Origin of the sequence: Sinorhizobium sp. BG8, from assembly GCF_016864555.1 — a bacterium.
Lineage (GTDB): Bacteria > Pseudomonadota > Alphaproteobacteria > Rhizobiales > Rhizobiaceae > BG8.
Window position 1 is genome coordinate 838834 of record NZ_CP044011.1, and the last position, 56670, is coordinate 895503.

At 60.5% G+C, this 56670-nt stretch carries 49 protein-coding genes, 1 tRNA gene and 3 pseudogenes (2 of these 53 cut by a window edge); 26 read left to right on the forward strand and 27 right to left on the reverse strand.

The genetic code is table 11. From position 1 onward, the window contains the following. The 4 genes from F3Y30_RS03840 to F3Y30_RS03855 all read left to right on the forward strand — a co-directional run. On the forward strand, positions 1-802 hold the 3' portion of the coding sequence (locus tag F3Y30_RS03840) for a phosphopentomutase (protein WP_203425225.1). It extends 428 nt beyond the left edge of the window; the window shows 802 of its 1230 coding nt (coding positions 429-1230); the start codon falls outside the window, past its left edge; it ends in the stop codon at positions 800-802. Then, positions 799-1767, forward strand: coding sequence for an adenosine deaminase (locus F3Y30_RS03845; RefSeq protein WP_203425226.1), 969 nt, complete (start codon positions 799-801; stop codon positions 1765-1767). The genes F3Y30_RS03840 and F3Y30_RS03845 overlap by 4 nt, the downstream gene beginning before the upstream one ends. Positions 1768-1899: 132 nt before the next feature. Next, complete coding sequence (gene upp / locus F3Y30_RS03850) at positions 1900-2529, forward strand: uracil phosphoribosyltransferase (protein ID WP_203425227.1); 630 nt, start codon at positions 1900-1902, stop codon at positions 2527-2529. 121 nt (positions 2530-2650) lie between these two features. Beyond that, positions 2651-3193, forward strand: coding sequence for a TIGR02281 family clan AA aspartic protease (locus tag F3Y30_RS03855; RefSeq protein WP_203425228.1), 543 nt, complete (start codon positions 2651-2653; stop codon positions 3191-3193). Here the strand turns inward: F3Y30_RS03855 and deoA are convergent. The 7 genes and pseudogenes from deoA to F3Y30_RS03890 form a co-directional block, all read right to left on the reverse strand. Further along, positions 3183-4496: a thymidine phosphorylase gene (deoA, locus tag F3Y30_RS03860; protein WP_203425229.1), complete on the reverse strand. Its 1314-nt coding sequence runs from the start codon at positions 4494-4496 to the stop codon at positions 3183-3185. The genes F3Y30_RS03855 and deoA overlap by 11 nt on opposite strands. A gap of 10 nt (positions 4497-4506) precedes the next feature. Beyond that, positions 4507-5280, reverse strand: coding sequence for a deoxyribose-phosphate aldolase (gene deoC / locus F3Y30_RS03865; protein WP_203425230.1), 774 nt, complete (start codon positions 5278-5280; stop codon positions 4507-4509). After that, positions 5273-6085, reverse strand: coding sequence for a purine-nucleoside phosphorylase (locus F3Y30_RS03870; protein ID WP_203425231.1), 813 nt, complete (start codon positions 6083-6085; stop codon positions 5273-5275). Before F3Y30_RS03870 ends, deoC begins: the two co-directional genes overlap by 8 nt. Next, positions 6082-6474, reverse strand: coding sequence for a cytidine deaminase (locus F3Y30_RS03875; RefSeq protein WP_203425232.1), 393 nt, complete (start codon positions 6472-6474; stop codon positions 6082-6084). Before F3Y30_RS03875 ends, F3Y30_RS03870 begins: the two co-directional genes overlap by 4 nt. A 2-nt stretch (positions 6475-6476) precedes the next feature. Continuing rightward, the gene (locus F3Y30_RS03880; protein WP_203425233.1) at positions 6477-7448 is read right to left on the reverse strand and encodes an ABC transporter permease; all 972 of its coding nucleotides are present in this window, start codon (positions 7446-7448) and stop codon (positions 6477-6479) included. A 4-nt stretch (positions 7449-7452) separates the two neighbouring features. Next, positions 7453-8585: pseudogene (locus F3Y30_RS03885) on the reverse strand (ABC transporter permease). After that, positions 8582-10117 (reverse strand): ABC transporter ATP-binding protein, encoded by a 1536-nt coding sequence (locus F3Y30_RS03890; protein WP_203425234.1) that lies wholly within the window; start codon positions 10115-10117, stop codon positions 8582-8584. Before F3Y30_RS03890 ends, F3Y30_RS03885 begins: the two are co-directional and overlap by 4 nt. A gap of 167 nt (positions 10118-10284) precedes the next feature. Here F3Y30_RS03890 and F3Y30_RS03895 point away from each other — a divergent pair, with 167 nt between their 5' ends. Continuing rightward, positions 10285-10515 (forward strand): SlyX family protein, encoded by a 231-nt coding sequence (locus F3Y30_RS03895; RefSeq protein ID WP_203425235.1) that lies wholly within the window; start codon positions 10285-10287, stop codon positions 10513-10515. Between the two features lie 66 nt (positions 10516-10581). Here F3Y30_RS03895 and F3Y30_RS03900 read toward each other — a convergent pair whose 3' ends face one another. From F3Y30_RS03900 to F3Y30_RS03910, 3 genes are all read right to left on the reverse strand, one after another. After that, complete coding sequence (locus tag F3Y30_RS03900; RefSeq protein WP_203425236.1) at positions 10582-11574, reverse strand: BMP family ABC transporter substrate-binding protein; 993 nt, start codon at positions 11572-11574, stop codon at positions 10582-10584. 222 nt (positions 11575-11796) lie between these two features. Continuing rightward, a complete protein-coding gene (gene msrA / locus F3Y30_RS03905) occupies positions 11797-12447 on the reverse strand; it encodes a peptide-methionine (S)-S-oxide reductase MsrA (protein WP_203425237.1) in 651 nt (216 codons plus the stop codon). A gap of 45 nt (positions 12448-12492) precedes the next feature. Further along, a complete protein-coding gene (locus F3Y30_RS03910) occupies positions 12493-12810 on the reverse strand; it encodes a hypothetical protein (RefSeq protein WP_203426475.1) in 318 nt (105 codons plus the stop codon). A 238-nt stretch (positions 12811-13048) separates the two neighbouring features. Between F3Y30_RS03910 and F3Y30_RS03915 the strand changes: the two genes are divergently transcribed. From F3Y30_RS03915 to F3Y30_RS03930, 4 genes are all read left to right on the forward strand, one after another. Then, a tRNA-Ser gene (locus F3Y30_RS03915) sits at positions 13049-13138 on the forward strand. A gap of 229 nt (positions 13139-13367) precedes the next feature. Then, positions 13368-13874, forward strand: coding sequence for a hypothetical protein (locus tag F3Y30_RS03920; RefSeq protein ID WP_203425238.1), 507 nt, complete (start codon positions 13368-13370; stop codon positions 13872-13874). Beyond that, positions 13871-14323 (forward strand): helix-turn-helix domain-containing protein, encoded by a 453-nt coding sequence (locus tag F3Y30_RS03925; RefSeq protein WP_203425239.1) that lies wholly within the window; start codon positions 13871-13873, stop codon positions 14321-14323. Before F3Y30_RS03920 ends, F3Y30_RS03925 begins: the two co-directional genes overlap by 4 nt. Before the next feature lie 213 nt (positions 14324-14536). After that, positions 14537-15625, forward strand: a complete 1089-nt coding sequence (locus F3Y30_RS03930; RefSeq protein ID WP_203425240.1) for a site-specific integrase — start codon at positions 14537-14539, stop codon at positions 15623-15625. Between the two features lie 94 nt (positions 15626-15719). On the opposite strand, the gene F3Y30_RS03935 is transcribed toward F3Y30_RS03930, so the two are convergent. Beyond that, entirely contained in the window at positions 15720-15941 is a 222-nt protein-coding gene (locus F3Y30_RS03935) for a hypothetical protein (protein WP_203425241.1), read from the reverse strand. 787 nt (positions 15942-16728) lie between these two features. Between F3Y30_RS03935 and F3Y30_RS03940 the strand changes: the two are divergent. From F3Y30_RS03940 to F3Y30_RS03955, 4 genes and pseudogenes are all read left to right on the forward strand, one after another. Next, positions 16729-17235: pseudogene (locus tag F3Y30_RS03940) on the forward strand (IS21 family transposase); the annotation flags it as partial. Next, entirely contained in the window at positions 17225-18037 is an 813-nt protein-coding gene (gene istB, locus F3Y30_RS03945; protein WP_203425242.1) for an IS21-like element helper ATPase IstB, read from the forward strand. The pseudogene F3Y30_RS03940 and the gene istB, both read left to right, overlap by 11 nt. Before the next feature lie 472 nt (positions 18038-18509). Continuing rightward, entirely contained in the window at positions 18510-19580 is a 1071-nt protein-coding gene (locus F3Y30_RS03950) for an AI-2E family transporter (protein WP_203425243.1), read from the forward strand. 60 nt (positions 19581-19640) lie between these two features. Beyond that, positions 19641-19979, forward strand: coding sequence for a potassium channel family protein (locus F3Y30_RS03955; RefSeq protein WP_203425244.1), 339 nt, complete (start codon positions 19641-19643; stop codon positions 19977-19979). Positions 19980-20062: 83 nt separating this feature from the next. On the opposite strand, the gene F3Y30_RS03960 is transcribed toward F3Y30_RS03955, so the two are convergent. The 6 genes and pseudogenes from F3Y30_RS03960 to F3Y30_RS03980 all read right to left on the reverse strand — a co-directional run bounded on the left by F3Y30_RS03960 (position 20063) and on the right by F3Y30_RS03980 (position 26476). Then, the gene (locus tag F3Y30_RS03960; RefSeq protein WP_203425245.1) at positions 20063-21067 is read right to left on the reverse strand and encodes a DUF2955 domain-containing protein; all 1005 of its coding nucleotides are present in this window, start codon (positions 21065-21067) and stop codon (positions 20063-20065) included. A gap of 22 nt (positions 21068-21089) precedes the next feature. Further along, positions 21090-22210, reverse strand: a pseudogene (locus tag F3Y30_RS03965) (HlyD family secretion protein). A 291-nt stretch (positions 22211-22501) separates the two neighbouring features. Beyond that, positions 22502-22714 carry a hypothetical protein gene (locus F3Y30_RS26150; RefSeq protein ID WP_246752861.1) on the reverse strand — a complete coding sequence of 71 codons (213 nt, stop codon included), beginning with the start codon at positions 22712-22714 and terminating at the stop codon, positions 22502-22504. Further along, a complete protein-coding gene (locus tag F3Y30_RS03970; protein WP_203426476.1) occupies positions 22711-23844 on the reverse strand; it encodes a DUF2092 domain-containing protein in 1134 nt (377 codons plus the stop codon). The genes F3Y30_RS26150 and F3Y30_RS03970 overlap by 4 nt, the downstream gene beginning before the upstream one ends. A 400-nt stretch (positions 23845-24244) precedes the next feature. Next, complete coding sequence (locus F3Y30_RS03975; protein ID WP_203425247.1) at positions 24245-25522, reverse strand: DUF2254 domain-containing protein; 1278 nt, start codon at positions 25520-25522, stop codon at positions 24245-24247. Positions 25523-25606: 84 nt separating this feature from the next. Next, the gene (locus tag F3Y30_RS03980) at positions 25607-26476 is read right to left on the reverse strand and encodes a carbonic anhydrase (protein WP_246752863.1); all 870 of its coding nucleotides are present in this window, start codon (positions 26474-26476) and stop codon (positions 25607-25609) included. A gap of 353 nt (positions 26477-26829) precedes the next feature. Here F3Y30_RS03980 and F3Y30_RS03985 point away from each other — a divergent pair, with 353 nt between their 5' ends. The 3 genes from F3Y30_RS03985 to F3Y30_RS03995 all read left to right on the forward strand — a co-directional run bounded on the left by F3Y30_RS03985 (position 26830) and on the right by F3Y30_RS03995 (position 29323). Then, entirely contained in the window at positions 26830-27564 is a 735-nt protein-coding gene (locus F3Y30_RS03985; protein WP_203425248.1) for a phospholipase D-like domain-containing protein, read from the forward strand. A gap of 218 nt (positions 27565-27782) precedes the next feature. Beyond that, complete coding sequence (gene ppk2, locus F3Y30_RS03990; RefSeq protein ID WP_203425249.1) at positions 27783-28613, forward strand: polyphosphate kinase 2; 831 nt, start codon at positions 27783-27785, stop codon at positions 28611-28613. Positions 28614-28852: 239 nt separating this feature from the next. Next, positions 28853-29323 (forward strand): NUDIX hydrolase, encoded by a 471-nt coding sequence (locus tag F3Y30_RS03995; RefSeq protein WP_203425250.1) that lies wholly within the window; start codon positions 28853-28855, stop codon positions 29321-29323. A 100-nt stretch (positions 29324-29423) separates the two neighbouring features. Here the strand turns inward: F3Y30_RS03995 and F3Y30_RS04000 are convergent, their stop codons facing one another. The 3 genes from F3Y30_RS04000 to F3Y30_RS04010 form a co-directional block, all read right to left on the reverse strand. Next, positions 29424-30062, reverse strand: coding sequence for a hypothetical protein (locus F3Y30_RS04000; RefSeq protein WP_246752943.1), 639 nt, complete (start codon positions 30060-30062; stop codon positions 29424-29426). An 841-nt stretch (positions 30063-30903) separates the two neighbouring features. Beyond that, the gene (gene rpsU, locus F3Y30_RS04005) at positions 30904-31134 is read right to left on the reverse strand and encodes a 30S ribosomal protein S21 (RefSeq protein WP_203425252.1); all 231 of its coding nucleotides are present in this window, start codon (positions 31132-31134) and stop codon (positions 30904-30906) included. Between the two features lie 140 nt (positions 31135-31274). Next, complete coding sequence (locus F3Y30_RS04010) at positions 31275-32069, reverse strand: L,D-transpeptidase (protein ID WP_203425253.1); 795 nt, start codon at positions 32067-32069, stop codon at positions 31275-31277. Between the two features lie 322 nt (positions 32070-32391). Between F3Y30_RS04010 and F3Y30_RS04015 the strand changes: the two genes are divergently transcribed. Then, a complete protein-coding gene (locus F3Y30_RS04015) occupies positions 32392-33093 on the forward strand; it encodes an IS6 family transposase (RefSeq protein ID WP_203426477.1) in 702 nt (233 codons plus the stop codon). A gap of 60 nt (positions 33094-33153) precedes the next feature. On the opposite strand, the gene F3Y30_RS04020 is transcribed toward F3Y30_RS04015, so the two are convergent. The 4 genes from F3Y30_RS04020 to F3Y30_RS04035 all read right to left on the reverse strand — a co-directional run bounded on the left by F3Y30_RS04020 (position 33154) and on the right by F3Y30_RS04035 (position 41456). Beyond that, positions 33154-38205: a hypothetical protein gene (locus tag F3Y30_RS04020; RefSeq protein ID WP_203425254.1), complete on the reverse strand. Its 5052-nt coding sequence runs from the start codon at positions 38203-38205 to the stop codon at positions 33154-33156. Positions 38206-38476: 271 nt separating this feature from the next. Further along, a complete protein-coding gene (locus F3Y30_RS04025) occupies positions 38477-39178 on the reverse strand; it encodes an IS6 family transposase (RefSeq protein WP_203426477.1) in 702 nt (233 codons plus the stop codon). A 190-nt stretch (positions 39179-39368) separates the two neighbouring features. Then, positions 39369-40574: a tyrosine-type recombinase/integrase gene (locus F3Y30_RS04030; protein ID WP_203425255.1), complete on the reverse strand. Its 1206-nt coding sequence runs from the start codon at positions 40572-40574 to the stop codon at positions 39369-39371. 231 nt (positions 40575-40805) lie between these two features. Continuing rightward, entirely contained in the window at positions 40806-41456 is a 651-nt protein-coding gene (locus F3Y30_RS04035; RefSeq protein ID WP_203425256.1) for a glutathione S-transferase family protein, read from the reverse strand. Between the two features lie 574 nt (positions 41457-42030). Between F3Y30_RS04035 and F3Y30_RS04040 the strand changes: the two genes are divergently transcribed. The 3 genes from F3Y30_RS04040 (at position 42031) to F3Y30_RS04050 (ending at position 43949) form a co-directional block, all read left to right on the forward strand. Beyond that, entirely contained in the window at positions 42031-42327 is a 297-nt protein-coding gene (locus F3Y30_RS04040) for a hypothetical protein (RefSeq protein ID WP_203425257.1), read from the forward strand. 143 nt (positions 42328-42470) lie between these two features. Next, positions 42471-42632: a hypothetical protein gene (locus F3Y30_RS04045; RefSeq protein ID WP_203425258.1), complete on the forward strand. Its 162-nt coding sequence runs from the start codon at positions 42471-42473 to the stop codon at positions 42630-42632. Between the two features lie 165 nt (positions 42633-42797). Beyond that, entirely contained in the window at positions 42798-43949 is a 1152-nt protein-coding gene (locus tag F3Y30_RS04050; protein ID WP_203426478.1) for a fumarylacetoacetate hydrolase family protein, read from the forward strand. A 57-nt stretch (positions 43950-44006) separates the two neighbouring features. Here the strand turns inward: F3Y30_RS04050 and F3Y30_RS04055 are convergent, their stop codons facing one another. Further along, a complete protein-coding gene (locus tag F3Y30_RS04055; protein ID WP_203425259.1) occupies positions 44007-45197 on the reverse strand; it encodes an acyltransferase in 1191 nt (396 codons plus the stop codon). 481 nt (positions 45198-45678) lie between these two features. Between F3Y30_RS04055 and F3Y30_RS04060 the strand changes: the two genes are divergently transcribed. Genes F3Y30_RS04060 through F3Y30_RS04085 form a run of 6 tightly spaced genes read left to right on the forward strand, consistent with a single transcriptional unit; the run spans position 45679 to position 52509 of the window. Continuing rightward, positions 45679-46827, forward strand: a complete 1149-nt coding sequence (locus F3Y30_RS04060) for an isovaleryl-CoA dehydrogenase (RefSeq protein ID WP_203426479.1) — start codon at positions 45679-45681, stop codon at positions 46825-46827. Then, on the forward strand, positions 46827-48434 hold the full coding sequence (locus tag F3Y30_RS04065) for a carboxyl transferase domain-containing protein (protein ID WP_203425260.1): 1608 nt from the start codon (positions 46827-46829) through the stop codon (positions 48432-48434). The genes F3Y30_RS04060 and F3Y30_RS04065 overlap by 1 nt, the downstream gene beginning before the upstream one ends. 22 nt (positions 48435-48456) lie before the next feature. Further along, on the forward strand, positions 48457-48840 hold the full coding sequence (locus F3Y30_RS04070) for a RidA family protein (protein ID WP_203425261.1): 384 nt from the start codon (positions 48457-48459) through the stop codon (positions 48838-48840). A gap of 11 nt (positions 48841-48851) precedes the next feature. Next, positions 48852-50855, forward strand: coding sequence for an acetyl/propionyl/methylcrotonyl-CoA carboxylase subunit alpha (locus tag F3Y30_RS04075; RefSeq protein WP_203425262.1), 2004 nt, complete (start codon positions 48852-48854; stop codon positions 50853-50855). After that, entirely contained in the window at positions 50852-51727 is an 876-nt protein-coding gene (locus F3Y30_RS04080; RefSeq protein WP_203425263.1) for a hydroxymethylglutaryl-CoA lyase, read from the forward strand. Before F3Y30_RS04075 ends, F3Y30_RS04080 begins: the two co-directional genes overlap by 4 nt. Further along, positions 51724-52509: a crotonase/enoyl-CoA hydratase family protein gene (locus tag F3Y30_RS04085; protein ID WP_203425264.1), complete on the forward strand. Its 786-nt coding sequence runs from the start codon at positions 51724-51726 to the stop codon at positions 52507-52509. Before F3Y30_RS04080 ends, F3Y30_RS04085 begins: the two co-directional genes overlap by 4 nt. 45 nt (positions 52510-52554) lie before the next feature. On the opposite strand, the gene pbpC is transcribed toward F3Y30_RS04085, so the two are convergent. Next, positions 52555-54639, reverse strand: coding sequence for a penicillin-binding protein 1C (gene pbpC, locus F3Y30_RS04090; protein ID WP_203425265.1), 2085 nt, complete (start codon positions 54637-54639; stop codon positions 52555-52557). Between the two features lie 16 nt (positions 54640-54655). Continuing rightward, positions 54656-56670, reverse strand: the final stretch of a protein-coding gene (locus F3Y30_RS04095; protein WP_203425266.1) for an alpha-2-macroglobulin family protein. 3436 nt of this gene lie beyond the right edge of the window; only the last 2015 of its 5451 coding nucleotides appear in the window; its start codon lies off the right edge, out of view — the gene reads right to left on this strand; its stop codon occupies positions 54656-54658.

Here is a 56670-nt window from a genome sequence, read left to right on the forward strand (position 1 = left end):
CCTCGGCAATTGCCACGCCTCCGGAACGGAGATCATTGCCCGCCTGGGCCTCGAGCATATCCGGACGGGCAAGCCGATCTGCTACACCTCGTCTGATTCCGTCTTCCAGATCGCAGCGCATGAAGTGCACTTCGGGCTCGATCGGCTGCTCGAACTCAGCAAGACGGTTCGCGCCCTGCTCGACGAGCGGCCGGGCGGGCGTATCGGTAGGGTCATCGCCCGGCCTTTCGTCGGCTATTCGCCCGAAAGCTTCGAGCGCACCGGCAACAGGCGGGACTATGCCGTGCCTCCGCCGGAACCGACGCTTCTCGACCGGATGACCGAGGGCGGACGTACCGTCCATGCCGTCGGCAAGATCGGCGACATATTTGCGCACCGTGGCATTGGCAAGCTGACCAAGGCCAATGGAAACATGGCTCTGTTCGATGCGACACTGGCCGTGATGGACGAAGCTCAACCCGGCGATCTCGTGTTCACCAACTTCGTAGATTTCGACATGATGTACGGCCACCGCCGCGATGTCGCCGGCTATGCGGCCGCGCTCGAAGCCTTCGATCGCCGTCTTCCCGAAGTGGACCGCAAGCTGAAACAGGGTGATATCGTCATCCTGACCGCGGACCACGGCTGCGACCCGACCTGGCGCGGGACGGATCACACGCGCGAGCGCGTGCCCCTACTTTGTTTCGGGCCGGGCATCCGCTCCCGGCTGATCGAGACCCGCCGGACGTTCGCCGATATCGGCGAGACGGTGGCAAGGCACCTCGGCATTCCGCCGGGGCCGCATGGACGGAGCTTCCTGTGACCGCGGAATTGAAAAAGGCTGAGCTTCACTGCCACGTCGAAGGCGCGGTTTCCCCGGCTCTGGCGCTTGCGCAGGCGAAAAAGTACGGTGTCGATACTTGGCATTTCATCGAGGACGGCTCCTACGTCTGGAAGGACTTCACGAGCTTCCTCCATGCCTACGACCGGACCGCCGGATTGTTCCGCAACGAAGAGGATTATGCGCTTCTCGCAGAGACATATCTGACCGAGCTCGCTGAGGTTGGAACGATCTACAGTGAGCTGATCATTTCTCCTGATCATGCGGAGAGTATTGGACTAGGGGCGAACGACTATGTCGCGGGGCTTGCGGCGGGCGTGGAGGCGGCACGGGCGAAGACCGGCATCGAGGGCCGGATGATCGTTTCGGGCTTGAGACACAAGGGACCGGAGCGCGTGGAGTGGGCCGCAACCTACGCACTTCGCAATCCACACCCGCTCGTCACGGGTTTCAATATGGCCGGTGAGGAACGCATGGGCAGGGTCGCCGACTTTGTCCGCGCCTTCGAAATCGCTCGCGACGCGGGGCTCGGCATCACCATCCATGCCGGTGAACTCGTGGGCGCCGAAAGCGTGCGCGATGCAATGGATCTCGTCAGGCCCTCGCGCATCAGCCACGGAGTCCGCGCGATCGAGGACCCCGCCCTGGTCGAACGGCTTGCCGAGGAAGGTACGGTGCTCGAGGTCTGCCCGGGATCCAACATCGCGCTCAAGGTGTTCCCGAGCTTCGAAGGGCATCCCCTGCGGGCGCTTCACGACGCTGGCGTGCGGGTGACGCTCAATTCCGACGATCCTCCGTTCTTCCACACCTCGCTCGCCCGCGAATACGAGATCGCCTCGACCATGATGGGCTTCAGCGACCGGGAGATCGACGCCATGACGCGTACTGCAATCGAGGCCGCCTTCGTCGATGAGGCGACGCGGACCCTCCTGCTCTCCCGGCTGTAGCCGCTCCCAGATCCCGCTTCCAAGGGAGCACAGGGTTGGGGACGACGGAATGTGGATCGCCCCGTCTCTTGCGGCGTTGGGGGATTCCGTGGAAAAAGGATGGGTTCAACAGATTACCCGGAAGGTTTGCCAATGGACGGCGTAACAGTCATCGATCATCCGCTCGTGCAGCACAAGCTGACCATCATGCGCAAGAAGGAGACGTCGACGGGAAGCTTCCGGCGTCTGCTGCGGGAAATCTCGACCCTGCTGTGTTACGAGGTCACGCGTGATCTCGAATTGACGACACAGCGCATCGAAACTCCGCTCCAGGCGATCGACGCTCCCATCCTGGAAGGCAAGAAGCTGGTCTTCGCCTCGATCCTGCGGGCCGGAAACGGCCTTCTGGAAGGCATGCTGGAGCTGGTCCCCTCGGCGCGTGTCTCCCACATCGGCGTTTATCGCGATCACGAGACCCTCGAAGCCGTCGAGTACTTCTTCAAGGCTCCGGACAGCCTGGACGAGCGTCTCGTCATCGTCGTCGATCCGATGCTCGCGACGGGCAATTCGGCGATTGCCGCAATCGACAAGCTCAAGGAGCGCGGTGCCCGCAACATCCGGTTTCTCTGCCTGCTGGCTGCGCCGGAAGGGATCAGGAGCTTCCGCGCAGCTCATCCGGACGTGCCGGTGTTCACAGCTTCGATCGACAGCCACCTGAACGACAAGGGCTACATCATGCCGGGCCTCGGCGACGCAGGCGACCGCATGTACGGGACGAAGTAAGAGCGCTTAACGCTTTTCTAACCATGCGGGCAGATCCGCGGGGAAAAGGCGGGCGGCAGCCGTCAGGGTTTCCGGGAAATTAGCGGCCTTGTGCTAATTCGGGACAATTCCCTGACGGAGATTGCCCCATGCTCGTTCGAAGCCTCGTCCTGACCGCTGGTCTTGCCGCCGCCGCTTACTATGCCCCGGGCTCGCAAAGTCGTATCTCGAAACGGCCGGGCGGGACCAGGAACGTTCTGCCGCGAACGAAGTCCAGCCGGCCGCGCCGGTTTCGCAGGCCCGCTACACTGGCAACAGGGGTGCGACCATCGTCGCGGACGAAAACGGGCACTTCAGCGGTCTCTTCACGATCAATGGCCGCAAGGAGCAGGGCATGATCGACACCGGCGCGAGCATGGTCGCAATCAACCTGTCGACGGCCCTTCGCCTTGGAGTTCCGCGCAAGAAAATAGAGTTCCGCTATGCGGTCGACACCGCGAACGGCAAGGCCCGGGCAGCCTACGTAAGGCTTGATCGTATCGGGATCGGTTCGATCAGCGTCGACAATGTCGGGGCGATGGTTCTCGACGACAAGTCGCTTTCGGGAACGCTGATCGGCATGAACTTCCTCAAGGGTATCTCGTCCTATCATGTCGAAGGAAAAGAGATGCGCCTCATGCGCTGATGCGCGCGACGATCTCCGGTCGCTGCACGGAGGCATCCGGCCGGATAGTGTAGAGCTCCAGCAGGCGGTTTGCGGCATCTTCCGCCTCTGAAGCGCTTGCCGCGTGGACCCGGCCTATCTCCTGCCCCTTCTCCACCCATGTTCCAAGCGGCAGCAGGCTGTCAAAACCCACCCTGTGGTCGATCCGCTGGTCGGGCAGGGTCCGGCCGCCACCCAGCTGAATGACGGCGACGCCGATGCCGCGGGTATCGCATTGCGCCAGGTGGCCGGACGTCGGTGCTGTGACCGGGACGATGACGGGGGCGATAGGCAGGTGCGCCGCGGGCCTGTCCAGGAAATTCGCCGGTCCGCCGAGCATGTGCACCATGCGGGCGAAGGTCTCGGCCGCTGCACCGCTCGAAAGCGCCCTTTCGGCCTTGGCGCGCGCCGTCGCCGGATCGCTCTCGAGGCCCGACACCGTTAACATCTCCGCGGCGAAGGAGAGGACGATCGATTCCAGTCGCGTGCCGGTCTTCTCTCCCCGCAGGAAGGCCAGGCAGTTTGCGAGTTCCACCGCATTGCCCGCCGCATCCGCGAGCGGCTGGTCCATGTCGGTGATTAGGGCGGACGTCTTCACGCCGGCCCCGTTTGCGACATCGACGAGCGACCGGGCGAGCAAGTCTGCCTCGCCTCGATCGGTCATGAAGGCGCCGTTGCCGAGCTTCACGTCGAGGACCAGCGAGTGGAGACCGGCTGCGAGCTTCTTCGAAAGAATGGAAGCCGTAATCAGCGGCACGGAATCGACCGTGGCGGTTACGTCCCGGATCGCATAGAGGCGGCGGTCCGCTGGGGCGAGATCGGATGTCTGGCCGATGATGGCGCAGCCCGCCTCGCGCACGGTCTTCCGGAAGAGGGCGGTGGACGGGTGAATTGTATAGCCTGCGATCGATTCAAGCTTGTCCAGTGTTCCACCCGTATGGCCCAGTCCCCTGCCGGAGATCATGGGAACGGCGAGGCCGCAGGCAGCGGCGATCGGCGCCAGCATCAGCGAGACATTGTCCCCGACGCCGCCGGTGGAGTGCTTGTCCGCGACCGGCCGGTCGAGTTCGCTCCAGTCCAGCACGTCACCCGAATCGCGCATGGCGAGCGTCAGGGCCACCGTCTCCGCCGACGACATGCCCTTGAACCAGACCGCCATGGCGAAGGCCGCGATCTGGCTGTCCGCTACCGTCCCGTTCGTCAGTCCGCGAATGAAGGCGGCTATCTCGTCTGGCGAGAGCGTCGCGCCGTCGCGTTTCCGGCGGATGGTCTCCTGGGCGAGCATGGCAACAGGCTCAATAGGCGCTGGCGGACGTGGAGTGCCCGCGGCCGTCAAGCATAGCGAGAATGTCGTTCAGAAGCCCTGAGGCACCGAAGCGGAAGGTGGACGGAATGGCCCAGTCCGGACCGTGGATCGTCGCCGCGAGGTTGAGATAGAGCGTGGCATCACCGACAGTCCTGACGCCGCCAGCGGGCTTGAACCCGACATTGCGTCCGCTCTCGCGGATGGCATTCAGCATGATGTCGGCCGCCTCGAGCGTGGCGTTCACCGGCACCTTGCCGGTCGAGGTCTTGATGAAGTCGCTTCCCGCGGAAATCGCGATATGCGACGCGTTGCGTATCAGGCCCGGATCCTTCAGCTCGCCGGTTTCGAGGATGGTCTTCAGAAGGACCGGCGGGGCGCAGACGTCGCGAACGGCCGTCACCATCGTCCTGACGGCGGCTTCGTCGCCGGCAAGGAGCGCCTTGTAGGGAATGACGAGATCGATCTCGTCAGCGCCGTCGGCGATCGCCTGGCGCGCTTCCGCGACCACGGTTTCTACCGGAAGGTCTCCGGAGGGGAAGTTCACCACCGTTGCAATCTTCACGGCACTGTTGGGACCGAGGGTGCCGCGTGCCTGTGCGACGAAGCGCGGCCAGATGCAGATCGCCGCCGCGTGTCCGAAGGGGGTGACGGCCTGGGCGCACAGGGTCTCGATGGCCGCTGCATCACAATCATCCGCCAGATTGGTAAGGTCGAGCAGGGAGAGCGCTTTTGCGGCAACCTGGCGTGGGGTCATTTCAGTCATTGTCGTTGTCTCCGCCGCCGATCATCGCGGTCAGAATGGCGGCAAGCCGCCTGCCGCCGATCGGGGCCATGTCCTTCGTTTCATGGTGGCTGAGCTCCGCGCCGGTCATGCCGGCCCCGTAGTTGGTGATCACGGAGGCAGCTGCGACCCTGAGCCCGAGAGACCGGGCGATCAGAACTTCCGGCACGGTCGACATGCCGACGGCGTCCGCACCGAGTATCCGTGCCATGCGGATCTCGGCCGGGGTCTCGAAGCTCGGACCCGAGAACCACATGTAAACGCCGCTGACGAGCTCCTCGCCCGTGATGGCTGCCGCGCGTCGCATTCGAGAGGCGAGTTCAGCGTCATAGGCGTTGGTCATTCCGACGAAACGCTCGTCGCCATCAAGGCCGATCAGCGGGTTCGTGCCGGAGAAATTGATGTGGTCGGTGATCTGCATGACCGATCCGGGCGGCATGTCCTCGCGAAGCGAACCGGCGGAGTTGGTGAGGATCAAGGAGTCGATTCCAAGGCCCTTCAATGCCTCGATCGGCGCGCGCATGGCGTTTGCGTCGCCCTTCTCGTAGTAGTGGACACGTCCCGAAAGCATCACCACGGGCGCCTGCCCCAGAGTGCCGGCAACGAGCTCTCCCGCATGGCCGGAAACCGAGCCGATGGGAAAGCTCGGAAGTTCGGAATAGGGAATGCGCACGGCATTCTCGACGGAATCGACCAGTGAACCGAGGCCCGAGCCGAGCACGATGCCGTACAGCGGCGCGATTCCCCCGAGCCGCGGGACGAGGTGGTCTATGGTCGAGGCGCTCATCCGATCGTCTCCGTGGCGAAGCTGTGGGGCAGCAGTTCGTCCATCGTCATGGTCTTTTTCACGCCCGCATCGTCGCACAGATAGACCCGGGTGGATGGCGAGGCGAACTCCGCGATCTTCTGCCGGCAGCCGCCACAGGGCGGGCAGAGCGGCAGCTTCTCGGCGATCACCGCCATCTCCACGATCCTCTTCGCACCGCCCATGATCATGCGGCTGATCGCGGTCGGTTCTGCGCACCATCCCTGCGGGAAGGAAATGTTCTCGATGTTGGCACCCGTATAGATCTTGCCGTCCTCGGCACGTATAGCCGCACCGACCGGGAACTTCGAATAGGGCGCATGGGCGAACGCCATCGCGTCGCGCGCCGCTTCGAACAGATCGTGGGACATTCTCAACGCTCCTTTACATAGGGTACGCCACCCGCCTTGGGCGGTATGGCCTTGCCGATGAAGCCGGCAAGCAGGACGACGGTGAGGATATAGGGCAGCGCCTGCATCAATTGTACCGGCACCTTGCCGATGAGCGGCAGGGGCGTGCCCTGGTAGCGGATGGCGAAGGCATCGAGGAAGCCGAACAGCAGGCAGGCGAACATGACGTTGACCGGTCGCCACTTGGCAAAGATCAGGGCCGCGAGCGCAATGTAGCCCTTGCCTGCCGTCATGCCTTTCGTCCATCCCGCATTGGCCGCAAGCGAAAGATAGGCGCCGGCGATGCCGCACAGGATGCCGCAGCATATCACCGCCCGGTAGCGCATCCAGATGACGGAAATGCCCGCGGTATCGACTGCGCCCGGATTTTCGCCGACGGCGCGCAGTCTAAGTCCGAAGCGCGTGCGGTAAAGAATCCACCAGGTGACCGGCACCATCAGGAAGGCGAAGTAAGTAAGCCCCTGATGACCGGAAAGGAGCTCGGCATAGATCGGCCCGAGCACCGGAACGCCCTGCAGCTGTTCGGCGAAGGGCAAATGGATCGCCTGGAAGCGGGCATCGTCCGTCAGCGCCGGCGTGCGGCCGCCCTGGCGGAACCACGCCTCGCCGAGGATGACGGTGGAGCCAGCGACGATGAAGTTGATGGCAACGCCCGAGACGATCTGGCTGCCGCGCTGCGTAATCGATGCATAGCCGTGCACGAGCGATAGCAGGACGGAGACAACGACGGCTGCAAGCAGTCCGGCCATCGCTGATTGTGCCACGAAGGCGACGCAGCCCGCGGCGAAGGCGCCGGCGAGCATCTTGCCCTCGAGACCGATGTCGAAGATGCCGGCACGCTCCGTGAAGAGTCCGGCAAGGGCCGCGAGAATGAGCGGCGTCGAAAGCCGGACGGTAGACTGGGCCAGTTCCAGGAAAAGCTGAAGGAAGTCCATGGCCTCATGCCCCCTTTACGGCCGCTTCGGTGCGTCCGCGACCGGAAAGGCCGAGGACGACACGCGTGATGGCGGGGCGGAACATGTGCTCCAGCGCGCCGGCGAAAAGGATCACGAGACCCTGAATGATGACGATCATGTCTCGCGAGATCGACGGCATCTCGAATGCGATTTCGGCGCCCCCTGGTAGAGCATGCCGAAGAGGATCGCGGCTGGGATGATACCGGCCGGATGCGAACGACCCATCAGCGCCACGGCAATGCCGACGAAGCCCGCGCCCTGAACGAAGTCGAGCTGCATCCGATAGGTCTCGCCCATGATGGGGTTGAGCGCCATCAGGCCTGCGAGCCCGCCGGAAATCATCATGGTGATGATGATGATGCGCGCCTCCTTGATGCCTGCATAGCGCGCGGCCGCCGGGCTGTGACCCATGGTACGCATCTCGTAGCCGAACTTCGTGCGCCAGATCAGCACCCAGACACCGAATGACGCCGCCAGAGCCAGCAGGAACGTCACGTTGAAGGGCGAGGTACCGACGCTCAGTCCGAAGATAGACATCAGCCAGTCGAGTTTCGGCAATTGCCCGCCGGTATCGAATGTGCGCGTCTCGAGCGACATCGATCCGAGAGGCTTCATCACGCGGTTGAGCATGTAGTTCATCAGGCTCGCGGCGATGAAGTTGAACATGATCGTGGTGATGACGATATGGCTGCCGCGTTTGGCCTGGAACCAGCCGGGCAGAAAGGCCCAGAGCGCCCCGAAGAGCGCCGCTCCCAGGATCGCCACCGGAAAGACGACGTACCAGGGCATGATCCGGTCGAGCCAGAGGCAGGCGAGCGCCACGCCGATGCCGGCGACATAGGCCTGGCCCTCGCCACCGATATTGAACAGCCCGGCATGGAAGGCGACGGCGACCGCAAGGCCGGTGAAGATGAAGGTCGTCGCGTAGTAGAGCGTGAAGCCGATATACTCGCCACGACCGAACGCGCCGTTGATCATGTGGTAGGCCGCTTCCAGCGGGTTTTCGCCGACCAGCAACACGACGAGACCCGCAACCACGAAGGCGACGACGAGGTTGACGAGCGGGATCAGAACATACTCTGCCCAAGCCGGCAGCTTTGCATAGGGCACGCTCATTCTGCGGCCTCCTTCCGGTCTTCGACGCCCGCCATCAGCAGACCGAGCTCGCTTTCGGTGGCGTCCGGCGTGCGCTCGCCGACGACGCGGCCCGCAAACATGACGAGGATACGGTCTGAAAGCGCCCGGATCTCGTCGAGTTCGACGGAGACCAGCAGCACCGCCTTGCCCTGATCGCGCATCTCGATGATGCGCTTGTGGATGAATTCGATTGCGCCGACATCGACGCCGCGTGTGGGCTGCCCGATGATGAGGACGTCGGGACCGCGCTCCATCTCGCGCGCGAGCACGATCTTCTGCTGGTTGCCGCCCGAGAAGTTTGCGGTCTTGAGCCGCGAGTTGGGTGGGCGAATGTCGTATTTCTGGATCTTTTCCTCTGCGTCGGCGCGGATCGCATCGATATCGAGCAGAAATCCGCGTCGGTACTTCGGATCATCGTGATAACCGAGGATGGCGTTCTCGCTTTCCTCGAACTTCAGGACGAGGCCGACATGATGCCGGTCCTCCGGTACATGAGCGAGGCCGCGCTGGCGAAGTTGCGCCGGATCGGCGTGGCCGATGACGTCGATTGCCTCGCCGTTCAGCGTGACGCTGCCCTCGACCGCGCGCCTGATCCCGGAGATCGCTTCCAGCAGTTCCGACTGGCCGTTGCCCGCAACGCCCGCAATACCGACGATCTCGCCGGCCCGAATGTCGAGGGAAACGTTGTCGACCATGGTGACGCCGCGGCCGTCGCGAACGGTGAGGTCGCGGACCGAAAGCTTGACGTCACCAGGGTGCGCCTCACCCTTTTCCACCCGCAGTAGAACGCGCCGGCCGACCATCAGCTCGGCGAGCTCCTCCACCGATGTCTTGGCCGTCTCGCGCGTTGCCACCATCTCGCCGCGGCGCATGACGGAAACCTCGTCGGTGATCGCCATGATCTCGCGCAGCTTGTGGGTGATGAGGATGATGGTTTTTCCCTGGGCCTTCAATTGTTCGAGAATGCGGAAGAGATGGTCCGCCTCGGCAGGCGTCAGCACACCCGTAGGTTCGTCGAGGATCAGGATGTCCGCCTTGCGATAGAGCGCCTTCAGGATCTCGACGCGCTGCTGGAGGCCTACCGGCAGTTCCTCTATGACCGCGTCCGGATCGACTTCGAGCGCATACTCTTTCTCGAGCCTCTTCAGCTCGCCTCTCGCCTTGGCGATGCCCGCATTCAGAATCCAGCTTTCTTCCGCGCCGAGCATGACGTTTTCCAGCACGGTGAAATTTTCGACCAGCATGAAGTGTTGGTGCACCATGCCGATGCCCGCCGCGATCGCCGCATTGGGATCGCGGATGTGTACCACGCGACCGTCCACCTCGATTTCCCCACGGTCGGCCTGGTAGAAGCCGTAGAGGATAGACATCAATGTCGACTTGCCCGCCCCATTCTCGCCGATGATGCCGTGAATGGTCCCTTTTCGGACCTTCAGGTTGATGTCCCTGTTGGCATGGACCGGCCCGAAGCTCTTGTCTATGCCTTTCAATTCTATTGCCAATTCGCCCATGACGATCCGTTGAGTTCCTGAATGGAGCCGTCTGTCCGCTTATCTCGCGGCTTGTCCTTGCTCAGTCTTGTTGCTTCCGCAGCGCTTGTCCAGCATCATTGCGGCATGGCCCGCCATTGGATAAAGCCGTTTCCCAGCCAAACTTGCCAGCGGGGCCAAGCCAGTTCATGACCAGCAACACCAAATCCCCCTCAGACACGACCGGCCGAATTGCCGCGCTGGAGGAACACGTCGCCCATCAGGCCCGCACGATCGAGGAGCTTTCCGATCAGCTGGTCGAACAGTGGAAGATTGTCGAGCAGATGCGCGCGAAGCTCGACCAGCTGACGACCCGTTTCCTTCTTCTTGAGGAGAGTTCGCTCGAAGCTCCGCCGATTACGCGCCCGCCGCACTACTGACGGTCGGCCAAGACGAAAAAGCCCGTCCGTTCAGCGCGAACGGACGGGCTTCTGCTTGTCAGCCTGTTAGTAGGGGCAGGTTTCGTCCGACATGTAGTCGTGGACCGTGACCGTGCCGGCAATGATGTCGGCCTTGGCCTTTTCGATTGCAGCTTTCATGTCCGGGGTGATCAGCGCCGCGTTGTTGTCGTCCATGGCAACGCCGACGCCGTCTTCCTTCAGGCCGAGCACGTTGATGCCGGGCGTGAACTTGCCGTCGTTGGCGGACTTGAAGGCATCATAGACGGCCACGTCGACGCGCTTGAGCATCGAGGTGAGGACCTTGCCCGGCTGGAGGGCGTTCTGGTTCGAATCGACGCCGATGCCGAGCTTGCCCGCATCCGCGGCTGCCTGAAGCACGCCCACGCCGGTGCCGCCGGCCGCGTGATAGACGACGTCGGAGCCCTGGTCGAACTGCGACTTCGCGATCTCGCCGCCCTTGACCGGGTCGTTCCAGGCATCCGGAGTCGTGCCCGTATAGGCCTCGAGCACCTTGACATCGGATCCGGTCGACTTCGCGCCGCCGATGTAGCCGCAGGCGAACTTGTGGATCAGCGGAATGTCCATGCCGCCGACAAAGCTGACGGTCTTGGATTTCGATGCCAGCCCGGCGAGGATGCCAGCGAGCCAGGAACCTTCTTCTTCCTTGAAGACAACGGAGCGGACGTTCGGCTTGTCGACGACCATGTCGATGATCGCAAACTTCGTGTCCGGATACTCGGCTGCCACCTTCTCGAGGGTCGCAGCCCAGGAGAAGCCGGCCATCACGATCGGGTTGTTGCCGTCACCGGCGAAGCGGCGAAGCGCCTGCTCGCGCTGGGCGTCGTTGGCGATTTCGAAATCGCGGTATTCGATGCCCGTCTCGGCCTTGAACTTCTCGGCGCCGTTGAACGCTGCCTCGTTGAAGGATTTGTCGAACTTGCCTCCCAGATCGTAGATGATTGCAGGCTTGAGATCTGCCGCCAGCGCCGTCGCAGACATCGCAGCCATGGCAAGGAATGTCAGAAGGGTTTTTTTCATAGTGCAGCCCTGTTGTCGCTATTGATCTTTTTTCGGGTCCTCCCGCACGCCTTTTGCAGGCAAGTCTGCGGAGCCGCCGACCCGTTCCCGTGGGTCGAGCCGCCGGCATCCTTGCACGCCTAAGGGAAAATTTCACGAGAAATTTTTCAGTTGGTAAAAAAAGCAAATCCTGCTCGCGGGATGGGCGATTGCCCAAATCCGCGGCAGGAAAATGCTTTTAAATCAGCCTATTGCGCAGGAGACGCCGGTACCGCGCAGACCGCAGTATCCGCCCGGATTCTTGGCCAGATACTGCTGGTGGCTGGCGTCGGCGAAGTAGAAAGGGCCAGCCTCCGCGATCTCGGTCGTAACGCGTCCCTTGTGCCCTGCTTCCGCAAGCGCCGCCTGGAATTGGTCGCGCACGCGCCGGGCCGTCGCGAGCTGCTCGTCGTCCCCGGTGTAGATGGCCGAGCGGTAGGTCGTGCCGATGTCGTTGCCCTGGCGCATGCCCTGGGTCGGGTCGTGCTCCTCGAAGAAGGTCTTCAGGATGGTCTCCAGCGAAACGGCCTTCGGGTCGTAAGCGACCAGCACTACCTCCGCGTGGCCGGTGAGCCCGGTGGTCGTTTCCTGATAGGTCGGGTTGGGCGTGATGCCGCCGGAGTAGCCGACCGCGGTGACCCACACGCCCGGGATCTGCCACAACAGGCGCTCGGCGCCCCAGAAGCACCCCATGCCGAGGAGGATCGTCTTCATCCCTTCCGGGTAGGGTCCCTTGAGCGGCCTCCCGTTGACGAAGTGCGCCTGCGAGGTAGGAATCTCGCTTTCGCGGCCGGGCAGGGCATCATCGGGCGTCGGCATGACGGTCTTTTTATTGAACATGTCGATCAGAAACATTGTGGTCTCCTTGCGGTGCCGACTGTGTCGGCAGAAACGGGCGGATCAGGCCGTGAACCGGCCGGCAAAAGGCCTGCGCTTGTAGCCGGCCATCCAGAAGAGCAGGGCGAGCGCCAGCATGACCGCGAAGGTGGGCTGCGCAAGAACCCACATCGCGCCCGGATCCCAGAGTGAGGGATGCAGATGCTGCATCAGCGTGGTCGCGACATAGGCGATCGTGTTGGGGCTGACTGCGCTCCAGGTGACGGCAAGCGGCGTAAGCACCGGCTCCGATGCCGAAACGGACTGGATTGCGTCCACTGCGCCGGCGAGCACGGCAATCGTCAGGAAAACAAGGCTCGCAAGACGAAACACGAATCGAATCATTCCACGCGCTCCCGGAGGACAGGCAGTTTCGCTGGCCCCGCCTACTTCTTGGCGGAAGATAGGATTGCAGGCAATGAGTTGCAATCCCGACCGATACGCACTTTAGCTCCCGGCAGTCAAATTTCTGTCAGAAAGCGGTTGATCCCGCCGCGATCATCGGTATATATCGCGCCGTCCCGCCGAAATGGAAACATGAAAGCGGTCCGCGCCGGACTGACCACCGGCGATGTCGGAAGGACAGGTGGCCGAGTGGTTGAAGGCGCACGCCTGGAACGCGTGTATACGTGAAAGCGTATCGAGGGTTCGAATCCCTCTCTGTCCGCCATTACTACAGATAAGTAACTGATTTAGAACAATATTTTGAATATTGTCTCGGCTGGCCCGCCATGTAGCCCGCCAGGCCATGCTGGCTTTGTGATTCAAGCGCTCATTCAAAAAAGATCTTCGCCGCTCTTGCAACATACGATGCCTTGTGACTAAATAGAACATATCGGAAACGATGCCTGCCTGCGCAAGACGTGCGGTTCTCCAAAACTAGGAAACCCCATGTCTTCATGCACTCAGTTTTCATTTTTCCCGACACCGAAATCGAAGCCGTGAAATCGGCAGTAGCCGCCGACGCGACAGCGGGACTGCCGATCGAGAATGATCTGTCACCTCCTGCAACGGAGAAGGGGACGTCATCGGCCGAAACTCAATCAACGCGTGTCGTATTGGCGGAGCCGGACAATATTCTAGCGCCCCGATCGACCGAGACGAACCTTCCGACTCCTGAATTGGAGCGCGAGGCGCCATCGACCGAAAACCCATCCGTTCCTTTGCTGGGGTCTGTCCCGAATCCGTCGGCAAAGTCTAGAAAAGCTTCGCCGGCTGATGATGAACGCTATCTGTCGGTGAGAGAAGTTGCCGATCGATACAGCGTCAGCATTCAAACCGTCTGGCGCCACACAAAGCTCAATCCGGATTTTCCGAAACCGACCAAAGTCCTAAGTGGTTCGACGCGATGGAAACTCCGAGATCTCGTCGCATATGAGGCGCGCCGGCAGGAGGAAGCCCGATGAGCGCCTCTATCCTGCGCGAGAGTAAGCGCCGCAATCTCCAGAGCAGTCGCCTGGCAAAGGTCAACGAACTTTACGACAGCCAGGATGTCATCAAGCTCTACGGCATCTCACGCAATACCCTAACCAATTGGATAAACGCTGGATTGACCTTCATCGAGGGTGAGCAGCGGCTGTTTCTCGGTGCGGACCTCAATGCCTTTCATCGGCAGCGCCGCATTGCTGTTTCCAGTCCATGCGGCCCCTACGAGGTCTATTGTGTGGGCTGCCGGAGCAAGCACTCCCTTTTGCATGAGAAGATTGATGTTCGAGTGACACGGACAGGTGATTTTCGGATCGCTCTCACATGCCCCGAGGGATCAAGAACGGCCAACCGATGGGTCTCTGAGGCGGAATTGAGGACCATTCGTCACCTTCGCGAATCCAATCCCGGACCCAAGACTCCAGACTAATATGCTTCTCTTTCTCGTTCTCGGATTGTGCAGAATCATACAATCCGAGTCCGGGGCCAACCTATCGACACACATCCGCTGCCGGTTCCAAAATCCAGCGAAAGCAATCCTCCCCCAGATAGTCGGTAACTTCGAGGGAGCGGCCGCGCGCTCCGCGCCCAAGCAACTTGTTCAAGGATATCTAGCATGAACAAAATCATCTCAGCCAACGCCATGATGGTCTATCTCTATCAAAACGAGCTCAAGCAGGCTCGCGGCTTCAACAAGAAGACGGTCGATGCCGCCCTTCGCCATATCTGGCAACTCGATCGACATCTAGGATCAATTGACTTTCGCAAGATCACTCGGCAGGCAATTGCCCACTACAAGGACCATCTCATCGAGAGTTCCCGCAGGCCGGACGGGAAGTCGCTATCAGCTTCCACGATCGTTCATGCGCTCGGGGCCCTCGAAGCCTTCTTTAAGTGGCTCTCGGCCCAACCGGGCTATCGGTCGATCAGATCCGATCTCTATGCCTACTTCACGGCACCACGTGACCTGCGGGAAATCGCCAGTGCGGCCGGACAGAAGTTTGTCCCAACGATGGAGCAACTCCGTCAGGTCCTCGCTGCCATGCCCGCCAAAACCACTGCACAGCGGCGTGATCGTGCCATCATCCCAGCCCTGCTCTTGTTCGGGGTCCGTGACGGCGCACTGATCTCACTGCGCTTGAAGCATGTGGATATTGCCGGCAAGCGGATCTTCCAGGACGCGCGAGAAGTGAAGACCAAGTTCAGCAAGACGAACATGGTCGACTGGTTTCCTGTCGGTGATGACATGGAAGCAATTTTGATCGATTGGGTGAATGAGCTGCGAGAAATCGGCGCCGGTGACGACGATCCGCTTTTCCCCGCTGCGCCGTTCAAGCCCTGGTTCGGATTGGCCAGGATCGAATTCGAGTTTCTGGTAACCGCGGCACCGGTGAGAAAGGTGCTGAAGAAAGCGTCAGCCGCTGCCGGCATTCCCTACTTCAAGCCGCACGCCATCCGCTCGACTGTCGCGCGACTGTTTGATGAATGGGCTGCGTCACCGAAGGAACTGAAGGCGTTGAGTCAGAACCTCAGTCACATGCATATCGGCACGACGTTCAAATACTACGGCACCCTCGAAGACGACGCCAAATGCGAGATCATTTCGAGGATCCGAGAACGGCAGAAGAGCCCAATCGACCAGGAAATAGCAGAGCGGTTTCGTAATGCGAGCTCTGATGTGCAAGGCGTGGTGATGGCTATCCTAAAGATCGGAGAGAACGGATCGAACTAGCTATTGCGGAATTGGTGCTTGCGGTCTGTCCGCGAGCCGCAAGCATCACTATCACAGTTCTTATTGCCGTCTTGCGGCGTCGCTGGAGGCGTTCTCAACGCAGAATAATTTCCTTGAGGCGACCGTCGCGTTCCTCAATCAGAAGCGAAGCCCCTCTGTTTTTCTGTTCTATCAGGTAGCACTCCGTTGCCAACGCCTTTCGTATTACGGCTGCATAGGTGATGTTTCCGTACTGCGCTGCTGCCCACTCCAACGACCGTCGCTCATCTTCGCTCAACCGCAATGGCATTGTGAATATTTTTGGCGTTTTCTTCATGGATCAACTCGCTTAGCAAAACGTCGTTCGCAGAAAAAACGTTGAGGCGGGCATCAATAATGGTCGGTATTCGTAATCGAGTCGATACGTCGCTGAAATTTACTAGTATTCTTGTATGTGCTTCCGCTTTTTGAATCGCTACTCTGGCGGAAAATGTATGTCATCTGTGGATGACATACTTGCCGACGATGTTTACGCAAACTCGCCGGCGACGGAGAGGACGGAGAGAGTGCGAAGCGGCAGCGCACAACGGTCTAGGGGGATCGACATTCATCCGAGCCAGATACGCTTCGGCATCATGAGGAATGATGACCTTGTGCGAGCGGTTTGACGGGAGTGACCGACTTTGCCTTCATGCCTTCCTTTCTTCTACTTCGTGGAGGAGCTTCAGTGAGACCTAATCGGGGTCAGTGGACGCTCGGTTCGATCCCTCTCAAGAGCAAGGACCATAGCGTATCTATTTCGCTAGCTCAGCTTTGAGCAAATGCCACGCGTCAAGTCGGATGAATGGCCGCCTTGGGGCCGAAAGTGGATGATTGAAACCGGAAAGAGCCGGAATTGGGGTCGCTCCTTATGTAAAGAATGGAATGTCTGGTAAGGCAACATTATCGGACATCTCAGGCGGACGACGGGCGCGGCGGTTTCGGCCAATCCTGCGCAAACAAGCGCCGCAATCTGGATCGCCCTTGGCAACGAAGCCACGTCTCGGGCTGGATGACGAGCGCTCCTGGACCGCTCTGACAGAAAGCAATAGCTTCGTCTGGCCGGAAGCGGATATGCGGCCACTCGACCGGTGAGCCTGCGGGTCTATCCGGATCGTGTCGTGGTAGCTGCGGAAGGCCAGATCGTCTGCGAGCATCGTCGCGTCATCGATCGCTCCCATGACCGACCGGGACAGACGATCTACGACTGGCGGCACTATCTGGCGGTCGTGCAACGCAAGCGAGGCGCTCTTCGCAATGGTGCTCCATTCATCGAGCTACCGGACGCATTCCGGACCTTGCAGCAATATCTCCTGACGAAGCCGGGTGGCGATCGCGAGATGGTCGATATCCTCGCCCTTGTTCTCCAGCATGACGAACAGGCCGTGCTGTCGGCCGTGGACATGGCGCTGAAGTCCGGCGTTCCGACCAAGACCCACGTGCTGAACCTGCTGCATCGCCTCGTCGACGGCAAATCCTTCACACCGCCCACCATCGACGCGCCTCAGGCCCTGACGCTCACCAACGAGCCCAAGGCCAATGTCGAACGCTACGATGCGTTGAGAAAGACGGAGGTTCGCCATGCGTCATAATCCGGCAAGCGGCGCTGTCGTCATCATGTTGCGGCAGTTGAAGATGCACGGCATGGCCCAGGCCGTTGGCGAGCTCACCGAACAAGGATCGCCGGCGTTCGAGGCGGCAATCCCCATCCTGTCACAGCTCCTCAAGGCCGAAACCGCGGAACGTGAAGTGCGATCGACTGCCTACCAGCTCAAGACGGCCCGCATTCCAGCCTATCGTGATCTGAACGGCTTCGACTTCACCAGCAGTGAGATCAACGAGGCGCTGGCCCGTCAGCTTCATCGCTGCGACTTCCTCGACGACGCCAACAACGTCGTCTTGGTCGGCGGTCCCGGCACGGGCAAGACACATATCGCCACGGCCATCGGTGTCCAGGCCATCGAACATCATCACAAGCGGGTCCGGTTCTTCTCAACCGTGGAGCTGGTCAATGCGCTCGAGCAGGAGAAGTCCCAAGGTCGTCCAGGCCAGATCGCCAACCGCCTGGCACACTCCGATCTCGTCATCCTGGACGAGCTGGGCTACCTGCCGTTCAGTGCTTCAGGCGGTGCGCTGCTGTTCCATCTGCTGAGCAAGCTCTACGAGCACACGAGCGTCATCATCACCACCAGCCTGAGCTTCAGCGAATGGGCCAGCGTCTTTTGCGATGCCAAGATGACCACCGCGTTGCTCGACCGCCTCACGCATCATTGCCACATCCTCGAAACCGGAAACGACAGCTTCCGCTTCAAAAACAGTTCGGCCCATGAGCCCAAAGCGGCGAAGGAGAAACGTAGGAACTTGACCACCCCAACCACGACGGACGATACCTAAGGCGGGTCACTTCTCGGCGCAAATCCAGTGTCAGCTCTCAGTGCAAATCAACAGTTCGCCGAAGGCAGCCACTTGCCCGGGCGCACCGCTATGACGAATGGAAGGGACAAGTACCCGGTTGATCGAACTTTGATCGATCAAATGCCGCCAAAGGTCGGCCTGAGAGAGAGTACTCGCCAGGGCGCTTTTTGATGTCAAGCAATGGCAAAGAGGATGGCGCTGCAGATTCTGACAGACGGTGAAGAGATGTGCTGAAGAGAATCGGCGAAACGTGATGGAGAAAGCAGGCCCAGCGTCAGTTCCAGATGTGGGCTTCTACTGGATTTTGAACAGAAGCAGTGGCATAGTATTAGCAGTTCTCATATGTGCTACATATGCGGTGCTTGGGTCACTAATGGGACTTAAAGGGGACTGTTCTCAAACCAAAATGCTAGACTGCCGAACGCGCTGATCCGATACGGGAGACATGCGCATGACAACGGGCGTAGAAAAACCACTGGGTGTCTGGGCCGAGCGCGTCGTTGGCCTCCTTCTCATTGGCCTGATCATTCTGGCCTGCTTTTGGATCGCATGGCCATTGATGGGTGTGCTGGCGTGGGGAGCACTGATTGCCGTTGCGCTGTTTCCATTGAGCCGCCGCCTCGCGAGCATGATCGGGGAGCGCACGAAAACAGCGTCCCTGCTCATCGCACTCATCCTGCTGGTCCTCGTGATAGTACCACTCTCCTATCTGCCGGGCTCCTTCAATCGCGCGACGGAGGCAGCTTCCGCTTTAACGAACGACTGGACGGAACTGAAGCTCCCTCCGCCTCCGCCGTGGATATCCGATTTTCCGCTGATCGGATCGACGATCGGGGAGAAGTGGAGCAGGGCGGCTGAAGCCTCGCGCAATATGATGGCAAGTTTGAAGCCTTACTTCGGCCCGACGGTTCAATGGCTTGCGGCACTCGGAGCGTCGCTTGGAATCGCTGTCGTTCAGATGCTTCTAGCCATCATTCTCGCCGGCGTATTTCTCGCCACCCAAGGAAGCACGAAAGAAACATTTCACACGATCGGACGCCGACTCGGCGGCCCCACCGGAGAAAGCCTGGTCGACGTTGCAGTGCGAACCATTCGCAGCGTCGTGCAGGGAGTAATGGGAACCGCCCTCATTCAGAGCGCGCTATCGGGCATCGGCTTCGCCATAGCGGGGGTCCCGTTCGCTGTACCGCTCGGAGTACTCTGCTTCGGCACTGCGATGCTTCAAATCGGCACTTGGCTCATATGGATTCCGGTGGCGCTGTGGCTGTCCTATCAGGGTGAAACTGGTTGGGCGATATTCACTACGGTAGCTGGCATTGTCATCAATATCCTCGACAATGTCATCAAGCCTCTGCTGATCGGCCGTGGCGCCGGTTCTCCGATCTGGATCATCTTTATCGGCGTGATCGGCGGCGTACTGACGATGGGGATCATCGGCATCTTCGTCGGACCGCTTGTCATGGCAATCGGCTATTCGATTGTCGGGAACTGGCTAGGGGAGCAAGCGCCCGTCAGAGACTAGGACCTGTTTCAAACTGTGCGGCATTGTGTTCGTTTTGTTGAGGGGAGAGCGGACATCTCCATGGCAGAGGCACGAAAAAGCAGACGGATTTTTTTCGCAGCCCTTCTGAGGCAGCTTTACGTCTTGTGGCCAATTTTTTCCGGAATCCTTGTCGTCATGGTCGGATCCGGGATTGTCATCAGCCGAATTGAGAATTGGCGCATCGGCGAAGCGCTCTATTTCACATTCGTTACAGGTCTGACCATCGGCTACGGCGACCTCACTCCCAAACATGCCGTCGCGCGCATCCTTGCCTTGCTAATTGGTTTCACCGGTATTGTGCTTACTGGGATAGTTGCGGCGGTCAGCGTACAAGCGTTGAGCGAGGCGGGCCGAAACGATGGGGAACAGAAACGATAGCTCGAGCAACATCGAATTTGGCATGGCGCCAACCGTTGACTTGCTTGGAAATTGCGGGGAGGCGCTCGGGTGCTATCCGGTTCTCATTTTGTCGCCACTCTTCGGCTGGGCCATAGTAACGTTGCGAAAAACAACGTGTAACCAATGGCGAGCGTGATGTAGCCGACGCGTGTCGCAAAGGTCTCGCCCGCGCCGCTCGAAAGCGGGGAGACGCCAGAGCCGAGTACGAGAAGGAAGACGGTCAAAGCTCCTGCGTTAATCTTGGCCGCCACGGTGGGCTCCGTCGCACGGCCGCCGAATACGAGGCCGGCAAACAACACCAGCAGAAACAGCATCAACAGCGAATGCTTTACCTCCAGAACTGTAAATACCAGCGTGGCCGCTACGCCGCCCATGAGATTAACAACGACAGTGGCAAGAGCGGGCCTGCCGCTGGCCTCCACGTCAAGCTGCGACAGCAGCGAAGCGACAGTGATGGGAATGACAACCGCAGTCGCGAGCCGATCCTGGGTAAGACACAGCGTCAACGCAAGAAGCAGAATCATTGCGTCGGCTGCCGCACGCCACAGCGGCCGCGGGGCCGCGGACACAGATACTTGCGGTGCCTCGACCACCCCAATATCCGGCAGCAATGCATAGGCAAGCCACGTAATGACCGCACCGGCAGCGATGCTCTTGACGAAGACCGTCAAAATAGAACTGCCCAGATCGATGTTCAGAATGGTCAACAAGGGTATCATCACGCTGACCACCAGAATGAGAAAAATCAACGGATTGGTCTTGCCGCTCGCCTGCGCCAGAAAGCAGGCGAAATAGAGCAGACCAAGCAGCAGGAGCAGCACCGGTGGCTGTTCAGCGAGAAACGTGGTCAGGAACTGGACGATCGCCGCGACGATCAGGATGGCCAGGGTCAACAACCCAGCTTTTGGCAGCGAAATCGCCCGAGAACTCGAGATAAGCATCTGCGCCGCAAACAGCGCACTGAGAAATGGGAGGGGGTCGTCTGTGGCGACCGCCCAGGTGAACGCCGTCGCAACGGCGAAGGCAACGCGCAATCCCTTGCGCTTTTGGTTTGACAGGGCGTCCAAGACGAAATCCTCAGTGTCATCGTCAACTGAGATAAGTCAGCACCGAGAGTACCCTTACCCACCAATACCCGACCCAGTTCGTAATCGGGTGATCACCGGTATAGATTACCACGTGCGCTTGAGAGCCATAGCGGACGCCCTGCGGCCGACCGTCGTCCAGGACCAGCCTCACCGGAAAGCTCTGCGGTGTCCGGATCCAGCCACTTTCGGTCGAAACTTTCGGCAGGCCCGTGCTGGGATCGATCGACCCCTGCGCAACGCCCAGTCCGACGCTCTCGACCTTGGCAGGGTACAGTTTCCCAGGCAAGACATCGAACAGAACTTCAGCCCGGTTGCCTGCCGCCACGTTCTCGAGGCTGTTCTCCTTGAACGCTGCAGTGATCCAAACCGTATCAACATCGATGAATGTCAGGGCACCTTGGCCGATCGCCAACATCCCTCCCACAGTGAGTTGAAGATTGGTCACAACCCCATTGCTCGGCGCTTCGATTGTGGTCCGGGTGAGATCGAGGCGGGTCCTTTCCAGTGTCGCAAGTGCCTCTCGCAACTGCGGATTGTCCGCGCCCAAAGGCCCCAGTTCCTCCTGGGCTCGCTTGAGATCAGCTTCTGCGGCATCTACGGCAGCGTCAGCCTGATCGAAGCTAGCCTTTGCCTCGTCGAATCGCGTCTGGGCATACACGCCGCGCTCGAACATTTGTGACGCTCGATTGACCTGTTCAAGAGCGAGTTCGCGAGCGGCGCGTGCTTCGACCACCTTCGCCTGGGCGTTGTTGACGTTCGCCGTCGACGCGCCGATCTGTTGACCAACGCTGTCAAGCTGCGCCTCGGCCTCCGACACCGCAATCTGATATTGATAAGGGTCGATCCGAAACAGCATTTGCTTGGGTGCAACACGCGTGTTGTCGAGCACACCCACTTCGATGACCCGTCCGGCGACTTCCGGCGCGACGCTGATGACAAAGGCCTGCAAGGTGGCCTGCGACGAAATCGGAGTGCGGCGCTCCATGAACACCCGAGCGCAAAAAGAAAAGCGGCCAGCGACAGCACAATCAGGGCGGTCCTTCGCAATGGATTGCCGGGCTTGCTTTTCGACGCGGGAACTTCGGCCGCCTCAATCGGCTCGGAAGTCGGGTCAGATACCATGTCCTCCCTCCTGGATCGCAGCCAGCTTGTGCCCAGTGCCAAGCCTCAACCTTTATGTGGGGTATTTCAACGCAGAACCGGTGGTCGGACTTGCACACCTCAGTCAGACTGGGACAAAAGGCAGCCCATTTTAATGCGACGCGTCGAGACGATCTATTGGCAGCGCGGCACACGCGAGCACTCTCGCGAATGGAGGCTGGCGGCCACGTTGCGAAGATCCCCCACTGCCCTCCGCCGCGCACCGCATTCGATGCGCGGCGGAGGGCAGATAGGCGAGTCTGCGGCCGTCGACTAGCAGTTATAGACCCCGGCGGCGCAACGCCGAGTGGTGCGTCGAGCGACGCCGGCCACGCTGACTGGTGTCAGCGGTCGACCCACTTCAGCCTGGGCTGAAGAAAACAAGCTCAGGATTGGAGCGATCGACCAATCCTTCGCCAGATCATCGGCACAAAGTACCGACGCCCAGGCAAGACAGATGATTCCCGCGCGTTTCCAAAGGGTCATTTTCCTTCTCCCATCACAAAGTTCTCCGGCATATCACCGAGCTTGCTTTTGATGTCCTTCACATCGACCATCACGGCATTGGTCGTGTTCTTGAAGTTGAAGTCGCCCAACATCACGGCGTCTCCGCTCTTCCAATCCCTCACCTGGACGCTGTATTCCGGTCCACCGCTAACCTGCGTGGAAGTGATGACCAATCGGCAAGGGAAGGGCTGCTGTCCTTGAGCGACCCAGATCTGGAAATCCACATCGTCCTTACGGAAAGCGAGAGAATCGCATTCGGCACCATTGATGACGCCGCTTCCCAAGTCCTTGGAGTCGTAGACGCCCATCATCAGCTCGTCATACGAATTGGTCATCAACAGGTCTGCTGCAGGCAAGGGCAGGTTGTACTTGTCCTTCAGCTCGTCCACCAGATGATCCACTGTGCCGGGAATTTCAACCTGAGTGTACTTGTTGATGTCCTTGCCCAACAGGGTAAGTGTTTTCCCGTCGAAGACGGTCTCGACATTGATAAAGCCGCCGGAACGGGTTGTCTGAACCTTGTCCGGCCGGCCGAGGGTCACAGTTCCTGAGCTTGCGAGCCCAAGTTTCTGACCGGCATTGGAAACAACCTGGAGGTTTGCATCGTAACCGAACGATATCGCCTTCTGGGCTGCCAGATAATCGGACATCGCCTTTAGCAGCTTCTTGGCTTCTACCGAGTCCGTGAACCTGACGAGCTCAACTCGCCGATTGAGAGCTCTTCCTTCGGCGGTCTGGTTGTTGGCGACTGGTCGCCTCTCCCCGGCGCCTCCCGCCTGCAATCTGGCTGAATCGATTCCTCGTTCAACCAGTGCCGTCTTTATGGAGTTGGCACGTTCGACTGAAAGAGCTTGGTTGGCTTCCGGTTCGCCCGTGGCGTCCGTATGGCCGACAATTCTCAAGCCCCATTCCGGGAAGTTCTTGAGCGTGGTTGCAAGGTCGTCGAGAAGCGATTCAGCGCCGGGCTGCAATGTCGCCTTGTCGCTGTCGAAGCGAAGTCCGTAAAGTTCGTATTGCTCTCGAGTCTTGAGTGCCTGCTGCATGTCTTCGCGACTGTAGTGGCTTGCAAGTTCCTCTGCTGTTTGCGCTGAAACCGGTGACGCCAGCATAGACAGTGAAACGCCAGCGAAACAAACCGTCCCCATGAGCAACAGACTAGGCATCGCCTTGAGGTATCCCATCGCTTCCTCCTCACGTTTGTCGCGGGCCATAGCGTGGGGGCGCCTTGGCGCCCAAGATAATTGGTCGCGCCGCCCGTCTCATCAATTCGGTTGTCAGTGTACGCACTTCGCTCGCCGAGCCTTGGCCGGCGGCGAAACCCTCAATCATAGATGATGCGTTGCGTGAACCTCACGTTCAGCGATCTCTAAAATACACCCTAATCGACCTCGCAGAAAGGGTATTGCATCAATTTGGCGCATTGCTGCCGTTTATGTGACGCGCAACACCACGCTAGTGGACCGTACCTTTGGATTGCCGAGCAATCTGGGATCCAGACTGCGTCTTGCGCTATCGACTCAAACCGGCTCCGAGGCCCTGAGGATCGGCAACAGAGGCGAGCGCGAGGTCAGCGGGGAGGACGTGGATGGTCTTGACGGCGTCGTCGAGGAGGGTGAGCTCTGCGCGCAGGGCTGGGTGCCGCTCCTCGGGCAGGGCTTGCAGGAGGTTTTCCAGCATCGCACGGAGCCGCCGCGCGACCTGGAAGTTCTCAGCCCCATAGTAGCGAATTTCTCTGACGGCCAGTTGCACGAAATCCTCCCAGTTTGGCTTTTGGAGGATCAGTCGCAATTGCCCGGACTTGTCGAATCTCTGGCCAACGCGCAACCGCCGTGCGCCAACCTTTCGAAGCAGACGATTGAGTTGGTCGATCGCGAGTACGGCGGTGGTAGGGTCGTTGATGGCCTTGGACAGTGCCTTTATCGCTATGTCGACGATGATGCGGAAGGCAAAGGTGGAATCTTGCTCGATCGTGCGCTCGGGTCCGATTGCCACATTCTCGAGAAGCCACCTCTTCTCGATTTTTGCAGTGTCGCCATACAAACGAAAAAGTGGCTCGCCTGACTCCACGAAGCTCCCGACATACTGGGTAAACTCAATGATCACCTCGGACCTCTCAGCACCGTTCACAAGAGCTTTCAGGTTGATCGCCAATATGACTCCCGACTTGCCGTGATAAAGTATCGTGCGGGATGGAAGGTTGAGTCTTTGTGGCAGGCTTGCGGGCACATCACGACCATCGAACACGTCGGGATAGACGGTTTCGATGACGTCACTTCCCAGGTCACCCAAACGTTGAACAATGGTGATGGGGCGCAGCAACCGGGCGGCGTGATCGATCAGGTAGAGGAAGGCTATCAGGGAAACGAATCCCAGAATCCCAGCAACGCCAACGAGGAAGAAAGGCGCTTCGGCTTCAAGCCGTCCCAATACGCCCAGTGAAAACAGAAGTGTGAATATAAAGATCCCCACGGTCATCCGTATGACATTGTCGCGCAGCAAGGCTGTCGCGATGATTCTCGGGGTCAGCTGGCCGCTGGCGACCTGAATGGCAACAAGCAATGACCCGAAGGTGAAGACGATGAATGTCAGCGTGAGGGTGACGATCGTTTCAAGAATACGCTGCGCTCCGGGCGTCCCCCAAGGCCACAAGGGCATCGCAATGTATCGCACGTTTATCCAGTCGAGGACCTGAATAAGCACTACGTAGGACAGCAACGCGATGAACGGGACGAGCCACAGTGTCGACCTTACGTAGCTCTTGATACTGTACCACCGATTCCATGACATTCTCCGCCCTCCCGTGATGTGCCTGCAGGCCCGTGCGAACCCCTCGCAGAGGGGACGCCTGGACGCTTAGGCAACCATCTGCGATCAGCCAGTCGGGCTAAGCGCCGAAAAGGGCGGTAACTCGTGACGACCCGACGATGGCATCTCCAAGCTGCTGGAATTCAGCGGCGTCGCGGGTGGTGGTGCCAGGCCGGCGCCATCAGGGTCGCCAATCCTGGGTGTCCATACCCTGCGCGTCTCTAAAAGATACACGCCGTATACAGCGCGCAGTTCGCTGTCTTTCCCGATCTCCTGCTGGGCAGAGTAAGCGGCCAACGCAGCATTGATGACGACCGAGGTCTCAATCAGCGCCTGACGGTAACCTGTACGTCCCGAGATGTCCGAACCGAACGCCGCCTGAAGTTTTCGCGCCGAGACGTGCACGACGACTAGCAGGCGGTCGAGGATCTCTCGCAACGAGTATCGGTTGACCAGCGAGAGGTATATTCCAGGATTGAGGAACACATCCACGGCAGAGGACACGGCGCCACATCCGCTATGTCCAAGGACGACAACAAGCTTGAGGCTCCCGCCCAGGTGCTCGACAGCGTACTTCAAACTACCCAGGACGTCGGAACCGAGGCCGTTGCCCGCCACCCGGATGACGAACAGGTCGTTCGGTCCCTCGTTGAAAATCAGTTCGAGGGGCACACGTGCATCGGAACAGCCCAGGACAGCCGCGAACGGGCGCTGTGAGGGCGCTGCGGCCATGTCGGATGCCAGGCCCAGGTCACGCGGATCGACCTGTACGACGCGGCGCACCGAAGCGCCTTTGTCTTTCACGCTGTCCAACAGCTCGGCGAATGCGCGATTGCCGCCGATCAGCCGAGAAAGGGCAGTATTCGCATCGGACGGTCTGGGGCGAACGCCGAGATTCTTCTCCTCGTACCGGTACGCGATTTCGACCGTTCTCATTGGGGTTCTCGGCCGCTTCAAGGAGCGCACAGAGATCATACTCTCCTTGCAACATCCAAACCAGTATTCGTGTTGTGGTTCACTACTCCCACGATGCGGGGCATCGTCAGCGGTCTCGTCCGATGATAAGATGCCGATACTTGTCCGCTTGGAGCCCGATCGGAGAGTTTCCGGGACCCAGCCTGTGGGCAGCAACGATCATCGCATCGTTTCCCCCAAGGTTGTGTTCCCTTCGATGTTCTCGCAGAACTGTCCGCTGCGACTGTCGTCCTGCCAAGGGCAATGGCATATGCGATCGTTGCCAGTCTGCCGGTGAGCGTCGGGCCGCCAGCTCGCGGAATTGGGGGAGTTCCATGCGCCGTGGAACAGCCGACTATCCGCACACAGTCTCGACGGCCTTCGAGGACTATGAATCGACCAGGCTGGGCAAATTCTTCGGCCCTGCGGCCAACCAGCATCCGGGTCTTTCCGGCTTCAGCCTCTTGAGCCACGGGCGCGAAGCCTTCATCGTCCGTCTCGCGCTGGCCGATTTGGCCGAGCGAAGTCTCGACATGCAGTATTGTTCCTGGGACGGGGATACGACTGGCCGGATCATCCTCGACAGCGCAATCAAGGCGGCCGATCGTGGGGTCCGGGCGCGGCTCCTCGTCGACGATCCCTTCTACAGGGCGAGCGATGCCGTTAAAGCCGCGCTCGATGCTCACCCGAATGTCGAGATCCGTCTCTTCACCCCGCTCACCAATCGAAGATGGCCCATTCTCGACTTCGGCAGGGTCAACCGCCGCATGCACAACAAGTTGACGGTCGCTGACAATGCGGCAGCGATCGTCAGTGGCCGCAATATCGGTGACATCTATTTTGGCGTGATCGAGAGCCCGGAACTTGCAGAAAGGCTGACGACCTACATGGCGACGGGTGTAGCGCCTGCCAACAGCTATCACGTTGTCGTCGACCCGAATGGCAAGATCGCCTGGGAAACGGTGAAGGACGGTCAAAATGTGCGCTACTGGGACGAGCCCCAAGCCGGCTTCCGCCGACGCCTAGTCGCCAACCTTTGGAGGCTCTTACCGATCAACTCGCAACTCTGACACTTGCCACAAAGCCACCGACCAAGCGTATCGGCGCCGCTGTGCTTAGGTGGCAGACGATGTCGCGATACAGAGCCTTGCGGGGCGGCTGAACTGATCACAGCGAGGCTGCTCAAAAGCATTTCCTGGAGTAAGCTTAGGCTTTGGGGGAATTCGCTCCGACGGGAATCTCGGCAATGTTCCGGAAAGGGGCGGTTGTCAACTGGGAGGAGCCGGTCATGAATGACGATGTTGAAACTGTCGCGCGGCGGACCGAGGATGGTGCAGGTGAGAAGCTCAAGGAAAAGGCATATCTCAAGAAGCTGAGGAAGCTGCAGGAGGAAGTGTGCACGCTTCAGGACTGGGTCAAGCACACGGGCAAGCGCATTATCATCATTTTCGAAGGGCGCGATGCCGCGGGCAAGGGCGGTCTGATCCGAGCACTCACCGAACGCGTCAGCCCACGCGTGTTTCGGGTTGTGGCTCTTCCAGCTCCTTCCGACAGGCAGAAAAGTCAGCTCTACATGCAACGTTACATCGAACAGTTTCCTGCCGCGGGCGAAGTCCTCATTTTCGACAGAAGCTGGTACAATCGCGCAGGCGTCGAAAATGTGATGGGCTTTTGCACCGAGGAGGAGCACCAGGAGTTCCTGCGTCTGTGTCCGCTGGTGGAGCGACACATCATCCAGAACGGTATCATCTTGATAAAATACTGGTTGGAAGTCGGCAACGCCGAGCAGAAACGGCGCTTCGAGGCGCGCATTGCCGACCGTCTGCGGCAATGGAAGCTGTCGCCCATGGACCTTCCGTCGCGCGAACGCTGGTACGAATATTCGCGCGCCCGGGACCAGATGCTCGAGGCGACTGATACCGACGAGTCTCCCTGGTTTATCGTTCGTTCCGATGACAAGAAGCGTGCGCGACTGAACTGCATCGCGCATCTTCTTTCGCGCATCCCCTATGAACATATCCCGCGTGCCGAGGTGATTTTGCCCAAGCGATCGACAGAGCACGAGTACGACGACACGGCTCCGATTAAAAACCGCCGCTGGATCCCGCAGAAGTATTGAGGGCACGTCGGTTCGGGCGGGTGCGATTGAGCCGAATGGCGCCAACGGAGCGAGGCCGACCGTAGGATGGATGAGTTGTGCGGTGATTGACCGCAGTCCTCCTTGCCTCTGTTGCCAGAACGGCCGGGTTGAGGCCGAAGCCGGTCAGGTTGCCCGTGTGCTCTACTCGACACGCACCCGGATCAGTCATACCATCATCGCGGGCCATGAAGAGAAATTGAAGACGAGGGGCGGTAGCTATGTTGCTCTCCCATCAGGCATCGATTTCGGTTGTTGGTACTGGCCGTAGCACGCATTCGATCGATCAGTCCGGTGCTTTGTGTTGGCGAATAAATCCAGAAACCAGTCTGACCGAAGTATTGCTCGTTGCTAGCCTTCGAACGGGCCAGTGGGGCATTCCGAAGGGCCATCTTGAGCACGACGAGACATCAGTTGCGGCGGCAGTTCGAGAAGCGTTTGAAGAAGCCGGCGCAATTGGCAGCGCCACAGCGAAGCCGGTGGGCAAATATACCTACAGCAAAGGTGACGGCCAGACTGTCTTCCGGGTAACGGTCCACCTGATCCACGTCGTCAGGACAGCCGAAGTCTATCCAGAGAAGCACCTGAGGCAGTCACGATGGGTGTCGACGGCGGATCTGCCGGAGCAGATTACGCGCCCAATGCTGCGAAGGTTCCTTCTCGAATTTTTAGCAAAATCCGTCCAGCCGTAGTCCAACCATTTCCGCCGAAGCGTTCGGCAAGGGTTACAACATAATGCAGATCTGGAAAGACCGGATGGACTCGCGTGTCTGGATTCTCCGGCCGACTTCTCTACCCGAGCACGGCCGAGAACGTGTCGTTGAACTTGTAGCCGACTGTCGCGGCAACATCCCAGTCGATATCGGCACCCCCGCCGCCAACCATTCCCGAACCGGTCACGAAGAAATTGGGCGTCAGGAAATAGCTTCCCTTGACGCCACCAAGCGCATCGACCCAGGTGTCGCCATCACTTATCGACCGTCCATCGAGAATGCCGCCGCGTGCAGAAATCTCGGTATCAGCCGACCAGACACGCAGTCCACCAACGACGTCGAGATGTCCCGCGCTGTCTTCCAGCACGGCGTAACCAACGCCTGCAAAACCAGCAAATGTCGAGGCATCAGCATCAATGCTGTTAGCGAAAAAACCCGTCGGCGTTGCCTGGTTTCCCGACAGCTTTGTGTAAAGAACATCGCCCACGACGCTAAAGCGGCCGTAACGTGCCTCTCCAATAGCCATCGCCGCGAAGTCGAGATGTTCCCAGATGTCGCTGAACGAAGCGTCCACATGAACCCGCCGTCCACGGGTCCCCAGGTCACCGGAAAGCCCCGCCGCCCAGAAATAAGGTGCGAAGGTGAAGGTCCAGCCGCTTTCAGTCTCTATCTGCTGCACCTCGGGCGAAACGGCAACCGGCGTAATATCCGCCGCCATTGCGCCGTGGGCGGCCAGCGAGAATTCGATGCACAAGACGGTGGAAATAATGAGACGCGTCATGTGGCTCTCCGGGAGTTCCAGCTTGGATACCGCGAATTGCCATCACGAAAACCATCCGGTTCGACAGGGTAGGTAAATGGCACGACAGTAACACCATGACATGGGTGCCTTGGCAAGCTCGCCAAAAGCAGTCTGAATGATGGGCCCTTCAGAGCGGGCCGAGCATAGACTGTACCCACGCGCCAAGGCGGATAAGACCGATCACAGTTGGTGAACTGACTGTATCGGTTTCCGCTACGTGGAACTCCATGGAAGATTCGTGCCAAGGCCGCCTCAGTATCGGCGGAGGCGCGACGATCCCCGCTAGTCGATGTCGACGTCCCCTTCTGGCGCAACTGCGATCCGCGTGGTCACTGCGTTATGTCCCCTTTGCAGCAACAGCCAGTGGTGTCTCGTTGACCATTATGGCGGCGCAATGCTGCCGTTCACGGACTGACGCGTGGGCGGCGCCTTAGGGGCAGACAGAATGTGCTCCCACGAGCCCTGCGCGGCTTGTTGCTGGAATGTTCGCGTTCTGGGCCATGGTGATCGCATAATGTATCGACTGGAACGCCTATCAGGTCGCCGATGATTGAGGTCATTCCTTGATGCGGGAGAGCTGATCCAGTGCTTCGTGGTGATTGAAGCCCAAGCAGCGAGAATTTTTAACGTGTGCTTTGCGGGTGCTGACCAATCTGTTCGAGTTGCGCAGCGGCCCGGACAATTACATGGACCTGTGCTTCTGAACCACAGGGCGCTCTACCCCATCGTCACAGCGGTCGCTCTAGCGTTCATGACGCTATCTACTCTTTTTCGGCTTCGACGGGGGCAGGCCTTCGCGTTGCATTTGTTTGCGAGCATTCTTGCGCTGGCGGCTCACCGCCTCGGCTTTCTCGCGTGCCCTCTTAACCCAGGGCTTTTCAAAAGCTTCGCGCATCCGCATTTCACAAAAAATGCCCTCGCGCTGGAGCTTCTTTTTCAGGACGCGGAGCGCCTGATCGCCACTATTATCGCGTACTAGAACCTGCATTGGCCGCTCGTAGCTGGAAAAGGTTGCTCAACTTACGAGTTTTCGAGCTGATTCCAAGTTCACAGTTGCAGAAATTCGAGCCTGAAACCGGGTCAGGCGCGAAAATCTGATCCTCGAACGATGCCTCGAGTGGAAGGCTTTCATGCCACCACAATCGGGACTTTGGTCGGTGACGCCTTCACTCGGTTGTAAAGGTCGATGACGTCCTGGTTGATCATGCGCACGCATCCGGAAGATGCCTGAGTGCCAATGGTCCACCATTCCGGTGAGCCGTGTACGCGATAGCCAGTGTCGTGGCCGTCCTTGTATATATAGTGCGCTCGGGCGCCGAGCGGGTTGTCGGGTCCGCCCGGCTGACCGTCCGTCCATTTCACGAGCTCTGGCTTGCGCGCGATCATCTCTTTGGGCGGCGTCCAAGTCGGCCACTGCTTTGTATACTGGATCTCGGCGCGACCGCTCCATTCGAAGCCGGCCTTACCGATTCCGACGCCGTAACGGATTGCTTCACCGCCTTCCTGCACCCAATAGAGATGCCGCTCGTTAAGCCGTACCACGATGGTGCCCGGCGCCTCTCCGGTTGGATCTATAACGATTTGCCGCCGGAATTCCGGCTTGACCTTCTGGTATGGGATTGCCGGGATCACGAAACCATTGTCGCTCATCGAGGCATACATCGTGCCGTTGTCGGTGATGTTGCTGTCGACGCTGATCGGTGGGATAGCCCCGGTCGACATGTGATCAACGCCCGCAGGCGACAAACGAGCGGACGGCTCGAGCGGTTCCAGCGACGGGAGTTCAAGCACCCGCGAGCAGCCGGAGGCACCAAGTAGCGTCATGACACCGAGGCCTGAAAGCACGGTGCGACGGGAGACGACATAACCAGGCTCTGAAATGGTGGCGCCGGAGGACAGCTTCTGATCTTGCGGCTTACGCATGCACTCTTCACCCCAAAAGAACGGTCGGCATCATGCCTCCGGCTGGGCGCATTTTCGCAATTCATGGTTAAGATGGCGTGAAACGGGCCTGCCCACCGCTTTCTACTTGCAAGTGCAGGGTGGCAGACGCGATGCCATGCATGAGCCAATTTCTCGTTGGAAGGACTGCATTTCTGGTTACTGGCAGCAGTTACGCACTCCATTGAACCCAGGGCGCGAGCTGCTTGTCCGCGGTTCGAATCCGTTCAAGAGCATCTCTCTTCCGACCATCCGGCATTGTAAACTTAACAAAAATTCGATTTCGATGTGCGATCACAGGACTATGACACACCGTGATCCGCTTTGCCGTCGCCATCGCTTTCCCGCCGAGGTGATCGCTCATGCCGTTTGGCTGTATTTCCGCTTTCCTCTCAGCCTGCGGATTGTTGAGGACATGCTGGCTGCCCGCGGGATCATTGTCTCGCATCAAACGATCCGACTATGGGCGGAGAAGTTCGGCCGAGCCTTCGCCAACGACATCCGCCGTCGCTCGGTCGGAAAGCTTGGTGACAAGTGGCACCTCGACGAGGTGGTCATCACCATTCGCGGCAGAAGGTACTGGCTCTGGCGTGCCGTCGATCAGGACGGCTTCGTTCTGGACGTTCTCGTGCAAAGCCGCCGAAATGCAAAGGCGGCAAAGCGCCTGATGCGCAAGCTCTTGAAGGACCAGGGACAGCCGCCACGGGTGATGATTACCGACAAGCTTCGATCCTACGACGCCGCGAAGCGAGATGTCATGCCTGGTGTCGAACACCGCTCGCATAAGGGCCTCAACAATCGGGCGGAGAATTCTCCCCAGCCGGTTCGGCGACGGGAGCGGACCATGAAACGCTTCAAGTCGCAGCGACATTTACAACGTTTCGTCTCCATCCATGACCCGGTTGCCAACCTCTTTCATATTCCTCGCCACGACATTCCCTCCCGCCATCATCGCGAACTGCGAGATGCAGCGATGAGCTTGTGGTCGCGAATCGCTCGTGTCTGAGCGACAAACCCAAGCCATCGTGATAATCCGTCGCCAATCGCGATTAAGTTTACGATGCCGTCAGCGCCTAGAGATCACGCGTCCGTCTTCCTTGCTGATGACGAAAGCGTCCCCCATCAGTTGGAGGCCGATCGATACTTCTGCTGTCCCCACTGAGGTGGCATTTCGTACCGGATCACGAGCGTACCATTCAACTAGACCTTGAACGATGCAGGAGTTCGATGCATCGCAAACAGAAGTGCTCATGTCGGGACGAAAGTGATAGTCGCGCATCGGCCAGCGGCTCGCAAACTCTCGCTTTTCTTCCATCACTCTGTCGCGAGACCAATTGCTGTCGTAGAACTCAACGCGTGGAGAATACATCAATTCGAGGTCTTGCAGAGCCATGGCGTTGGGTTGCGACCACGCTCGGTTATGGCGTGCCACGGCATCAATGGCCTGCTCAACCGGCGAGCGCGCCGATACCTGCGACGGCGGACCACGGCGAATCTGCTCAATCCGGGTTACCTTCTCCCCATAGCGGCTGTTGTGTGCAGCGATCAATGCATTCTCGAGTACTCGGCGGTCGACTTCCTCGAGCCGGCGCGGCGAAATTGCTCCCTGGCCTTCTTCGTAGTACCAGCGCACGACATCTATATCGACGGGCCTCGATAGGCCGCCGTCTGGAAAATCTCGCTCGAGTGCGGCTGCGAGAGCAGGGTAGGGCGTGTCGACGTTTCCAAGCCAATCACGGATCTCCGCTTCGGAAACGCTGTAGACGATGCCACGGCCGAGCAGCCGGCGGAGGGGATCGGGCTCGAGAAGAACGCGTGTGGGATTGGCTGTGTCAGTAAGATCCAAAATCAGAACTTCCCCGGTCGCATCGTTGCGAATTGTCATGGCGGGCAGGCCGGGAGTGCTGTTCATCACTGTACCGGCGGCGAGTCTGTTGCCGGCTGGATCGGTATTTCGAATCGCCCCGTCAATCGCCGCGATGCCAGTCGACTGAACCATCGGGGTGGAGAGTCCAGCCGTGAAACGGATTTCGTTCCCGCCAAAGGCTGCGTAGCGATTGTCGTCGGTCTGGTTGAACGTGCGACCGCGGTTGCGGGCAATAGTCCGGTCGGCGAAACGTCGCAACGAGATGTTGCTGATTTTGCTTCTTGGCACGGCCTCGAGAATTCCAAACCCGGTACCTGCACCCCAGACCGCGGCATAGAACCCGTATTCCGTCGTATTCGGAGTCCTGCAGGCATCAGTCGCCGCGTCGATAAAGGTCCATGCGCCACGAGCGATGACACATTCGGCTTTGGCAGTATATCGTGGCGGAATGGTTGGTCGCATTCCACAAGCGAACCCAGGAGCGACGCAAAGGCCGGCGGGACGGAACCGATCGTTGGATACTCCCGCAAAGCGGATCATTTGGTTGATAGTGGTGCCATCTCCGGTGGGGATCAATGCCGTCGGCTGCTCGACACCAAGGTCTTCGTTCAACCCAGTGCCGACCACTTCATAGGCATAGTCTGCAGGCGCGCCGCCCCCGGAGATGAGGAAATCGGGCTCGGCAGCATAAGATTCACTCCCCCGGGCGTTGAATCGCTGGTAGTATGACCGCGTGGCGGAATTGACCATGAAATCCAGAACGAGATTCGGCGGCTGGTAGTCGGTGGCCGTGGCAAGAAGAATTTCAGGAGCCGCATAGTGCTCAACGTGATTGGGTTGCCGGAGTTCACCCATCGTCCGAGTAGGTCCAGTATAGGCCAAAAAGCGCTTTTTCAGCCTGTCAGCCTGGTGGTTGAATAGGTCGGCGTGATTATTGCTGACGCGCCGACGGTACGGGGGATTCCGGCGTCCGTCATTCATCGACACAGCTGTTTTGGTAGATAGATAGTCAAGTACCGCCTGGGCTGCCGTCTTTACCTGCGGATCTTCTGAAAAATCATAGAGATTTTGGATGGCCATCCAAGTATATCGCGAATAGGGACGAGAATTGTATTCGATGAAATCGGAGTTCAGGTGTCCCTGTAGCTTTCGGATCAGATGATCTGCCAACCCATTCTGCCGGTTGTCAAACTGCGGATCGCCAGACTGCTTTGACCAGAGTTGATTGGTGAGAAATCGCGAGGAGTCGATCAGCCAGAGGTGGTTTTCGGTCTCAGGGATGATGACCCCAAAACAACCCATGCTACTAAGATCCGGATTGTGAGGTCCGAACTGGTCCATCAGGCGCAGCATCCGATAGCGCACGTCTGGAGCGAGCAAGTGCCCGTACCGGTAGAGCAGGACAACGTAGCCTTTCAGTACCGTGTCGTATTCGCCGCTGTCTTTGCAGGGGGCCCCAATCGCCGTTCCAACCTTTGCGTGGATAGTTTGAACGCGGACGGCGTTCTCGATCTCGGTGAGCATGCCAAAGCGGTGGCCAAAACGACGCCGGTCTCTAGCGGGAAGGCCACGTGCCACGTCGCGGTCGAGCAGATACAGCGTCGCGATTGCGTTATTGGTCTGGCCATCACCCCAGGATCCACCATAGTCCGACCGATCGGCCAGAACTATTGCCGCGCGTTGAGCACGTTCTGCCTTGTCGCGCAGGGCATCGTGCACGTTTCGCGGCACATCAAGACCCGAGAAATCCAGTACATCGGTCTCAGTCTGGAAGAAGGTCGTTGCTGGGACAGTCCAACCCTGCGGGCATTCGACCGAATCGAACGGTGGGATTCCTGAGGCGTCATCGCACCCTTGTACAGTGACGGTGTAGTTGCCTGTACCTGGACCGACGTTCGCCATCTCGGGGGAGTCTTCGTTGCCGAGAGGGCCAATAATCAAACGTCCTCCACGCGCACCCCGTATAACCTCGGGGCTGATATCCACGCCCTCGTAGTCGAGCCGGAGATCGAACCAACTGTATGAGAAGGGGTCGCTGTCGCCCACATCAACGACAAGCTTGTCACCTTCTTGGAAGACGGATACGACCATTCTATCGCCCTGATCCGGGGACCAAACGATCTCGCCATTCTGGAAGCGCATGGCTTTTCCGCGCCGTCCCGCAACGTCACGCTCAGCCTCAGTCGGGCACTTCATAGGCCCGTTCTTTGCGCCGAGCGCGACCCATCGATCGCGGATCAGTCCGGCTACGGGAATATCGCATTCAGGTTCCGGCGCAGACGGTGATGAGGCTGGCACCGGCACTGGAACGAGGACGTTTACCGGGATGGTCCAGGACTGCGCACAATCAGAACCAGTTAGATCAGTATCGCAGCCTTCCACGATGATGCTGTAGGTGCCCGGGCCTGTTGCTGGCGTAGACCATCGTCCCCCGGTGCCCTTGCCAGCATCGACCTGAAGCACGTTCACGCCATCCTTGTCGAGGCGCAGAATAAACTTGTCATAGCTGAACGGAGCGGTCGAGCCCCACTCCACGACTATATCGTTGCCAGACAGATGGGCGGCGACAAGCATTTGTTCTCCCTGCTGGGGCGAGAACGAAATCGTGCCGTTTCGAAAGGACTGAGTGGCGCCTGGCCTGTCGGAAACAGGCCCCTCCCGAGACGTCGGGCAACCAAGCGGTCCCTCGGCGCCGCCCAGTTGGGCCCAGCGCTCGCCGATCAAGCCAAATGGCTGAGCCTCCGGAGGACAGCCGGCATAGGCTGGAAGTTGGGGCAACCGGTATTCGACCTCAACCGACGTAGTCCATCGCTGTGGGCAATCGGACCCGCCGATACCGGTGTTACACCCTTCTACGACGAAGCTGTAGCGCGCCGGCAATGGTGCCTGGAGGCGAAAGAATCCGTTGGTACGGTCAATGTACTTGCTGACATCAACAAACCCTGCGTGTGCGCCGTCGCGATCCCAGTTGACGATGAACTTGTCGTATTCAAATGGAGCAGTGTCGCCCCAGTTCACGATCAGATTGTCGTCCTGTTGATAGGCTGCAACGAGCATCCGATCACCCTGAGCGGGAGACCAGACGATCTCGCCGTTTTCGAAGCGCCTCTTGATCGCGGCGATACGCTGGAGGCGCTCGATGCCGAAGCCTCCCGCCGTATTTCCAATTAGAATCGCACTCGCGACATTTAACCGATGGTTCTCAAAACCACGCCAGCCCATCCATAGTCGTCCGGCAGAGGCGAGGGTCGGGGCGAGATCACTCGTGTCGGCAAGCATGCTTTTTTCGAAGGTGAAGCTGCCTGGGCGCGCGACAGCAATGTTCAGGATCTTGTTCCCCGCACCCTTCCATCCAAGGAAGAGCCGTCCATCGTGGAAGGCGAGTGTCGGGGCACTGTCAGTCTGATGGCCTGTCGTAGCCTCGTCCGACAGGCCCTCAATGCCTGTGCCTCCAGCAGTATTGCCGATGATCACCACGCGTGCGACTCGAATCTCGACGCTATCCGCCTTTTTCCATGCCAGCACTAATCCGTTCGGTGTTGAAACGAGCGCAGGACTCGCGTCCGAAATCTGATCGAGCGTTCGCTTGTTTGGGAAACTACGCCCCCCATCGGTGGACACAGCAAGATTGAGACGTCGGTCACTGACACCAGTCCAAGCGAGATAGAGTCGGCCTTGGTGAGAGGCAAGTGCGGGCGCCTCTGCCGTCATCTCCGACAGAATCGACTTGGGGCCGATCCCCTCTATACCCATCATGCCGTTCGTGTTCGCAAAGAGGCTTATGCGAGCGATACTGATATGCTTGGCCAGCGCTTCCTGCGCGTCATCACGCTCCTTCCAGGCGAGAAGCAGTCCGCCACCGTCGGATGTGAGCGCCGGCGTACGGTCGGACGTTTCGCCGAAAGTGCGCTTGGAGCCGAAGCTGATCCCACCATTACCAGAAAGTATCAGGTTGAGTGCGTCGTTACCGGAACCCTTCCAGGCCAGAAACAACCGGCCCGCATGGCCAGCAAGCGATGGCGCGGCTCCGGTGAACTCGGTCGTAAAGTCCTTCTGGCCCTCGACTACGAACTCTTCGCCCACCGGACAGCCAAGAGGTCCATCGGCTCCGTCGAGCTCGAGCCAACGCTCTCCAATAAGACCGAAGGGCCGGAACGAGCAATCACGCGCCGAGACAGCAGCGGGGAAGAGGATGACTGCGACAACAAATAAGACGATCCGCGCAACGCAGGCAGGCAGAACGATACTCATCACTCGTAGGCCCCCAACAAGAAGCCGAAAGGTGAATAGGGTTAGTGGATGCAGTATGCTCGTGAATATAGTCCCAGACTATAATTATAGGATGCCCGAACTCGGTCTTGCTGACAAGGAGGGGTAGCTGGAGAACCTAACCGAAGTGCATCATGCCGGCGTCGTGAAGGCGCGAGTGCAAGTTCGGCCGGGCTCCCGATCGGCCTCCAGAGGGCATCGTAAACTTAATCGCGATTGGCGACGGATTATCACGATGGCTTGGGTTTGTCGCTCAGACACGAGCGATTCGCGACCACAAGCTCATCGCTGCATCTCGCAGTTCGCGATGATGGCGGGAGGGAATGTCGTGGCGAGGAATATGAAAGAGGTTGGCAACCGGGTCATGGATGGAGACGAAACGTTGTAAATGTCGCTGCGACTTGAAGCGTTTCATGGTCCGCTCCCGTCGCCGAACCGGCTGGGGAGAATTCTCCGCCCGATTGTTGAGGCCCTTATGCGAGCGGTGTTCGACACCAGGCATGACATCTCGCTTCGCGGCGTCGTAGGATCGAAGCTTGTCGGTAATCATCACCCGTGGCGGCTGTCCCTGGTCCTTCAAGAGCTTGCGCATCAGGCGCTTTGCCGCCTTTGCATTTCGGCGGCTTTGCACGAGAACGTCCAGAACGAAGCCGTCCTGATCGACGGCACGCCAGAGCCAGTACCTTCTGCCGCGAATGGTGATGACCACCTCGTCGAGGTGCCACTTGTCACCAAGCTTTCCGACCGAGCGACGGCGGATGTCGTTGGCGAAGGCTCGGCCGAACTTCTCCGCCCATAGTCGGATCGTTTGATGCGAGACAATGATCCCGCGGGCAGCCAGCATGTCCTCAACAATCCGCAGGCTGAGAGGAAAGCGGAAATACAGCCAAACGGCATGAGCGATCACCTCGGCGGGAAAGCGATGGCGACGGCAAAGCGGATCACGGTGTGTCATAGTCCTGTGATCGCACATCGAAATCGAATTTTTGTTAAGTTTACAATGCCCTATCGACACCGATGCTAGGACAGACACCATCGTTGCGTGCTACCGAATGACTAGCCGGTAGATCGATGGCGGATAAGTTCCATAGTCTAGCCTGGTCAGCAAGGCTATGAGCGCTATTTTTACACGGGAGGATCGCTGCTCACTTTCCCAGACAAAAACCCTCCCATGCAAGCATCATAGCTCGCCGCTGATCGATAAGGTCTGTGCGATGATAGGCAGCCTCGACAGCATTTTTGACGGTGTGCGCGAGCGCCCGCTCTGCAACATCGCGCGGATAGCCGCTTTCTGAAGCCCAGTCGCGGAAGCTCGAGCGGAAACCATGTGCAGTCGCAATGCGGTCAGGTGTGTCGCTCATGACCCGGTGGTCCCGCAGGAACTTGGTGAGCGTCATGTCGCTGATCGGGGTGTTGTTTCGGGATGGAAACACCAACCCTTCACCGATTTCCGATTTGTCCAACTGTGCCTCCAGAATTTCAATCACGCGGGGTGTCAGCGGTATCCGGTGCGCCACCTTGGCTTTCATGCGTGATGCCGGGATCGTCCAAATGCAGTTCGAGAACTCGACCTCGATCCACTGCATCTTACGAAGTTCGCCAGAGCGGCAAGCCGTCAGGATGAGCAACTCCAGCATATGCCTGGTGGTGTTTGGATTGCTGCTCTGCAGCACGTTTGAGACAAACGCCGGCATAGATCGCCAGGGCAGAGCGGGTTGATGCATAACCCGCTCCCGTTTGCCCGGTTGCTTTGGCAACAGCTTGTCGACCACACGGACCGGGCTGGCGACGATGAACCCATTTGCGGCAGCCCAGTCCATCACCGCATCACAACGCTGTTTGACACGGGATGCCGTCTCCGGTTTCTCCAGCCAGATCGGCTTAAGGCAGGCAGCGAAATCTGCGGGACCCAACTCATTGACCAGCTTCTTGCCGATCTTTGGGAAGATGTACTGCTCGAGAGTATTGATCCACTGATCCACGTGCTTCTTATTGCGAAAGCCCTCCGCCTTGTCAGCGTGGTGACGGCGAGCCGCATCCGCGAAGGTGGGGACTGTCGCGAGACGCCTAATCTCCTGTTCCTGCTCGCGGCGGGCTTCAAGAGGATCCTTGCCACTATCGATCACGCTCCTGGCTTCGAAGGCCTTCGCTCGGGCATCGCGGATCGAAGTGGTCGGGTAGCTGCCCAAGCCCATCTCGCGTCGCTTGCCATTCACAGGAGAAACGAAACGCAAGATCCATTTTCCACGGCCAACTGCGCTGCCTGGGACGAGAGACAAACCGGCGATCGTGCCATCGGATACAGGTTTGTCATCCGGCTTCAGCTTCCGGGCCTTGGCGTCGCTCAACATGTTTTCAGATCCATCATTTTGTCGATGGATCTGTCTTTAGCCCGCCATCTAGCCCGCCACAAGAGGCAAGATTTCATGCTATGAACTGGGACGAAATGAGACGCCGATAACCGATGGAGTTTGGAAAATGCCATAAAACCAACGCTATATGAGGTTCATTGATATGAGGCGAGCGATTATTATGGCGGACTCTCTGTCCGCCATCCTCCCCCTTGAAAAGTTGGACTATTTTCAGCCGGTCGATGCGGCGGTGAAGACCGCCAGCTGGGCGTCGAAAGCGCGTTTGTATGCGGGCCGCGCCTCGCCGCGGGCGACGTAGGCGGAGAGGTTCGGATATTCGCTCAGCATGCCCGAACTTTTCAACCTGAGCAGCACCGACACCATCTCCAGGTCACCGGCGCTGAATGTGCCGTCCAGCCAGTCGGCATCGCCCAGTCGACTGGAAAGTTCGCCCAGCCGCTTGCGGACGCGTTCCTCGACGGCGGACAGGCGCTGCTCGTACCAGGTCTCATTGCGCTCCAGGAGCTTGGTGACTTCGCGATCGACGATCGGTTGCTCCATCGTGGTGAGTGCTGCAAACATCCATGTGATCGCGCGCGCCCGCGCACTCGCATCGTTGGGCAGCAGGCCAGCATGGCGCTCCGCGATATGCAGCACGATCGCCCCGGACTCGAACAGGGCGAGATCGCCTTCCTCATAGGTCGGAATCTGCCCGAAAGGATGAAGCGCGAGATGCGCGGGTTCCTTCATTGCCTTGAAGGAGACGAGACGAACGTCGTAAGGCTGGCCGACTTCCTCCAGCGCCCAGCGAACGCGCATGTCACGCGCCAGACCCTTGCCGCCATCGGGCGACCGCTCAAAGACGGTAATGGTGATCGTCATTGGTGTTCTCCGTAGCTGTCTGCCTTGAAGACGACTGGCCAGATAAGGTTCCGACACCCCATGCTCGAGATAATCCTGATGCTCAGTTCATATACAGCTCAAGGACCTCTCGAAGAACTGCGGTGATTGATTCCTGCACCGAGGCCTTGTTCTCAACACAATGGCTGCCTATATGCACGCCATAGGCATCGCTGATGAGCGCTGAATGACTTTGTCGCTCGCGATTGCCGCAGTCGCTTCTGACTTTGACCACGGATGTACTGGCACTGGTGGATAAGCGACGATGAGGAAGGTCGGTGCGGTTTCGCCCCGGCCTTTTTTATTGCCTGCGCGAAGCAGGAAACGCGTCAGGCCTGCCGTGACTTGCCTGGTCGCAGTCGAGGCGTTTCAGCCACTCGCATTCCCCTGAACTCGGCAAGCTTCTCAAATGACGCAAAGGACTCGGCACGTGTTCGAAGGTCCTCCGCAACGGGAAGGCCAGTCAGAAACGGGAAGGCCGGACACGTAGTCTCATTATTTCGTTTGAACGGCGCTGGCAGTGCTGCTTAACTGGCTTGCAACCAGGGAGGTTCTCATGAAGTACGTGGTCTTGGCCGCTGCGCTCTTGCTCCCGTCGCCATCCTTCGCTGCCAAGGCAGTGGAAGTCGACGCCCGCTCGCATACCTGTGCTCAGCTTGCACAATTCATTCGCCAGCACAAAACGGTCTTTGTCCGCGTCGGTTTTGGCGGCCGCAGCTTCCGCTATCCGCCCGCGCAATGCAGGCCCGGCGAAATGTGGTCTACAACCCGGCTGCGGGATGCGAGCGGAAAGCAGTGCATCCTCGACTACGCCTGCGTCTATGACCCGAATTCGTACTATAACATCCCTTAGCGCTGCCTTCCGCGGGCGCTGATGTCGAAAAAAAGCAACCCTGGTCGTGCTCACCGATGTAGGCGCCGCACCCTCCACTTGCAGGCAACCGCCGACGGGAGGACAATCTTGTTGTCAGCATGTATCGGTGAATGGAGACCACCATGACCTACCGATTCTTGATCGCCACTATGGCAGTGGCACTCCTGGTTCTTGCCGGATGCGCGACCCAGAGCGGCGGCGGCTACAACACCGGCTATACCACCGCGGGCCAGAACCGCAGCGGGAACGGCGGCGGCGGCATGGGCGGCGGAGGCCGCTACTAGCCGGAGATGAATTCCTCGTTCTGACGGACGCCGGTCTGCGAGCTCCTCGGGCGAGCCGCACCCTTCGGGAAACCGCAAAGGCTCTGCGGCAATTTTCCTGTTCCATCAGGATTATTTCAGGCAAAAGAGGTGCGGATCACCGGCAGGAGGAGGGTAATCGTGTCATTGAGGGCGGGAGATTTCGCGAAGGGAACGTTTGTCGGGCGCGTCTGGCGACTGGATGTTGCAGGGCCCGCGCTAATCAGTCTTCGTGGCGGAGAGGTCGTCGACATCACCACTTCGTCGGTGCCGACGATGCGCGACCTTCTCGAACTGGACGACCCTGTCGCCTATGCCCGCGAGCAGGAGGGTGCCGTGCTTGCGACGCTTGAGGCACTCGTACAGAGCTCGGCATCGGCAAGTGGCGATCCATCGCGAATCCATCTGCTCGCTCCTTGCGACCTCCAGGCGGTCAAGGCCTGCGGGGTGACGTTTGCGCGATCGATGATCGAGCGGGTGATCGAGGAGAAGGCCGCCGGCGATCCGGCGCTCGCGTTGAAGATACGTGCGCGCGTTACGGCAATCATCGGCGACAGCCTTCGCAACCTCAAGGCCGGATCGCCGGAAGCGGCGAAGGTCAAGGCGGCGCTCATCGAGGAGGGCGTCTGGTCCCAATACCTGGAAGTTGGTATCGGCCCGGATGCGGAGGTCTTTACCAAGGCGCCGGTGCTGTCCGCCGTCGGATGGGGCGCCCCGGTGGGCCTCCATCCCGTGTCCAAGTGGAACAATCCCGAACCCGAAGTGGTGCTGGCGGTCAACAGCCTCGGTACCGTCAAGGGTGCGACGCTCGGCAACGACGTCAACCTGCGCGATGTCGAGGGCCGCTCCGCGCTCTTGCTCGGCAAGGCCAAGGACAACAATGCCTCCGCGGCCATCGGGCCATTCATAAGGCTCTTCGACGAGACCTACACGATCGACGACGTCAGGAATGCCGATCTCGAACTCGTTGTCGAAGGGGAGGACGGCTTCCGGCTCGAGGGCCGGAGCACCATGCGCGAGATCAGCCGCGACCCGCTCGAACTGGTCTCACAGACGATCGGTCGCCATCACCAGTATCCGGACGGCTTCATGCTGTTCATGGGCACGCTTTTCGCGCCGGTCGAGGATCGTGATGCGCCGGGGCAGGGGTTCACGCACAAGCTGGGAGACCGGGTGACGATTTCCAGTGCAGAACTGGGCTCGCTCACCAACACGGTGCGATTGTCGACGGAGTGCGCTCCCTGGACGTTTGGCGTAGCCTCCATGATGCGCAATCTGGCCGCCCGCGGGTTGCTGTAGCGGCCGTTGGCGTCGCCCTTCGCTTGCCGTCGTACGAATTTCAGGGATAGCGGCGGCTCAGGCGGACTTCAGCAGCGCATTCGGTTCCGGCGGTGAAAGTCGAGCATCGAGCATGTCTCCAATCCGGCGGCCGAGGTTCTGCATCCTGACCTCGAAGACCCGGTGCACAATCCATGCAAGCACAAGCGTCACGGCGAGCGAGGAAATTCCGAGCACAAGGAGCAGGGCGACCTCCTCCGCTGTGCCGTCAGGCCGCATGAGGGGCATGAGGGCATGGGCAACAACGAATATGACCAGCAGATGGAAGAGGTATATTCCGTAGGAGATGCGTCCGATTTCCTGTGCCACGCCTGTCTTCAGAATTGAAGGCGCCGGCCGGAAGAGGACGAGAGCGACGATGAAGGTCGCCGAGATCGTTTCCATCAGGATGACCGTGGACGAAGTGCCTGTCGGGGCGACGAGCGGGCGCGCGAACATGAACGTCAGGACCGCGACAACCAGCGCGATCCGTCTTATCAGGCGCGGTAGCCGGTCATAAACCCGGATGAGCCTTTCTCCGTAGAGTGGCACCAGTGCGCCCATGACGAAGCAGAAGGTATAGAGATTCATCCTGTAATAGAGTCTCGGGTCGCCGGGTGTGAAATACATGAGGGCGATGCTCGCAACCACCGCGAAGACAGCCGTTTTCGGCCTAACCGCCAGGAAATAGATGGCCGGGAAGATGAAAGAGCCCAACAGCTCGACGCTGATGGACCAGGCAGGGGTGTTGAGGTTGCTGGAATGCCCGATCGCATTCACGAACCACTCGCGCCATAGCCATTCCTCCGGCGTGACATGCTGGGTGTTGGCCCAGGCCGATGCGCCGGGAAGGCCGGTCTGCTTGAAGAAGAAGAGTTGCAAGAGGGCGGCGATCGTTGCCGAAAGGATCAAGAGGGGATAGAGCCGCGCGCCGCGCCGCACGAGATATCCGGGTATCCGCCGCAGTCCGAAATGCTGGCGCCGGTTGATGGATATGCAAAGGACACATCCGCTCAGCACGAAGAACAAGACCACCAGGCCGCGCCCATTGAACGCGCCGAGGAATAAGTGCTGGAGCAACAGAGGGCCGTTTGAGAGGTCGATGCGCAACTCATCCGGAGCTTCGATCCCGCCAACCGGCAGCATCACGAACGTGTGGTAGACGACCACACCAAGGGCAGCAAAGCCGCGCAGCGCAGACAATCCGATGGAGAATGAAGTTTGCGGCACCCGCCCCGTCTCCAAGGCAGGCGACGAAGTAGCGACTCCCTGCGCGGCGAGTTGGGATTGCTGGTCTTGCATGCTGTGCAAATGCATCGTTACAGCCGCCCTTGCCTCTGAACTCGTTACGCTAGCTGTGCATGCAAGCGATCATAGTACCGGCGCTGCAACGGCTTAGCAATACAACCTGCCGGACCGGATCCGTACGCGCTCGGAATATTCGGGATCGATCGCCAGCCGCCGCCGGGAGGTTTTGGCCAAATTCGGGTGAGCGAGCAGGAATTCTCAAAATCGACAAGAGAACGCTAAAATAAGGAGTTGCTTCTCGTCTTTCCGGCGTAAACTCCTATGTCTGGATAAGGACGTTCTTCGACCGGCCCTGCCCGCGAATGCCGCGAGGACGCATTCGACCGCTCGGCGTGGGGCAGGCGTACGACGTGGCAAAGGGTCTCGATGCGCTTCGGGGAGGAAGGGCATGTATTCAGCCGAAATGGACTTCGGACTCGGAGAGGAGATCGCCGCACTCCGACAAACCGTCCGACGCTTCGCCCTTGAGGAAATTGCGCCGAGGGCGGCCGATATCGATCGCGACAATGTCTTTCCCGCCGACCTCTGGAAAAAGCTCGGCGGCCTCGGCCTGCTCGGCATTACGGCCTCCGAGGACTATGGCGGTGTCGGCATGGGTTACGCAGCGCATTGCGTCGCCATGGAGGAAATCAGCCGCGCCTCCGCATCGGTCGGCCTGAGTTATGGCGCCCACTCCAATCTTTGCGTCAACCAGATCATGCGCAACGGTTCACCGGTACAACGCGAGAAGTACCTACCGAAACTGGTTTCGGGCGAGCATGTCGGCGCCCTTGCCATGTCGGAACCGGGCGCTGGGTCCGACGTGGTCTCGATGAAGCTCCGGGCGGCAGAGAAGGGCGACCGCTACGTCCTCAACGGAAGCAAGATGTGGATCACCAACGGTCCCGACGCGGACGTGCTGGTCGTCTATGCCAAGACCGATCCCGCCGCCGGTCCGCGCGGCATCACGGCGTTCCTCGTGGAGAAAGGGATGAAGGGCTTTTCCACGGCCCAGAAGCTCGACAAGCTCGGCATGCGCGGCTCGAACACGTGTGAACTCGTCTTTGCCGATTGCGAGGTGCCGGCCGAGAATGTGATGGGTACGGTCGGCAGCGGCGTCAACGTGCTGATGTCCGGGCTCGACTACGAGCGCGTCGTGCTAGCAGGCGGCCCTCTCGGCATCATGGCGGCCTGCCTCGACATCGTCATTCCCTACGTGCACGAACGCAAGCAGTTCGAGCGGGCCGTCGGCGAATTCCAGCTCATGCAGGGCAAGCTCGCGGACATGTATGTGGCCCTCAATACTGCGCGTGCCTACGTCTATGCCGTGGCGTCAGCCTGCGACCGCGGCGAGACGACACGCAAGGATGCGGCCGGCTGCATCCTCTATGCGGCCGAGAATGCCACGCAGGTTGCCCTCCAGGCCATCCAGGCGCTGGGCGGGAACGGCTACATCAACGACTATGCGACCGGACGCCTTCTGAGAGACGCCAAACTCTATGAGATCGGCGCGGGAACGTCAGAAATACGCCGCATGCTCATCGGCAGGGAAATCTTCCAGGAGAGCGCGTAATGGCGGTTTTGTCGTCGGCCGTCTCTCCGCACAGCGAGGTCTTCAAGTCCAATAGCCGGGCCATGCTGGAAGCCATTGCAGTGGCCGGGGACGCAGCAGGACTGGCGTTGGAGGGCGGCGGGGCAAAGGCGCGCGAGCGGCATCTTGCACGTGGAAAGCTCTTGCCTCGCGATCGCGTCGCGCAGTTGCTCGATCCCGGCTCGCCGTTTCTGGAAATAGGCCTCACAGCCGGCCACGGCATGTACGAGGGAGCATCCCCCGGAGGCGGGCTCATTGCCGGCATCGGCCGCGTCGCCGGACGCGAATGCATGATCGTCTGCAACGATGCGACGGTGAAGGGGGGCACCTACTATCCCATCACGGTGAAGAAGCACCTGCGGGCCCAGGAAATTGCCGAACAGAACCGGCTGGCGTGCATCTACCTCGTCGATTCGGGAGGGGCGAACCTGCCCAACCAGGATGAGGTCTTTCCGGATCGCGATCACTTCGGGCGCATCTTCTACAACCAGGCGCAAATGTCCTCCAAGGGGATCGCACAGATTGCGATCGTCATGGGAAGCTGCACCGCGGGGGGCGCCTATGTCCCGGCGATGAGCGACGAGACGGTGATCGTCCAGAACCAGGGCACCATTTTCCTCGCCGGGCCGCCATTGGTCAGGGCGGCGACCGGAGAAGTCGTCAATGCCGAGGATCTGGGGGGCGGCGACGTCCATACCCGCCTGTCCGGCGTGGCCGATCACCTGGCGCGAGACGACCGGCACGCGCTTTCCCTTGCCCGTTCGATTGTCGCCAATCTCAACACCCGCAAGCCCCAGACCGTTGTGCTCCGCGACAGCGAGCCTCCGAGATACGATCCGCAGGAGATGATCGGCATCGTGCCTGCCGATGTGAAGGTAAGCTACGACGTACGCGAAGTGATCGCCCGAACGGTGGATGGCTCGCGCTTCGACGAATTCAAGGCGAGGTTCGGCACGACGCTGGTCTGTGGTTTTGCCCACATCTTCGGGATTCCCGTCGGCATCCTCGCAAACAATGGCGTGCTTTTTGCAGATTCGGCGCTGAAGGGCGCCCATTTCATCGAGCTTGCGACGCAACGTTCAGTCCCGCTCGTTTTCCTGCAGAACATAACCGGCTTCATGGTCGGGCGAAAATACGAAGCGGAAGGAATCGCCAAGCACGGTGCAAAGCTCGTCACCGCGGTCGCAACCACGGGCGTTCCGAAGGTAACGGTCCTCATAGGCGGGTCCTATGGAGCCGGAAACTACGGAATGTGCGGCCGGGCCTACTCGCCACGCTTTCTCTGGACCTGGCCGAACAGCCGCATCGCCGTCATGGGAGGCGAGCAGGCGGCCGGGGTTCTCGCGACGGTTCGCAGGGAAACGATCGAACGTGGCGGTGGCACATGGTCGGTAGAAGAGGAAGAGGATTTCAAGCGGCCGACTGTCGAGATGTTCAGCCGACAGAGCCATCCGCTCTACGCATCGGCACGGCTCTGGGACGACGGGATCGTCGATCCGCGCAACACGCGGGACGTGCTTGGGCTGTCCCTGTCTGCCGCCCTCAACGCATCCATCGAGCCGTCGAGATTTGGTGTCTTCAGAATGTAGGTCCACGAGAGGGAGCACGAGCATGCAGCGAGACAACATCAATGCCAAGAATGCGCCCGACCCCCATGGCGGCTATTCGCAGGCCGTGAAACTCGAAGACTGCAAGCGCCTGCTTCTGGTGAGCGGTCAGATTCCGATGACCACGGACGACAAGGTTCCAGAGGGTTTCGAGGAGCAGGCACGGCTGGTGTGGCGCAACATGGATGCGCAGCTCAAGGCGGCTGGAATGTCCAAGGCAGACCTGGTGAGAGTGACGATCTACCTGGCCGACCGGCAGCACGCGACCGCCAATCGCGAAATCCGCAGCGAGTATCTCGGCGCGGTCGCCCCTGCTCTCACGGTGATCATTACGGGACTATTCGACGACAAGTGGCTGCTCGAGGTCGAAGCCGTGGCAGCGCAATAGGGCGTATCTGCATGTCGCAACGGCGCACCTTCAACAAGATCCTGATCGCCAACCGGGGTGAGATTGCGTGCCGCGTCATGCGCACGGCGTCAAGGCTCGGCATGTCGACGGTTGCCGTCTATTCCGATGCCGACCATGGCGCGCAGCATGTTGCCCTCGCTGACGAAGCCTACCGCATCGGTCCTGCGGAAGCACTGAAGAGCTATCTCGACGTGTCCGCCATCATCGCTGCCTGCAGGGCAAGCGGAGCAGAAGCGGTGCACCCGGGATACGGCTTTCTCTCCGAGAACCCCGCCTTCGTCGACGCGGTCGAGGCGGCAGGCCTCGTCTTCATCGGGCCGAGCGCCGCCTCGATGCGTGCGATGGGACTGAAGGATGCGGCTAAGGCGCTGATGGAAACGGCCGGCGTGCCAGTCGTTCCGGGATACCACGGCGAAGAGCAGGACCCGGACTTCCTGGCCGAGCGCGCCGAAGAGATCGGCTATCCGGTCCTGATCAAGGCTCGTGCGGGCGGCGGCGGAAAGGGCATGCGGCGGGTCGATGACGCCGGGGCGTTCCGCGCATCGCTCGCAAGTGCCGCGCGCGAGTCGGAGGCATCGTTCGGCGACGGGCGCGTGCTGGTCGAGAAGTACATGGCCAAGCCGCGTCACATCGAGTTCCAGGTCTTCGGCGACAAGCACGGCAAGGTCGTCCACCTTTTCGAACGGGACTGCTCCGTGCAGCGCCGGCATCAGAAGGTGATCGAAGAGGCGCCGGCACCCGGAATGACCGGCGAGATGCGCGAGGCGATGGGCATGGCCGCGGTTCGCGCCGCCGAAGCGATCGGCTACAGCGGCGCGGGAACGGTCGAGTTCATCGCGGACGTCTCCGATGGTCTTCGGGCGGATCGGTTCTTCTTCATGGAGATGAACACGCGGCTGCAGGTGGAGCATCCGGTCACCGAGGCAATCACCGGGCTTGACCTTGTCGAGTGGCAGATCCGCGTTGCGGCTGGCGAGCCCCTGCCATGGCGGCAGGAGGATCTGCGGTGCCGAGGCTGGGCGTTCGAGGCGCGCATCTACGCGGAAAATCCGGCAAGGGACTTTCTGCCGGCCACGGGACGTCTCACGCTTTTCGACGTGCCGGGGGAACTGGCGCGCATCGACTCGGGCGTGAGGGCCGGGGATGAGATAACGCCGTTCTATGATCCAATGATCGCAAAGGTCATCGTGCACGGCAGCGATCGCGACGAAGCATTGGGTAAGCTGAGACTAACGCTTGAGCGCAGCCGCATTGCCGGCCTGACGACGAACGTGCCGTTCCTTTCGCGGCTCCTCCGGGAGCCCGACTTTGCCGCGGGCGATGTCGACACCGGTCTCATCGCACGCCGGGCTGGAAGCCTGTTGAAGGAGACACCTCCGGCGCGGAAAGCGTGGGCGCTTGCGGCCCTCTCTGCCCTCGACCTGCTTGAGCCGCCGCACGCCATAGATCCGTGGGACGCCCTGCGTGGCTTCCGCCTCTGGGGATCCGCGCGGCAGACGACCTTCGTCGAGTACGGGCAAGAGGAGCGCGAGATTGCCGTTACCTGCGTCGACAAGGGACGGTTCGCGATCGATGAGGGAGATGGGGCCTTCGAAGTCGAGCTTGCCGAAACAAGTGGAGGCTCCGTGCAGGGAACGTGCGAGGCGCGGTCCCTCCAGGCCGTCGTGGCGCGGGATTCCCGGACGATCACCGTCTTTCTGGATGGGGAAACCCACGTGTTCGTGGTTGCCGATCTTCCCGGGCACCATGGCAACGAAGAAGCGGGGGGAGATATCCTCACGGCGCCCATGCCCGGCCTCGTCCGGGCGGTTTCCGCGACGGCCGGCGCGGCGGTGTCGAAGGGCGACCCTCTCGTCACCATGGAGGCGATGAAGATGGAGCTCGTCATTTCAGCTCCGCGCGACGGCATCGTCGAGTCGGTCGGGGTGTCGGTCGGCCAGCAGGTAGCGGAAGCAGCCGTCCTGCTGCGGCTTGTCGAGGAGAAAATGCCATGAGCGAGTTCGTCGAGATCGTGGAAATGGCAGCACGCGACGGGCTGCAGAACGAAAAACGCATCATTCCCGTTTCGGAAAAGGTGGCGCTCATCGATCTCCTGTCGGTCTGCGGCTATCGCCGCATCGAAGCCGCGAGCTTCGTAAGTCCCAAATGGGTGCCGCAACTCGCCGATGGTGCGGAGGTCATGGCCGAGATCCGCAGGCGCGAAGGCGTGAAGTTCGTCGCGCTGGTGCCGAATATGCAGGGCTACAAGGCGGCAAGGGCCGCGAAGGCGGATGCAGTCGCGATCTTTGTCTCGGCCTCGGAAGGGTTCTCCCACGCCAACATCAACTGCTCGATCGCCGAGAGCCTGGAGCGACTTGCTCCGGTCGCCAAGGCTGCGCGCAGGAAGAAGATGCCCCTGCGCGGCTATGTCAGCTGCGTCGTCTCCTGCCCCTATGATGGCCCGACGCCTCCCGCGGCGGTCGCCAAGATAACCGAATCCCTCTTCGCGCTCGGCTGCGCCGAGGTCAGCCTCGGCGACACGATCGGGCACGGTAAGCCTGAAGAGGTCTCAGCCATGCTGGACGCTGTTCTGGACGTCGCGCCCCCGGAACGTCTCGCCGGGCACTATCACGACACCGGCGGGCGGGCCCTGGACAACATCCGTGTCAGCCTCGAAAAGGGCATAAGGGTCTTCGACGCCTCGATCGGTGGTCTTGGTGGTTGCCCCTATGCGCCGGGCGCCAAGGGCAATGTGGATACGGGGGCCGTCCTGGCGATGCTGGAACAGATGGGCTTCGAGACCGGTCTGGATCGCGGGGCGGTCGAGGCTGTCGGCGCGTTCGCGCGGCAGATTCTCCGCAAGGAGGAGGGGGAGAAGGTGGAATGAACTATCAGACAATCACCATCGAGCTCGATCCCAGAGGCGTCGTAACGCTCACGCTCCGCCGACCCGCGCAGCACAACGCCCTTTCGGGAGAGATGATCGGCGAACTGACCGACGCGGTGCGGGAACTTGCCTACGATCCGTCGGTGCGGGTCGTGGTGCTCTCCGGCGAGGGGGAAAGCTTCTGCGCCGGTGCCGACCTGAATTGGATGAAGCAACAGATCGAGGGCTCCCGGGAGCAGCGCATTGTCGAAGCGCGGCGCCTCGCACTCATGCTGAAGGCCTTGCGCGATCTGCCGAAGCCGCTGATTGCGCGTGTGAACGGGCAGGCCTATGGCGGCGGCGTCGGCCTCGTAAGCGTTTGCGACAGCGCCATTGCCGCCGAGACCGCCCGCCTCGGACTCACGGAAGCGAGACTTGGCCTCATCCCGGCGACGATCAGCCCCTATGTGATCGATCGGATAGGGGCGCCGAACGCAATGCGGCTCTTCACATCGGCACGTATTTTTGGCGCTGCTGAGGCGCTCGAATTTGGCCTCGTCAACCTCATCGTGCCCTCGGATGGGTTGGACAATGCGGTCGAGGCCGAGATCCGACCCTATCTCCAGGCCGCCCCCGGAGCGATCGCAGCCGCCAAGGCGCTGGTGCGTGCCGTTGCCCCAGGCATAGGGCAAAGCACGATCGAGATGACGCTTCAGCGCCTTGCCGACACTTGGGAAACGGCCGAAGCTTCCGAAGGCGTGGCGGCTTTCCTGGAGAAACGCAAGCCGAACTGGGCACAGTGATGTGAGAGCCACCCGTTGGCCGGCTCTCACGTACTCTCGCGTTTCTCAATCCACGAAGACACGCACGCTTGCCGCCCGCCCGTTGGCGTCGATGACGGTGAGCGTCGTGAAGCCCGCGCCCTCAGGAGACCACTGCGTCGTCCGCCGGCGCGTGGCGTCGGGAAGAAGCCGGCCATTCGCCAGCCAGCGGAAGGGCGCCCGCCCGCCCTGCAGCTTCATGACCAGCGGACTGGCGTCTGCGCCGGCCCGCAACCCGAGTTCGATATGTGCGCCTTCGGGCGGATAGACGATCTGGGGAGCCGGCTCGCGGGCCGACGTCGTAGGCAGTCCGTTCTCGGTCACGGCGAAGCGCCGCTGGCTCACCGGGAGCTCGGCCTGGCTGATCCTGACCGCACCGGTCGGTGCCCTCGGCAGGGTGGCAATGGCGACGCCGGATTTCGAGAGGGCCTCGAAAAGGATTGGCGCTGCGGCCTGATACCCTGTGAGGCCCGGGACCGCGGCATTGTCGGCCCGGCCCACCCATACGCCCAGCACGTGGCGACCGTCATAGCCGACGGACCAGGCATCGCGATAGCCGTAGCTCGTGCCGGTCTTGTAGGCGACGCCGAGTTTTCGGCTGCCGGCCGGCGGCACCACGCCTGAGAGAATATCGGCAACGTGCCAGGTCGCGACTTCGTCAAGCAGGGGCTCACCCTCGATTGGTCCGGGCGCGCGGTCGATGCCATCCCCGAGCCGGACAGGTACGCCGCGATTGGCGAGCGCCGCATAGAGTTGCACGAGATCGCGGAGCGAAATTCCGAGGCCTCCGAGACCGATCGCAAGACCGGCAGCCTCGTTCTGCGGCAGGACCGGCCGCACCTCGGCTCTCCGGAACCGCACGATCAGCCGCGAGGGACCGACCGATTCCAGCAACCGCACGGCCGGCACGTTCAGCGATAGCTGCAGCGCCTCGCGCACGGAAACGTCGCCCTGATAGGTCATGTCGAAGTTGCGCGGCCGGTAGCCGTAGAAATCCGCAGGCCGATCCTCGATGATCGTCTCTTGGGAAACGAGCCCCTCCTCGAAGGCAAGGCCGTATATGAAGGGCTTCAGGGCCGAGCCCGGAGACCGGAGGATCCGCGTCATGTCGATCCAGCCGGAGCGGCTGGCGTCGAAGTAGTCGGCCGAACCGACCTCGCCGATGATCTCGCCGGTCCTGGCGTCTGCCATCACCATGGCCACCGAGATCCGCGGCCCCAGCCTGGAGGCTGCGGATCTTGCGACCGTCTCCAGCTGGCGCTGAACCTCGCGCCGGAGCGTTGTCTGCTGCCTTGTCGCGGAAGGGTTCTTGCGCAAGGCGAGTTCCGCCACGTGCGCGGCATAGGCGGGAAGCTGCCGCCGCTCCGAAGGAACCGCCTCGGCGCCGGCGCGCTCGGCTTCTCCCTCGCCGATCACTGCGGAGACGGCCAGACGTTTCAATACGCGTTCGCGTGCAGTTTCCGCCGCGGCCCTGTGGCGATCCGGGCGCCGTCTTTCCGGAAGCTGCGGCAGTGCAACGAGGAGTGCAGCCTCGGCGACCGTCAACCGGGTTGGCTCCTTCCCGAAATAGGCGAGGCTTGCGGCTCGCACCCCTTCGAGGTTGCCGCCATAGGGTGCGTGTGTGAGGTACAGGTCGAGGATCTGCTCCTTCGACAGGCGCCTTTCTATCTGGATGGCGCGCGCCATCTGGCGGATCTTCGCCATGAGCGAACGGCCTTCGCGCGGTTCGATCAGCCGCGCCACCTGCATTGATAGGGTCGATGCGCCGGAAATGATGCGACCGTTACCGACCAGCTGTCCGGCAGCCCGCATCAGCGCGAGCGGATCGATCCCACCGTGGTCGAAGAAGCGCTGGTCTTCGTAGGCAACCAGCATGCGCATGAACTGCGGATCGACGCCGGCGACAGTCGTACCCAGCCGCCAGACACCGTCCGACGTGGCAAAGGCGCGCAACAACTGGCCGTTGGCGTCGACGACTTCCCGCGATACCTCGCTTGCCCGATCGAGCGGCGGCGGATAGGCGCGGTCGGCGGCGTCCAGCCCGAAAGCGATCGCGGTCACCGCGATCGCCCCGGCGAGAAGTCCGGCCGCTCCTTTTCGCACGATACCCATCGCATCCTCCGTTCGCCTATCGTGCGGCGACCACCTGCATCCTGCCCGTCGCAGTCCGCGCTGAAAACTGCGGTCGGTACATGTCCTCGACGGTCGCTGCCGGATGGTCATAGGTTCCGGGCGTGACCGCGCGGACGACGTAGGCGAGCGTGATTTCGCGGCTGTCTCCCGGCGATCTGTCGAAGGCGGCCACGAACCGGTCGCTGCGGAATTCCGTATGGGCCGCTTCCACCTCGCCGATCCATTCGAAGTTCGACAGCCCGGCGCTGCTCACGAGGCTCGGATTGTCGATCTCGAAGCCTGCCGGTAACAGGTCATTGATGAGGATGCGCGACTGCCAGTCGTTGCCTTCGTTCACCTTGATCACCGCGACGTAGCGTTCGTTCTGGCGCGCCTCGGTGACATTGGCCTCCACGCCGTCAAGCGTGTAGTAGCGGCGCTCGATGCTGAAGCCGTTGCCGCCTGCCGGAAGAGGCTGGACGGGTGCTGCGACCGTGGTCAGGACCGCCGATACCGGCTCGCCAGTCCGGTTGCCGATGGTGATCGGCTGACGAAGAAGATCTTCGCCCGTCGTGCGCGCCGCAAAGCCGCCGTCGTGCGGCGCTCCGTTCACTTCGAGGCGCAGGTCCTGGTCCTTGCCCTGGGTGGCGCGTGCGGCAAGCAGCATCCACGTCTCTTCCTGCGTGCTGAAGTAGCGGGTCCTGTTCCATTCGTTGACGACGATCTTCGTAAGGTCGCCGATGATGGAGGGAACCGGGCGGCTTTCTGCGGCGAGCGCCAGAACCGCAGCGCTGTCGCGAAGCGCTGAGCCGTAGTCGGAGCGCGACAGGCTGACGTTCGAGACGAGCGTGGACATGCCGAGCGCATCGCGGAACACGCGTTCGGCCCGCTGCGAATCGCCGTACAGACCGAGAGCGCCGGCAATGTGCGCCTTGGCGAGAGGCGTCGGGAACTCCGAGAGCTTCGTGTCGGCGTAGTAGCGCAGATCGCTGATCGCGGCCCTGCGATTGCGGGCGAGAACATAGAGCGCGTAGGCGATCTCGTTGCCCTTGTCCTGGACGTTGACGTCGTAGGCCAACGCATTCTGGAGATTTTCCAATGCCTGCACCATCGCCTGTTCCGGCACATCGAACTTCTGCTCGCGAGCACGCGTCAGGAAGTCGGTGACATAGGAATCGAGCCACAGGTCGCCGTAGCCCGGAGACCACAGCCCGAAGCTGCCGGCAGAGGATTGATAGGAAAGCACGCGATATATGGCATCCTGAACGCGTTTCCCGGTCTCGGCGTCCTCCGGCAGGCCGGATTGCTTCGACAGCTCGCTCAGATAGAGCAGTGGCAGTGCCCGGCTGGTGGTCTGCTCAGCGCAGCCATAGGGATAGCGGTCGAGCGTCATCAGGATAGCGGGGATATCGAAGGCGGCCGAACGCGAGACATTGAGGCTGACCGAGGCGCCCTGCAGCATGCTGTCGGCGAGCAACTGGTCATCGATTGTGAGGCTGCCGCCGGATGTGATTTCCAGGGTCCGGCGTGTCGTCACGGGCATCGAGGCCGGTCGAACGGGGATGCTGAGGGCCTGCTCGAGCGCAAGCCCGCCGCCTCCAGTGAGCTTCACCGTGACGAGCCCGGTGCCGATCTCTCCGCCCACGAGCGGCAGGGTGATGTCCGCCTTTCCGCCAGCGGCAAGGGATACGACCTGCGAGGGACCGGTCTGTTCGACCCAGAGGGCGGCGTTGTGGGTTATCTGCAGCTGGTAGTCGCCGGCAGGCGCATCCGTATTGGCGATATCGAGGCGGAGAGCCGAGCGGTCCCCGGGAGCCAGGAACTTGGGCATGCTCGCGGTCACGACCACGGGATCGCGGATGATGACGTCGGCCGTTGCGTGGCCGACACCGGTCCTCGACCAGGCGACCGCCATGATCCGGGCCGTCCCGTTGAACTGGGGAATGTCGAAACTGACTGTCGCCTTCCCATCCCCGTCGAGCTTCACGGGTCCGGAGAAGAATGCCACCAGCTTCTCGGTCGGCGGATTGC

What these genes read in the sequence shown, in the direction of transcription:
- upp (WP_203425227.1), top strand. Translation starts at nt 1,900, where the DNA reads ATGGACGGCGTAACAGTCATCGATCATCCGCTCGTGCAGCACAAGCTG.
- deoA (WP_203425229.1), bottom strand. Translation starts at nt 4,496, where the DNA reads ATGCTCGCCCAGGAGACCATCCGCCGGAAACGCGACGGCGCGACGCTC.
- deoC (WP_203425230.1), bottom strand. Translation starts at nt 5,280, where the DNA reads ATGACTGAAATGACCCCACGCCAGGTTGCCGCAAAAGCGCTCTCCCTG.
- F3Y30_RS03870 (WP_203425231.1), bottom strand. Translation starts at nt 6,085, where the DNA reads ATGAGCGCCTCGACCATAGACCACCTCGTCCCGCGGCTCGGGGGAATC.
- F3Y30_RS03875 (WP_203425232.1), bottom strand. Translation starts at nt 6,474, where the DNA reads ATGTCCCACGATCTGTTCGAAGCGGCGCGCGACGCGATGGCGTTCGCC.
- F3Y30_RS03880 (WP_203425233.1), bottom strand. Translation starts at nt 7,448, where the DNA reads ATGGACTTCCTTCAGCTTTTCCTGGAACTGGCCCAGTCTACCGTCCGG.
- F3Y30_RS03890 (WP_203425234.1), bottom strand. Translation starts at nt 10,117, where the DNA reads ATGGGCGAATTGGCAATAGAATTGAAAGGCATAGACAAGAGCTTCGGG.
- F3Y30_RS03895 (WP_203425235.1), top strand. Translation starts at nt 10,285, where the DNA reads ATGACCAGCAACACCAAATCCCCCTCAGACACGACCGGCCGAATTGCC.
- F3Y30_RS03900 (WP_203425236.1), bottom strand. Translation starts at nt 11,574, where the DNA reads ATGAAAAAAACCCTTCTGACATTCCTTGCCATGGCTGCGATGTCTGCG.
- msrA (WP_203425237.1), bottom strand. Translation starts at nt 12,447, where the DNA reads ATGTTTCTGATCGACATGTTCAATAAAAAGACCGTCATGCCGACGCCC.
- F3Y30_RS03920 (WP_203425238.1), top strand. Translation starts at nt 13,368, where the DNA reads ATGCACTCAGTTTTCATTTTTCCCGACACCGAAATCGAAGCCGTGAAA.
- F3Y30_RS03925 (WP_203425239.1), top strand. Translation starts at nt 13,871, where the DNA reads ATGAGCGCCTCTATCCTGCGCGAGAGTAAGCGCCGCAATCTCCAGAGC.
- F3Y30_RS03930 (WP_203425240.1), top strand. Translation starts at nt 14,537, where the DNA reads ATGATGGTCTATCTCTATCAAAACGAGCTCAAGCAGGCTCGCGGCTTC.
- F3Y30_RS03935 (WP_203425241.1), bottom strand. Translation starts at nt 15,941, where the DNA reads ATGAAGAAAACGCCAAAAATATTCACAATGCCATTGCGGTTGAGCGAA.
- istB (WP_203425242.1), top strand. Translation starts at nt 17,225, where the DNA reads ATGCGTCATAATCCGGCAAGCGGCGCTGTCGTCATCATGTTGCGGCAG.
- F3Y30_RS03950 (WP_203425243.1), top strand. Translation starts at nt 18,510, where the DNA reads ATGACAACGGGCGTAGAAAAACCACTGGGTGTCTGGGCCGAGCGCGTC.
- F3Y30_RS03955 (WP_203425244.1), top strand. Translation starts at nt 19,641, where the DNA reads ATGGCAGAGGCACGAAAAAGCAGACGGATTTTTTTCGCAGCCCTTCTG.
- F3Y30_RS26150 (WP_246752861.1), bottom strand. Translation starts at nt 22,714, where the DNA reads ATGACCCTTTGGAAACGCGCGGGAATCATCTGTCTTGCCTGGGCGTCG.
- F3Y30_RS03970 (WP_203426476.1), bottom strand. Translation starts at nt 23,844, where the DNA reads ATGCTGGCGTCACCGGTTTCAGCGCAAACAGCAGAGGAACTTGCAAGC.
- F3Y30_RS03975 (WP_203425247.1), bottom strand. Translation starts at nt 25,522, where the DNA reads ATGTCATGGAATCGGTGGTACAGTATCAAGAGCTACGTAAGGTCGACA.
- F3Y30_RS03980 (WP_246752863.1), bottom strand. Translation starts at nt 26,476, where the DNA reads ATGAGAACGGTCGAAATCGCGTACCGGTACGAGGAGAAGAATCTCGGC.
- F3Y30_RS03985 (WP_203425248.1), top strand. Translation starts at nt 26,830, where the DNA reads ATGCGCCGTGGAACAGCCGACTATCCGCACACAGTCTCGACGGCCTTC.
- ppk2 (WP_203425249.1), top strand. Translation starts at nt 27,783, where the DNA reads ATGAATGACGATGTTGAAACTGTCGCGCGGCGGACCGAGGATGGTGCA.
- F3Y30_RS03995 (WP_203425250.1), top strand. Translation starts at nt 28,853, where the DNA reads ATGTTGCTCTCCCATCAGGCATCGATTTCGGTTGTTGGTACTGGCCGT.
- F3Y30_RS04000 (WP_246752943.1), bottom strand. Translation starts at nt 30,062, where the DNA reads ATGGCGGCGGATATTACGCCGGTTGCCGTTTCGCCCGAGGTGCAGCAG.
- rpsU (WP_203425252.1), bottom strand. Translation starts at nt 31,134, where the DNA reads ATGCAGGTTCTAGTACGCGATAATAGTGGCGATCAGGCGCTCCGCGTC.
- F3Y30_RS04010 (WP_203425253.1), bottom strand. Translation starts at nt 32,069, where the DNA reads ATGCGTAAGCCGCAAGATCAGAAGCTGTCCTCCGGCGCCACCATTTCA.
- F3Y30_RS04015 (WP_203426477.1), top strand. Translation starts at nt 32,392, where the DNA reads ATGACACACCGTGATCCGCTTTGCCGTCGCCATCGCTTTCCCGCCGAG.
- F3Y30_RS04020 (WP_203425254.1), bottom strand. Translation starts at nt 38,205, where the DNA reads ATGAGTATCGTTCTGCCTGCCTGCGTTGCGCGGATCGTCTTATTTGTT.
- F3Y30_RS04025 (WP_203426477.1), bottom strand. Translation starts at nt 39,178, where the DNA reads ATGACACACCGTGATCCGCTTTGCCGTCGCCATCGCTTTCCCGCCGAG.
- F3Y30_RS04030 (WP_203425255.1), bottom strand. Translation starts at nt 40,574, where the DNA reads ATGTTGAGCGACGCCAAGGCCCGGAAGCTGAAGCCGGATGACAAACCT.
- F3Y30_RS04035 (WP_203425256.1), bottom strand. Translation starts at nt 41,456, where the DNA reads ATGACGATCACCATTACCGTCTTTGAGCGGTCGCCCGATGGCGGCAAG.
- F3Y30_RS04040 (WP_203425257.1), top strand. Translation starts at nt 42,031, where the DNA reads ATGAAGTACGTGGTCTTGGCCGCTGCGCTCTTGCTCCCGTCGCCATCC.
- F3Y30_RS04045 (WP_203425258.1), top strand. Translation starts at nt 42,471, where the DNA reads ATGACCTACCGATTCTTGATCGCCACTATGGCAGTGGCACTCCTGGTT.
- F3Y30_RS04060 (WP_203426479.1), top strand. Translation starts at nt 45,679, where the DNA reads ATGGACTTCGGACTCGGAGAGGAGATCGCCGCACTCCGACAAACCGTC.
- F3Y30_RS04065 (WP_203425260.1), top strand. Translation starts at nt 46,827, where the DNA reads ATGGCGGTTTTGTCGTCGGCCGTCTCTCCGCACAGCGAGGTCTTCAAG.
- F3Y30_RS04070 (WP_203425261.1), top strand. Translation starts at nt 48,457, where the DNA reads ATGCAGCGAGACAACATCAATGCCAAGAATGCGCCCGACCCCCATGGC.
- F3Y30_RS04075 (WP_203425262.1), top strand. Translation starts at nt 48,852, where the DNA reads ATGTCGCAACGGCGCACCTTCAACAAGATCCTGATCGCCAACCGGGGT.
- F3Y30_RS04080 (WP_203425263.1), top strand. Translation starts at nt 50,852, where the DNA reads ATGAGCGAGTTCGTCGAGATCGTGGAAATGGCAGCACGCGACGGGCTG.
- F3Y30_RS04085 (WP_203425264.1), top strand. Translation starts at nt 51,724, where the DNA reads ATGAACTATCAGACAATCACCATCGAGCTCGATCCCAGAGGCGTCGTA.
- pbpC (WP_203425265.1), bottom strand. Translation starts at nt 54,639, where the DNA reads ATGGGTATCGTGCGAAAAGGAGCGGCCGGACTTCTCGCCGGGGCGATC.